General features: G+C 51.2%; 48 protein-coding genes (1 of these 48 running past the window's edge). 34 read left to right on the forward strand and 14 right to left on the reverse strand.

All coding sequences use genetic code 11. From position 1 onward, the window contains the following. Positions 1-250, reverse strand: partial view of a lipase family protein gene (locus C173_RS31795; protein ID WP_036733166.1) — the beginning only. It extends 548 nt beyond the left edge of the window; 250 of the gene's 798 nt are visible here — the first part of the coding sequence; the start codon lies at positions 248-250; the stop codon falls past the left edge of the window. A gap of 88 nt (positions 251-338) precedes the next feature. Then, positions 339-1,280, reverse strand: a complete 942-nt coding sequence (locus C173_RS31800) for an SDR family oxidoreductase (RefSeq protein WP_036733169.1) — start codon at positions 1,278-1,280, stop codon at positions 339-341. Between the two features lie 137 nt (positions 1,281-1,417). Between C173_RS31800 and C173_RS31805 the strand changes: the two genes are divergently transcribed. Together C173_RS31805 and C173_RS33270 are read left to right on the forward strand one after the other, a co-directional pair. Further along, the gene (locus C173_RS31805) at positions 1,418-1,792 is read left to right on the forward strand and encodes a MerR family transcriptional regulator (protein ID WP_036733172.1); all 375 of its coding nucleotides are present in this window, start codon (positions 1,418-1,420) and stop codon (positions 1,790-1,792) included. Between the two features lie 100 nt (positions 1,793-1,892). Then, a complete protein-coding gene (locus C173_RS33270; protein WP_051478739.1) occupies positions 1,893-2,768 on the forward strand; it encodes an alpha/beta fold hydrolase in 876 nt (291 codons plus the stop codon). An 87-nt stretch (positions 2,769-2,855) separates the two neighbouring features. Here C173_RS33270 and C173_RS31815 read toward each other — a convergent pair whose 3' ends face one another. After that, a complete protein-coding gene (locus C173_RS31815; protein WP_036733175.1) occupies positions 2,856-4,736 on the reverse strand; it encodes an LTA synthase family protein in 1,881 nt (626 codons plus the stop codon). 181 nt (positions 4,737-4,917) lie between these two features. On the opposite strand from C173_RS31815, the gene C173_RS31820 reads away from it, so the two are divergent. The 7 genes from C173_RS31820 to C173_RS31850 all read left to right on the forward strand — a co-directional run bounded on the left by C173_RS31820 (position 4,918) and on the right by C173_RS31850 (position 9,039). Beyond that, entirely contained in the window at positions 4,918-5,172 is a 255-nt protein-coding gene (locus C173_RS31820) for a hypothetical protein (RefSeq protein ID WP_036733179.1), read from the forward strand. Then, positions 5,169-6,305: a GDSL-type esterase/lipase family protein gene (locus C173_RS31825; RefSeq protein WP_036733181.1), complete on the forward strand. Its 1,137-nt coding sequence runs from the start codon at positions 5,169-5,171 to the stop codon at positions 6,303-6,305. The genes C173_RS31820 and C173_RS31825 overlap by 4 nt, the downstream gene beginning before the upstream one ends. A 131-nt stretch (positions 6,306-6,436) precedes the next feature. Then, on the forward strand, positions 6,437-6,970 hold the full coding sequence (locus C173_RS31830) for a TetR/AcrR family transcriptional regulator (protein WP_235192099.1): 534 nt from the start codon (positions 6,437-6,439) through the stop codon (positions 6,968-6,970). Positions 6,971-6,983: 13 nt separating this feature from the next. Next, positions 6,984-7,307 (forward strand): DMT family transporter, encoded by a 324-nt coding sequence (locus tag C173_RS31835; RefSeq protein WP_036733186.1) that lies wholly within the window; start codon positions 6,984-6,986, stop codon positions 7,305-7,307. Between the two features lie 2 nt (positions 7,308-7,309). Continuing rightward, entirely contained in the window at positions 7,310-7,666 is a 357-nt protein-coding gene (locus C173_RS31840) for a DMT family transporter (protein ID WP_036733189.1), read from the forward strand. A gap of 78 nt (positions 7,667-7,744) precedes the next feature. Continuing rightward, positions 7,745-8,488, forward strand: a complete 744-nt coding sequence (locus C173_RS31845) for an N-acetylmuramoyl-L-alanine amidase family protein (protein WP_036733192.1) — start codon at positions 7,745-7,747, stop codon at positions 8,486-8,488. Between the two features lie 38 nt (positions 8,489-8,526). Further along, positions 8,527-9,039 (forward strand): DNA topology modulation protein, encoded by a 513-nt coding sequence (locus tag C173_RS31850; RefSeq protein ID WP_036733314.1) that lies wholly within the window; start codon positions 8,527-8,529, stop codon positions 9,037-9,039. Here the strand turns inward: C173_RS31850 and C173_RS31855 are convergent, their stop codons facing one another. After that, complete coding sequence (locus C173_RS31855; RefSeq protein ID WP_036733195.1) at positions 9,040-9,573, reverse strand: CDP-alcohol phosphatidyltransferase family protein; 534 nt, start codon at positions 9,571-9,573, stop codon at positions 9,040-9,042. A gap of 191 nt (positions 9,574-9,764) precedes the next feature. Between C173_RS31855 and C173_RS31860 the strand changes: the two genes are divergently transcribed. The 6 genes from C173_RS31860 to C173_RS31885 all read left to right on the forward strand — a co-directional run bounded on the left by C173_RS31860 (position 9,765) and on the right by C173_RS31885 (position 14,772). Beyond that, entirely contained in the window at positions 9,765-10,646 is an 882-nt protein-coding gene (locus C173_RS31860) for an AraC family transcriptional regulator (RefSeq protein ID WP_036733198.1), read from the forward strand. Between the two features lie 107 nt (positions 10,647-10,753). Further along, positions 10,754-11,374 carry an immunity protein Imm33 domain-containing protein gene (locus C173_RS31865; protein WP_063830970.1) on the forward strand — a complete coding sequence of 207 codons (621 nt, stop codon included), beginning with the start codon at positions 10,754-10,756 and terminating at the stop codon, positions 11,372-11,374. A gap of 227 nt (positions 11,375-11,601) precedes the next feature. After that, on the forward strand, positions 11,602-12,174 hold the full coding sequence (locus tag C173_RS33275; RefSeq protein WP_268748498.1) for a GNAT family N-acetyltransferase: 573 nt from the start codon (positions 11,602-11,604) through the stop codon (positions 12,172-12,174). A 33-nt stretch (positions 12,175-12,207) separates the two neighbouring features. Continuing rightward, positions 12,208-12,759 (forward strand): hypothetical protein, encoded by a 552-nt coding sequence (locus C173_RS31875; protein ID WP_235192100.1) that lies wholly within the window; start codon positions 12,208-12,210, stop codon positions 12,757-12,759. Between the two features lie 181 nt (positions 12,760-12,940). Then, on the forward strand, positions 12,941-13,963 hold the full coding sequence (locus C173_RS31880; RefSeq protein WP_051478741.1) for an ATP-binding cassette domain-containing protein: 1,023 nt from the start codon (positions 12,941-12,943) through the stop codon (positions 13,961-13,963). Continuing rightward, complete coding sequence (locus C173_RS31885; RefSeq protein WP_036733200.1) at positions 13,960-14,772, forward strand: ABC transporter permease; 813 nt, start codon at positions 13,960-13,962, stop codon at positions 14,770-14,772. The genes C173_RS31880 and C173_RS31885 overlap by 4 nt, the downstream gene beginning before the upstream one ends. A gap of 92 nt (positions 14,773-14,864) precedes the next feature. On the opposite strand, the gene C173_RS31890 is transcribed toward C173_RS31885, so the two are convergent. Both C173_RS31890 and C173_RS31895 read right to left on the reverse strand, forming a co-directional pair. Beyond that, on the reverse strand, positions 14,865-15,389 hold the full coding sequence (locus C173_RS31890) for a GNAT family N-acetyltransferase (protein ID WP_051478747.1): 525 nt from the start codon (positions 15,387-15,389) through the stop codon (positions 14,865-14,867). Positions 15,390-15,475: 86 nt separating this feature from the next. Then, positions 15,476-15,994 (reverse strand): hypothetical protein, encoded by a 519-nt coding sequence (locus C173_RS31895; RefSeq protein ID WP_036733206.1) that lies wholly within the window; start codon positions 15,992-15,994, stop codon positions 15,476-15,478. A gap of 373 nt (positions 15,995-16,367) precedes the next feature. Here C173_RS31895 and C173_RS31900 point away from each other — a divergent pair, with 373 nt between their 5' ends. The 4 genes from C173_RS31900 (at position 16,368) to C173_RS31915 (ending at position 20,678) form a co-directional block, all read left to right on the forward strand. Continuing rightward, the gene (locus tag C173_RS31900; protein WP_036733209.1) at positions 16,368-17,924 is read left to right on the forward strand and encodes an ABC-F family ATP-binding cassette domain-containing protein; all 1,557 of its coding nucleotides are present in this window, start codon (positions 16,368-16,370) and stop codon (positions 17,922-17,924) included. Positions 17,925-18,041: 117 nt separating this feature from the next. Then, on the forward strand, positions 18,042-19,166 hold the full coding sequence (locus C173_RS31905) for a PTS transporter subunit EIIC (protein WP_036733212.1): 1,125 nt from the start codon (positions 18,042-18,044) through the stop codon (positions 19,164-19,166). Positions 19,167-19,182: 16 nt separating this feature from the next. After that, positions 19,183-20,106 carry a DUF7638 domain-containing protein gene (locus C173_RS31910; protein ID WP_036733215.1) on the forward strand — a complete coding sequence of 308 codons (924 nt, stop codon included), beginning with the start codon at positions 19,183-19,185 and terminating at the stop codon, positions 20,104-20,106. A 74-nt stretch (positions 20,107-20,180) separates the two neighbouring features. After that, a complete protein-coding gene (locus tag C173_RS31915; RefSeq protein WP_036733218.1) occupies positions 20,181-20,678 on the forward strand; it encodes a YcxB family protein in 498 nt (165 codons plus the stop codon). Positions 20,679-20,745: 67 nt separating this feature from the next. On the opposite strand, the gene C173_RS31920 is transcribed toward C173_RS31915, so the two are convergent. Next, on the reverse strand, positions 20,746-21,117 hold the full coding sequence (locus C173_RS31920) for an iron chaperone (RefSeq protein ID WP_036733222.1): 372 nt from the start codon (positions 21,115-21,117) through the stop codon (positions 20,746-20,748). Between the two features lie 195 nt (positions 21,118-21,312). Between C173_RS31920 and C173_RS31925 the strand changes: the two genes are divergently transcribed. The 6 genes from C173_RS31925 (at position 21,313) to C173_RS31950 (ending at position 25,131) form a co-directional block, all read left to right on the forward strand. Continuing rightward, entirely contained in the window at positions 21,313-22,143 is an 831-nt protein-coding gene (locus C173_RS31925) for an Rpn family recombination-promoting nuclease/putative transposase (protein WP_036733225.1), read from the forward strand. A 142-nt stretch (positions 22,144-22,285) separates the two neighbouring features. Further along, on the forward strand, positions 22,286-22,750 hold the full coding sequence (locus C173_RS31930) for a hypothetical protein (protein ID WP_036733228.1): 465 nt from the start codon (positions 22,286-22,288) through the stop codon (positions 22,748-22,750). A 36-nt stretch (positions 22,751-22,786) separates the two neighbouring features. After that, positions 22,787-23,179 carry a VOC family protein gene (locus tag C173_RS31935; RefSeq protein ID WP_036733230.1) on the forward strand — a complete coding sequence of 131 codons (393 nt, stop codon included), beginning with the start codon at positions 22,787-22,789 and terminating at the stop codon, positions 23,177-23,179. Between the two features lie 63 nt (positions 23,180-23,242). Then, positions 23,243-23,854: a pyridoxamine 5'-phosphate oxidase family protein gene (locus tag C173_RS31940; RefSeq protein WP_442792689.1), complete on the forward strand. Its 612-nt coding sequence runs from the start codon at positions 23,243-23,245 to the stop codon at positions 23,852-23,854. Between the two features lie 21 nt (positions 23,855-23,875). Next, positions 23,876-24,490 carry a class I SAM-dependent methyltransferase gene (locus tag C173_RS31945; protein WP_036733237.1) on the forward strand — a complete coding sequence of 205 codons (615 nt, stop codon included), beginning with the start codon at positions 23,876-23,878 and terminating at the stop codon, positions 24,488-24,490. 23 nt (positions 24,491-24,513) lie between these two features. Then, on the forward strand, positions 24,514-25,131 hold the full coding sequence (locus C173_RS31950; protein WP_036733240.1) for an HAD family hydrolase: 618 nt from the start codon (positions 24,514-24,516) through the stop codon (positions 25,129-25,131). A 147-nt stretch (positions 25,132-25,278) separates the two neighbouring features. Here the strand turns inward: C173_RS31950 and C173_RS31955 are convergent, their stop codons facing one another. Next, on the reverse strand, positions 25,279-26,043 hold the full coding sequence (locus tag C173_RS31955) for an SDR family NAD(P)-dependent oxidoreductase (protein WP_036733243.1): 765 nt from the start codon (positions 26,041-26,043) through the stop codon (positions 25,279-25,281). Positions 26,044-26,056: 13 nt separating this feature from the next. Further along, positions 26,057-26,842, reverse strand: coding sequence for an acetoacetate decarboxylase family protein (locus C173_RS31960; protein ID WP_051478743.1), 786 nt, complete (start codon positions 26,840-26,842; stop codon positions 26,057-26,059). 134 nt (positions 26,843-26,976) lie between these two features. Here C173_RS31960 and C173_RS31965 point away from each other — a divergent pair, with 134 nt between their 5' ends. After that, positions 26,977-28,563: a PucR family transcriptional regulator gene (locus tag C173_RS31965; RefSeq protein WP_036733245.1), complete on the forward strand. Its 1,587-nt coding sequence runs from the start codon at positions 26,977-26,979 to the stop codon at positions 28,561-28,563. 4 nt (positions 28,564-28,567) lie between these two features. Here the strand turns inward: C173_RS31965 and C173_RS31970 are convergent, their stop codons facing one another. Then, positions 28,568-29,098, reverse strand: a complete 531-nt coding sequence (locus tag C173_RS31970) for a GNAT family N-acetyltransferase (RefSeq protein WP_051478744.1) — start codon at positions 29,096-29,098, stop codon at positions 28,568-28,570. 139 nt (positions 29,099-29,237) lie between these two features. Between C173_RS31970 and C173_RS31975 the strand changes: the two genes are divergently transcribed. Both C173_RS31975 and C173_RS31980 read left to right on the forward strand, forming a co-directional pair. Beyond that, entirely contained in the window at positions 29,238-30,152 is a 915-nt protein-coding gene (locus C173_RS31975) for a hypothetical protein (protein ID WP_036733246.1), read from the forward strand. Positions 30,153-30,370: 218 nt separating this feature from the next. Then, positions 30,371-30,730: a hypothetical protein gene (locus C173_RS31980; protein ID WP_155991701.1), complete on the forward strand. Its 360-nt coding sequence runs from the start codon at positions 30,371-30,373 to the stop codon at positions 30,728-30,730. A 71-nt stretch (positions 30,731-30,801) separates the two neighbouring features. Here C173_RS31980 and cysC read toward each other — a convergent pair whose 3' ends face one another. From cysC to C173_RS32000, 4 genes are all read right to left on the reverse strand, one after another. Beyond that, positions 30,802-31,329, reverse strand: a complete 528-nt coding sequence (gene cysC, locus C173_RS31985; protein ID WP_036733252.1) for an adenylyl-sulfate kinase — start codon at positions 31,327-31,329, stop codon at positions 30,802-30,804. 34 nt (positions 31,330-31,363) lie between these two features. Then, positions 31,364-32,128, reverse strand: coding sequence for a hypothetical protein (locus C173_RS31990; RefSeq protein ID WP_036733255.1), 765 nt, complete (start codon positions 32,126-32,128; stop codon positions 31,364-31,366). A 184-nt stretch (positions 32,129-32,312) separates the two neighbouring features. Continuing rightward, on the reverse strand, positions 32,313-32,441 hold the full coding sequence (locus tag C173_RS35275; RefSeq protein ID WP_235192101.1) for a hypothetical protein: 129 nt from the start codon (positions 32,439-32,441) through the stop codon (positions 32,313-32,315). A gap of 29 nt (positions 32,442-32,470) precedes the next feature. After that, the gene (locus C173_RS32000) at positions 32,471-32,830 is read right to left on the reverse strand and encodes a sigma-70 family RNA polymerase sigma factor (RefSeq protein WP_036733261.1); all 360 of its coding nucleotides are present in this window, start codon (positions 32,828-32,830) and stop codon (positions 32,471-32,473) included. A 257-nt stretch (positions 32,831-33,087) separates the two neighbouring features. Between C173_RS32000 and C173_RS32005 the strand changes: the two genes are divergently transcribed. The 6 genes from C173_RS32005 to C173_RS32035 all read left to right on the forward strand — a co-directional run bounded on the left by C173_RS32005 (position 33,088) and on the right by C173_RS32035 (position 47,255). Next, positions 33,088-33,492: a hypothetical protein gene (locus tag C173_RS32005; protein ID WP_036733264.1), complete on the forward strand. Its 405-nt coding sequence runs from the start codon at positions 33,088-33,090 to the stop codon at positions 33,490-33,492. Between the two features lie 91 nt (positions 33,493-33,583). Continuing rightward, the gene (locus C173_RS32010) at positions 33,584-40,843 is read left to right on the forward strand and encodes an HYR domain-containing protein (protein WP_036733267.1); all 7,260 of its coding nucleotides are present in this window, start codon (positions 33,584-33,586) and stop codon (positions 40,841-40,843) included. Positions 40,844-40,952: 109 nt separating this feature from the next. Further along, on the forward strand, positions 40,953-41,219 hold the full coding sequence (locus C173_RS32015; RefSeq protein WP_036700963.1) for a hypothetical protein: 267 nt from the start codon (positions 40,953-40,955) through the stop codon (positions 41,217-41,219). Positions 41,220-41,244: 25 nt separating this feature from the next. Then, positions 41,245-42,042, forward strand: coding sequence for a DUF1906 domain-containing protein (locus tag C173_RS32020; RefSeq protein ID WP_036733271.1), 798 nt, complete (start codon positions 41,245-41,247; stop codon positions 42,040-42,042). Between the two features lie 159 nt (positions 42,043-42,201). Further along, positions 42,202-46,266, forward strand: a complete 4,065-nt coding sequence (locus C173_RS35280) for a hypothetical protein (RefSeq protein ID WP_063830971.1) — start codon at positions 42,202-42,204, stop codon at positions 46,264-46,266. A gap of 11 nt (positions 46,267-46,277) precedes the next feature. Further along, positions 46,278-47,255 (forward strand): hypothetical protein, encoded by a 978-nt coding sequence (locus C173_RS32035; RefSeq protein ID WP_036733274.1) that lies wholly within the window; start codon positions 46,278-46,280, stop codon positions 47,253-47,255. Positions 47,256-47,395 lie beyond the last annotated feature (140 nt).

Genomic DNA, 47,395 nt, shown 5'->3' on the forward strand with positions numbered 1-47,395 from the left:
TCATGTTCGAGAGCCAGTCATTGGTGGAGATGCTTCCGCGCCAGGCAATAATGATCTCCTGCGGTGATTCCAGAATGAAGCCGAACAGCTCCCACACATTCCCCATCGATTTCGCCTGGAAGCTATGCACGGCCGAGAAGTCCGCCGGTACCACGAACGCACCCTCCGCATTGGCAAATTGGGTATAGGTCTGTCCGCAGACAGCCGCCAGAAAAATCGCCCATTCCGCCTCACCTGTCATGGTATTCATTCTGCATCCCGCCTTTCTTTATATCTGTGTATGATGGGAAGGCGGGATTGGTGCCTAGCGGGCAACGAGACCCGGCTTAAGAGAAACGTCAGCCACTCACAATGGCCTCGAAATCTACCTGTGTCAGCTGCCGTGAGACCTCCCACAGCCTGGATGCGGCAGCCCGGTCCAGTGCTTGCGGAGCCATCTTGCCGGGCTTAGGCAAGCCTCTGGTTTCTGAGAGTCTGCCGGGACCGTAATAGACTCCCGCCTTGGCCTCCGGTGATGTGGCGGCAAACAGTGCAGGAAGTGCGCCTTGGGCCGCCGGCTGGAACAAGATTGGCCCAAGCAGTCTGCGGAGAATGCCGGGAGCGCTGTTTGGTCCTGCCCCATTCAGCAGCAGGTCCGTACGTGATATCCCCGGGTGAACCGGTAGGCTCAGCAGGTTCCATCCGCCCAGGTCACTGCGGCGCTGCAGCTCAAGAGCGAACATAATCATCGCTATTTTGGATTGGGCGTAAGACTGCCCGGCATGATAACGGCGTTCAAATTGCAGGTCGTCAAAATGAATGGAGCCACTCCGGTGGGCAATACTGCTTAGACTGACCACCCGGGGCTCCTTTGCTTGGCGCAGCAAGGGCATCAGGTACGCAGTGAGCGCGAAGTGTCCAAGGTAATTCGTACCGAATTGCAGCTCGAACCCGTCTGCGGTGACTTGGCGTACAGGTGGAGTCATGACGCCAGCATTGTTAATCAGGAGATCAAGACTGCGCCGCTGAGTATTCATTCTTGTGCCGAATGCCTGCACAGAAGCCAGACTGGCAAGATCCAGCACCTCAAAACGTATGTTGGCTGAAGGAACGCTTGCGGAGATCCTTTTAACCGCTTCAGCTCCCTTCGCTGCATTCCGGCCCGCCAGGATAACCTCTGCCCCGTGCCGTGCCAGTTCAAGCGCGGTTTCGTAGCCGAGTCCGCCTGTACCAGTAACAACGGCCGAACGCCCCTGCTGGGAAGGAATCTGGGCAGCTGTCCATGTGGGGAATTTGTCCATTTTATGTTCTCTCCTTTGTTTGTCCGCCAGGTGCATTAATACATAGTTGACCCGCGGTTTGTTATACTCCATGCTAATACTTAGAGATTTATCGAAGTCAAGCCACTTTCAAAAACCCATGGTGAGGTGAAAAGCTGATGTACAGTATTAATGAGGTAGCGGCGATTTGTGAGGTAACAGCACATACGCTCCGCTTTTATGATAAGGAAGGGCTGATGCCCTTTGTCGGACGCAATGAGGCGGGGAACCGGACCTTCTCGGAGGGGGATCTGCTTATGGTTAAAGTCATCTGCTGCCTGAAAAACACCGGTATGCCTATTAAAGAGATCAAAAGGTATATTGATCTGGTAATAGAAGGCGACAGCACCAGGGAAACGCGGCGCGGGATGATGATTGCACACCGGAAGGAAGTGCTGCGGCAGATGGAGGAACTGAAGAAAAGTCTGAATATTATTGATCTGAAGGTGGCTATGTACGAGACCCATAATATGGACTTGCTGCGGGAGATTTAGGGGCTGGACAGTTAGAGTTATCTCTAACCGATTAACCAATGTATGTAATTCAGAATATGACGCAACGAAAGTGTGTGTTGGAATCAAAGGAGCAATCGAAATGGTCGAGGAACGTATCCTGCTTGGGGAGATAAGCATTAACGCTAAGTATTCTTTAGAAGACAAGCCTGTCATCCTGTTGCTTCATTTCAGCGGCGGAAACCTGCATATGTGGGATGGAGTTCTCCCGCAACTGGAGCAGGACTACAGCATCCTTGCACCGGATCTCCGGGGGCATGGCCGGTCGGACAAGCCGGAGACTGGCTATCATATTGACGAGATGGCAGAGGATATGTATCAGTTACTGAGGCATTTGCAGGTGGACAAGTGCCACGTAGTAGGAAGCTCCATGGGGGCGCAGGTAGCGGTCAGTCTGGCAGCAGCCCATCCGGAGCTTGTATTATCTCTGGTGTGCGAAGGTGCGCTGAATAACGAATTTGGCGAATATGGTATATTTGACGGCACGGCGGAAGCGGTGGAGCAGAGGAAAGTGCAGCTTCGGGCAGAACTGGAGGAATGGAAGGAACCGTGCTATGACAGCGTTGAATCGTATGTAGCCCAGCAGCGGGCTGAGCTGACTGCGGAGGGCCTGTGGAATGAATATTTCTGTGCGTTCTATACGCATAGTCTGGAGCAGCATCCAGACGGCAAGTATACCTATTGTTATCCGAACCGTGTCAGAATCGAATACATAGTGAAGTATTGGGAGCTGTCTTTTGAACACTATTATCAGACAATACAATGCCCGGTCCTGTTCCTGCCCAGCGAAGCGGAATGGAACGATGAACGGGTCCGCAGCAGTCTGAATGCCTTCGCAGAGCGGCTGGACAGCTATGAAATTGCGCTGATCCCGGATTCGCTTCATGCGTATGTCTGGATGCAGCTTCCGCTTCAGGCGGGTCAGGCTGTGCGGGATTTTCTGGACAAGCAGTTCTAACCCTACCAAGCATATAAAGAAGCCCGGTTCAGAGACAGGACTCCGAACCGGGCTTTGCTGTGTGCAGGATGGTGCCTATTTCAGTTCTTATTCGCCCTCCGGCGGATCTTCAACTACCCGGTCAGGCAGCTGAGTCACATAGCTGTCGGACATGCGGAGCAGCTCCAGCGCCCGGTTGAATTCATCCTCTGTCGATTGAAGCAGATCCGTGCCGTCACCGGATAACGTATAATGCTGGCCGTCCTCGAACCCGCTGCCTGACAGGAACAGCTCTTCATTATTAACGAAGGAACCCGTAGGCAGATAATAGCGCTGCGGCAGCAGGTTATACGTGGTCTGGTTAAGCAGATCCTGTCCGAAGTGGATATGATAGTCCAGCGGAACCCCGAGCAGATTGGCAACGGTCGGCAAAATATCCACCTGGCCGCCTAACTGCTCCTTCAGTGCCGGTGTGGTAATGCCTGTGGCTGAGATGATCAGCGGTATATTAATCAGATCACGCTCATTATATTCATGGTCCAGAATCTCCTCCAGCAGGACCTTGTCGGCCTCTTTTAGCGAGAATATAGGAAGACCCCGGTGATCGCCGTAAAGGACCACTACGCTGTTATCCCACACACCGCTGCTCTTAAGCTCTTCTATGAACTGGCCCAGCGCATAATCCGCATAGTTCTCAGCCCGGATATAGTCGCCGACCAGCGTCCCCTCGTAACGCTCCGGCAAGGTCATCTTGTATTTGCTCTCCGGGATCGAGAACGGATTATGCGACGACATCGAGATGACATGGGCATAGAAGGGCTGTTCACGCTGATCCATCCGCGCAAGCTCCGCAGAGGTCTTTCTGTACAGGACTTCATCCGAGGAGCCATAGAAGACTGCATCCTCTTCGCCGAAGTAGGTTTTGTCGTAATATTGATTGAAGCCCAGCGCCTTGTACAGCTCCCCGCGGTTCCAGAACTCTACATTATTGGTATGAAAAGTCGCGGTATCGTACCCCTGTGCCTCCAGCAGCTTCGGCAGGCTCGGCAGCTCCTTCGGAGCATACTTATCTGTGGCCGGACCGTCCGGCGGCACATAAAAGGAAGTGTTGACGATGAATTCGGCATCCGAGGTATTGCCCTGGCCTACCTGCTGAAAGAACCGGGGGAAATAGTAGCTCCCGCCGGCCAGCTTATTCAGGTTCGGTGTGATTTCGGTTCCGTCCACGGACAGATTGATCAGGAAGTTCTGGAGCGACTCCATCTGCAGGATGATCAGATTCTTACCCTTGGCAGCCCCGAACAAGACCGGATTAGCCTTCTGCTGAATGCCCTTTGTCATGTCGATGCCGGCCTGGGAGATTTGCGCAGGGTCCATAGGCTCCTCTGCGGGTTCACGCAGCAGGGCGTAGGCTTCATAATTGAGAATGCCCATTTGCTCTGCCTTGACATTCTCATTCATACTGGCTTTATTGGGGAAGATATTCATCATGCACAGCGTAAGCGAGATGCAGAACAGGATAGCCACTGCCTTGCGGTTGCTGGGCCGGGACATGGAATGCTTCCAGGCGAGCGCTTTTTTGCGTCTGAGCATGATCAGGCTGATAATAATGATGTCTACGAAGATAAGCATATATTGCGGATGCACGACGGCGAATATACTTTTTTTGACGGCGCCTACCTGTTTGACCTGTCCGAAGACCTGAGACGTAGCAATCATACCAAAATGATTATGATAGACGATGAGAGAGAAGAACAGTACAGTAATGAGCAGATTGACGATCAGATAGATGGCGACCTTGTGCTTGGTGGCGAACCATTCGATGAGGCAGAACAGCAGCAGCACGAACGGGATTTCCTTCAGCCAGGTGGTCCAGGTGGGACCGTCCTCGAATAAGTAATACCAGGCGAAATAACTCTTCACCAGCATGATCAGCGAGAAGAACAGAATCGACCTTTTTCGAAGCGAACGTGATTCCTTGTAAGGCATTGCGTATGCGCATCCTTTTCTATATAATCCATTAATTCTATTACAGGGCCGAGTTCAAAATCAACCGGTATTTAAGGGCAGTTTGGTGAAAAATAAAGGTGAAAGTTCACCGCATATACGTTATTCTCTAAGAAGTATCCGGGAAGTAGAACCGTTGATAAACGAAGCAGGAGGAACAATAATGACCAAAGAATTCTCGCGCCAATATACAGACAGTGTGAAGCAGGAACTATTGAACAGACTCGGCCTGAAGCAGGTGTATTTCAAGGGACAGCAGGGAGAGGACCTGTTATATGAAGCAACGGGCTTTGACCGCGGTACCTCGCATAAGTTCTGTGTCAGAACGCGGAAGGGCACCGTTGACGAATGGGTAGGCGGGAAGTGGATGAAGGTCCGCAGCTTCTCGATTGCCAGCAAACAGGAGGGTTCAGAATGAGCAGCAATTCCCATTTGCAGTTACAGGTACAGCCTTTGACAGAGATCAAGCATCTGAAGATTCATGGCAGAACGACCGGAGCGCTTAACCCCCTGACGTTATTCTGGACGGGCAGTGCGATAGAAGTGAACCTCCGGGCCTCCGAGCTGTGGCTTGAAGTAGAGTCCGGTTACGATCATCACGAATCCTGGATCAGTGTGCTGATCAACTCCGTTCCCGTCAGCAGACAGATGTTGAATGCCGGAAGGCACTGGGTCTGCGTATTCAGAGGAATGAACCCTGAGACTGTGAAGAATATCCGGATTGTAAAAGAGGTCCAGGCGATGAGCGGCGATCCCGGCTCTTATCTTCAGTTCCATGCGGTCCGCACAGACGGCAGCTTCCTGCCTGTTGAAGCGAAGCCGTACCGGCTGGAGTTCATCGGCGACAGTATTACTTCAGGTGAGGGCGTCGTTGGTGCCCAGAGCGAAGAGGACTGGATTCCCGCCTGGTTCAGTGGCGTGCATAACTACACAGCGATCACTGCCGAGGCCGTGCAGGCCGAATTCCGGGTGATCTCACAGAGCGGATGGGGAGTGCTCTCCAGCTGGGACAACAATCCTAGAGGCAACATCCCTGATATCTACGAGCAGGTCTGCGGTCTGCTGACCGGTCCCCGTAATGAAGCGCTTGGTGCGCATAAGATGAATGATTTTGCGGCCTGGCAGCCGGATGTGGTGGTAGTTAACCTGGGTACCAATGATGACGGTGCGTTCAACTCCCCCGAATGGCTGGATGGTAGCACCGGACGTATCTATAAGCAGCGGCTGAATGAAGACGGAAGCTATCATCAGGAGGATCTGGCCGCCTTCGAGGCCGCGGTTACGAGGTTCCTGGCGAAGCTGAGAGGCTATAACCCCGGGGCGCATCTTCTCTGGGTGTATGGAATGCTGGGTCTCTCCCTGATGCCAGCGATCTACCGCGCGATGGATGGATACATGAGGTCTACGGGCGATAAGAACGTGTCGGTGTTCCAGCTGCCGAATGTGACGAATGAAACGATGGGAGCGCGAACCCATCCGGGCCTGCCGGCGCACGAGCAGACTGCAAGGGAGTTAAGCGGCTATATCCGGGGACTTTTGTCAGGGGCTTAACTGTAACGGCATATCCATTGAACAGTATAAGTTGCGGGAGCGCTCATCAGCTGATGAGCGCTTTGTGCTGCAATTCATCTGTTTGACAAACAAACCGTCTGGACGGTATAGTAAATGACGAGGTGATGATTGTGAACAGTAATTCCAAACGCAGCCTGATATTGACTGCAGCTTCAACGGTTGTGAAACAGAACGGGATTGAGAAGCTCACGCTTGAAGCAGTCGCCGCCGAAGCGGGGGTAAGCAAGGGCGGTCTGCTGCACCATTTTCCGAATAAAGACTCATTAATCTACAGTATGGTTTCGGGCATCACCAATGATTTTGTTGCGGATGTCCAGAAGAGGGCGGCCCAGGATACACGGGAGCAAGGGAAGTGGAGCCGTGCTTATTTGCAGTCTACCGTAGAAGCCGATCAGGATGGGCAGGACATGAATGTTGCGCTTAACGCAGCGCTTTTTACAAACGGTGAATTGCTGGATGAATTAAGGAAGCATTATACCGTCTGGCAAGAGAACATCGAGAATGACGGGCTGGACCCGGTAATTGGCTCCATTGTCCGGCTGGCTGTAGACGGCCTGTGGTTATCGGAGGTATTCGGGATCGGCGAGATCAGCGATGATATGCGTGATAAGGTCATCCGGAAATTATATGAAATGATCCATTAAGGAGGTAGTCCCATTGAATGCTTATGTTTTACTATCCTTAGCCATTGTGAGTGAGGTCTTCGGCAGCTCTATGCTTAAGGCATCCAACGGGTTCAAAAAGCTCCTTCCCTCCATTGCGGTGGTCGCTGGCATGGGCCTGGCGTTCTTCAATCTGTCACTGGCGCTGAAAGAAATCCCTCTCGGGACAGCTTATGCCATCTGGTCTGGCGTGGGAACGGCGTTAACCGCATTGGTTGGCGTGCTGGTCTATAAGGAACGTCTGAATGTGCGAAAAATAGCAGGCTTAATCCTCATCATTGGCGGTGTGGTTCTGCTGAAGCTGTCAACGGGGGTGTAGAGATGAGAGGTTACTTAGCGCTAAGCATCGCTATTATTTCAGAAATCTTCGGTACGACTATGCTTAAGCTCTCCGATGGATTCAGCAGTGTGCTGCCGTCGATCGGAGTAGTGCTTGGAATGGGCCTGGCTTTTTACTGCTTATCGATCAGTCTTCGCACCATACCTCTGAGCCTGGCTTATGCCATCTGGTCTGGCGTGGGGACAGCGCTGACAGCACTGATCGGCATCCTGATCTGGAATGATCCGTTCAATCTGCTCACCGGCATTAGTCTGCTGATTATTATCGGGGGTCTGGTGCTGCTGAATTCACCGGATAAGGCTGGCGGGGAAAACGCCCCTGAAGCTACGGAGAATTAGGTCTTGCTTAACAAGCCTTCGGTATGCTGAAATGGAAGTAGGCAACGTGTAGGAAGTGAGCGAGAAGGAGCAACCGGAATGAGGAAAATGTACCTGATAGCTGCCATATGGCTCAGCCTATTACTGCTGGCGGCATGTAGCGATGGCACCGGCAGCGGTTCTGGCGGGAGGATTGCCGATACCAGCCTAAGTGCAGGTCCGGCTGAGGATGCAGCGCTCCATGTGCATGCTGCCAGATCGGATCAACCGCAGAGCAGCAGCCAGCCCTACCTGGGCAAGGTCTATAAGGTTGTGGTAGATCCGGGTCACGGCGGTGAAGATCCCGGGGCAGTCTCCGTCAGTGGACGCCTGGAGAAGGATTTCAATCTTAGCCTGTCAGAGCAAATCGCAGCCCGGGTGGAGCAGGACCCGCAGCTTGAGATTCTGCTTACCCGGACCGGGGATGCTTTTATCTCCTCACAAGAGCTGTTCCGGCCCCAGTTCGCCAACAACCTGGCCGCAGACCTGTTCATCTCCATTCATGGCAATACCTATGAGGAGGCATCAGCTTCGGGTACAGAAACCTTTTATTATCATGAAGAATCCTTGGCTTGGGCCGAGACTATACATAAGCATGTCATTCAAGCTACCGGTCTCAAAGACCGCGGCGTGAAGAAAGGGAATTACTTCGTTCTGCGCGATACGGTAATGCCGTCGGTGCTGCTGGAACTGGGCTATTTAACGAATCCCGGTGACGAGGCGAAGATGTGGACCTCCGGGTTCCAAGAGAGCGTGTCCTCCGCTGTTGTAGATGGGATAAGAGAGTATTTAGGGCTGGAGTGATGGATCACCACGATGTCAAAATGCACAAGGAGAAGCTTATGAACCGGATCTTAATTCTCGGATCAGGAGGATCAGGCAAGTCTACCCTGGCCCGTCAGCTTGGCGGCCTTCTTCATCTGCCGGTCGTACATCTGGATGCCCATTTCTGGAACCCGGACTGGGTTCCTAAGCCAAAAGAAGAGTGGGACGAACTGGTGCGGCAATACACCGACCAGGAGCAATGGATTATAGATGGTAATTATTCAAGGACCATGGAGCTAAGGATTAAGCGTGCGGATGTCATTATTTTTCTGGATTTACCCCGGATATTGTGTATGTACCGGATTGTGAAGCGTCGTCTTATGTACCATAACCAGACTAGACCGGATATGAACGAAGGCTGCCCGGAGAAGCTCGATTGGGCATTTGTGAAATGGGTCTGGAACTATAAGGCACGAAGCCGTGCTGTCACCCTGGAGAGACTCAAGCAGACCGGAGCTCACCAGCAAGTGCTGATCGTAAATACAAGGCGGCAGGTCAAGGAGTTGCTTCATCGCTTTGCAGAATGCTAATCAGCGCCGCACATACAGTCCCTTAAGGTCCAACTGCAGCTCACTTGAGATCAGAAGCAGGATCAGTTCCTCGATTGCTGATAGAGTGGCTACTAAGCATACAACTATTGTCCAGATTGCCTGATTCACATAGGGAAGCAGCAAAGGTGTAAGGAATAGCAGCAGTCCGGCCAGCTTGTTGCCGTAGGTATGAATGCTGCCGTAGGTGCTGAATTTGCGCAGAGCGGTCAGGATGGAGGCTCCCCGGATGACGGCAATCAGCGCGATCCACAGGATGAGGCCGAGGGTCAGACCAAGGAACGGATATAAGGTATAGAGTGCAGTGCCTGCCAGCGTCATATCGGCCACGGAATCGAGCTTGGCACCGAAGCTGCTAACCGTACCGGTCATTCGGGCAATAGGGCCATCCAGCATATCGGTAATTCCGCACAGGAGGTAGACTAAAGTGAAGCCCGTGCCCAGCGGCGCCAGGTACAGCAGCAGAAGAGCCAGCCCGATTCGGCTGAGCGTGATGCAGTTGGGGACAAGCTTCATGGCAACCTCCCTTTTTAACCGTGTAATGGGGATTTCCTGTCTAGCTTATTCGTATATATTCTATGCTTCATTATGCCTCTAAATTTGCCGATTGTCTTGAATAAGAAAGTACCCGTTAATATGGTGCAGGAACTGTCGGATGCATTCCCTGCGTAGCTGTTACTCTGATGGGGAGGAAAGGGAGGTGCACGATGAACCTGCTGGAAGATATAAATGCTGCACTCTTCTACATTGAAGAGCACCTGGACGACGAGATCGATATAAAAGTGGCTGCGGGCTTCGCGTTATGCTCAGAGTATCATTTTACACGGATGTTCTCCTTCCTGGCCGGTATCCCGCTCTCGGAATATATCCGCCGCAGACGTCTTACGCTGGCTGCCTTCAAGCTGCAGGGAGGCCAGCACCGGATTATTGATGTTGCCCTGGAGTACGGGTACACTTCGCCGGATGCATTCACAAAAGCCTTTCAGCAGCTTCATGGCGTAACGCCTTCAGAAGCAAGAACGGCAGGGACACCCCTGAAGGCCTTTCCTCGAATGACTTTTCAGTTAACCATTAGAGGAGGCAGTGAAATGAATTACCGCATTGAGGAGAAAGAGGCTTTTCGGATCGTTGGACTCAAGAAAAGGGTAGCTATCCAGTTCAGCGGGGTGAACCCGGAGATCGCGGCCATGTGGCAGAGTCTGAGCATGGAGATGATAGGGGAGCTGAAGGGGCTGTCGGATATGGTTCCGTCAGGGCTAATCAGCTCGTCGGTGAATTTCTCCGAAGGCCGGATGGAGGAACGTGGGGAGCTGGATCATTATATCGGAGTGGCTACCACGCAGGAATGCCCGCCGTCCTACGCCAAGCTGGAGGTTCAAGCGTCTGCATGGGCCGTGTTCGAAGTGGTGGGTCCCTTTCCGGGCACGCTCCAGAATGTCTGGGGCCGGATCTATTCCGAATGGTTCCCCTCTTCCAATTACGAGCAGGTCGAAGGGCCGGAGCTTCTGTGGAACGAAAGCAAGGATACCCACTCACCAACTTTTAAAAGTGAAATATGGATTCCGGTGCGGGAAGCAGGGCGCCGTTAACGGTGCAGGTATTCAGCCAGAGCGGACAGGGCTTCCAGTCAGAATGAATAGTGCCTCCTACAATCGGGTAATGGTAGTCTAGTATAACTGACTAGGAGGCATAATTCATGGAGTGGACTTTGGAAGATGTGGAAGAGACGAGCAGGCTACATCCTGAGTCGTTCTTTATTCCTGCAAGACAGGAACGGGAGACACAGGGGACGGGGAGAATGGTGCGGCTGCACTTCATGTTGACCCAACCGGCTGAAGGGCAGCCACGGGCTGAACGGATGTGGGTCGAGATCACCGGGAGAGATCCGGTTACCGGGCGGTACACGGGGCTGTTGACCAATACACCGGGGGTTATCCAGTCGCTCCAGCTCGGAGATCCGGTGGAGTTCGAGCCCAGACATATCGCCCAGACGATTCTTAGAGAAGGAGATCCGGCATGGGTCGAAGCCGGGGAGAAGGCGGGTATGGTCACCAGGCAATGCCTGACGCCAGGAAGCGGTGTGCGCTGGATGTACCGGGAGGCCCCTACCCGTGAGGAGGACAGCGGCTGGCGGCTGTTCACCGGAGAAGAAGATAACGCTTATCTGAGCGACCCGAAGAATACGGCCATCATGAATGTGTATGATCTGATCGACCGGGACCCGACCCTGCTGGAGCCTTTTAAAGGAGCTGTGGGCACAGCGTTTGAACGGAGCGGAGCGGGTGCCGCGTGGGTAGAAGTGAAGAATTGGCGGTAGGCATGATATACTAGGCTGGCGGACACAGGTGACTGTGGCCCCGGCCTTTTTTACTAGGAGAAGGGGAGAAGGGCAGAAGGCCAGATATACATAACAGGTAATTAACTGAGAGGAAGGAATAGAATGATTGAATTACAGCCTAGTGAGTATAGTAGAATCAAGCATCTTTTAGCGCATAGAGAAGGAGAATTCATGCCAATCCGGCCAATCACGCGAATTTCTATGATTTGTACTTCTCCTCCAGTCAATGGCTTGCGGTGCTGAAAGAACCTTTGAAAGACAACACAGTGGAGCTCAGTAGAACACATTATAAGATGAACAGTAACGCTAAAGCTCCTGCTGACATTCAGGAGGATTCTGGAGAATTTGTTTTAACTAGCATCGATGAGCAGTTGTTTGGACGCTACATTCAGGAGATGGACGATAGTTACCGATTACTGTGGACTTCGGCTGAGACCTATCTCGACAGGGCATTTGGTTATTGTTATTTGAATGAGAGCGGATTTGTAAGCGCTTGTAATACTTTTTATGTGGGTGGCGGCTATATTGAACCGGATATCATCACGCACAAGGAATACCGTAATCAAGGGTTGGCGTTCAGACTGTGTCAAGAATTCATAGCGCTTAGCCGTCAGCGGCAGCTAACAATATATTGGGATTGTGATAACGGCAATACTGGCTCCAATCATCTGGCCGCTAAGTTAGGTCTAGTGAAGGTTGGCGAAGTTCCTATTCTGTGGTGGCATGAGAGTAAGGAAGTCATTGCGAAATATTTAGCCGCCTACAACTATAATACCTAAGAATGGATGCTGTACTTTTTGTAAAATTCACTTGTGGAGGGGACCGACCTGAAGCACATATATTACTTACTGCTGGTCGTACTGCTCATAGCTGGCTGTAACACGAATAAGGAGACACAACTTACCCCTGAGCGGCCGGAGGTATTGGGAGAGATGCCTGAAGACATGCCTGCTGATTTCGATTTTCTCGTCCGGTACGGGTATGGGGAGGTCACCAAGAATGAGATCAAAACGTATCAGGATACCGTGGTAAAAGATCTGATCATGAACGGAACAGCCACAGCGGATATTACGTTGACCGAAGATGAAATGCGCAGCATCTATGAGCGGATGAGAGGCATCCGAATCATGGGGAAGCTGGAGCTTGTGTCCCTCAAACAGGGCTGCGCGGTGGTCCCTTACCAGGAAGACAGCTGGAGGATCACCGTAAACGGGTTCACACGGAACTGGTCCTGGTCCGGCGAGAATTGTGAGCTCACGGAAGATGCAGAGCAACTGCTGGAGCTACGGACCTTCATTGCGGACATCGTAGCCGGTAAAGAAGAGTACCAGGCATTGCCCGAAGCTGAAGGCGGCTATGACTAAGGAGAACTGCATATAGAGGTACGACTGCAAGCGTACTCCGCAAGTCCGATCCCAAAGGATCGGATTTTTGGTTTAATGGGATAGGGAAACAGCAACCGGACAGAGTAGAAGGAGGTTTAAATTCAGTTTAAATATGTCGGTTACTATCCTTATAGAATCAGCAATCAAGGAGGAATAAAGCATGAAGCAGACACAATCAGCAGGGCAGGGCGGCAGCTATGCCATTGAGGCGCAAGGATTGGTCAAAATCTACGGGAGCAACCGGGCCGTGGATGGTGTAGATCTCAAAGTAGGCACAGGAATGATCTATGGGGTGCTGGGTCCCAATGGTGCCGGGAAGACAACCGTAATTCGCATGCTGGCGACCCTACTTCGGCCTGACGCAGGTTCGGCGCGTATCTTCGGACATGATGTGGCAAAAGAACCGCAGATCGTGCGTCAGTTAATCGGAGTGACGGGTCAATATGCGTCAGTGGATGAGTCGCTTAGCGCGACTGAGAATCTGATCATCTTCTCCAGGCTGCATGGCCTGGGGCGTGCGGAGTCTCGCAGCAAGGCCTCTGACCTGCTGGAGGAATTCGGCTTGACGGAAGCCGCCAAGCGCCCCTTGAAGAATTTCTCCGGCGGGATGCGCCGGCGGCTGGATCTGGCGGCTAGTCTAATTGCGCAGCCTCCGCTCATTTTCCTGGATGAGCCGACAACGGGGCTCGATCCCCGGACGCGCAATCAGATGTGGGAGACGATCCGCAAGCTGGTGAATACGGGATCAACGGTCCTGCTGACGACCCAATATCTTGAAGAAGCGGATCAACTGGCGGACCGGATTGCCGTGATTGATACCGGTAAGGTGGTCGCAGAGGGAACAGTTGATGAACTCAAGAGCTCGGTTGGCAACTCCTCGCTTCACCTGAAGGTGGTCCATCCACAGCAGTTGCTGAAGGCGCGGCAGATTGTGGAGCAGGTGCTTCAGGTACGCTCTAACCTGTCGGCAGAAGCAGCCAAAATTATCGCACCGATGGGGAACGTGGACCGGGTAACCGATCTGCTGATCGCACTTCGTGAAGCAAGTATACCGCTGCTTGAGATGAGTGTGCAGAAGCCAACGCTGGATGAAGTATTCCTGACCCTAACCGGTCATGGCGTCAAGGAAGATGCGGGGCTTGTCCCGGATAGTACGCAGAAGAAGGAGGGAGTATTAGCATGAGTACTTTAATTAAGCCGGGTGTAGACCGTAATTTGAAAAACCATACCAGCTTCGGCCAAGTGGTACGTAATTCCTTTACGATGGCTTACAGAGGACTGCTCAAGATCCGGCGTACACCGGAGCAATTGTTTGACGTCACATTTCAGCCGATTATTTTCACCTTGATGTTCACGTATATTTTCGGCGGGGCGATTGCCGGGGATGTGGCAAGTTATCTGCCGGTAATTATTCCAGGAATCTTGGTACAGACCGTAATCACGACCTCCGTCGTTACCGGTGTCCAGCTACGGGAGGATATGGAAAAAGGGGTGTTCGACCGCTTCAAATCGCTGCCGATTGCCCGGATTGCCCCTCTCGCAGGGGCACTGTTAGCAGATACTATACGTTACACGATTGCTACGGTACTCACCTTCGTAATGGGCTACATCATGGGCTTGCGGCCGGAAGGCGGCATCGGCGGGGTTGCCCTGGCGGCGGTTCTGGTCATCGGATGCTCCTGGGCCATCAGCTGGATCTTTGCCTTTTTCGGTGTGATCGCCCGCACAGCATCCAGTGTTCAGGGGATCTCAATGATCGTGTTATTCCCGCTAACCTTCCTCTCGAATGCCTTCGTGCCGGTTGATACGATGCCGAAATGGCTTCAGTGGTTCGTGAATAACAATCCGATCTCACATCTGGTCACTGCTGTCCGTGAACTGGTGAACCATGGAACGGTAGGTAGTGATCTGGTCTACTCCCTGATCGGAGCCGCTGTGATTGTAGCGGTCTTCGCTCCGATTACCGTGCGTGCGTATATGCGCCGGACGTAAGTCTGGTTCAGAAAGACGTCAACGAATGCAGGGATGCATCTGTTGGCGTTTTTTTGTATGCGAAAAACCGAACACAATGTGACCAGTCACGTTCAGGAATTTTGAGTCCATTCCGTTAGGGATAGCTCATAGTCAACAAAAGTCTGTAATTCCCCATGCTGATCTGCCCAGGCAGTCTTTCGTACCGCTATTTTACGGAAGCCGAGTTTCTCATACACATGCTGTGCTCTGGTGTTTTTAAGATTCGTATCCAGAATGATCTTGTGAAACCCCTGTGTTTCAAACAAATAACGGACCAGCATACCTAAACATTCTGTGCCTGCCCCTTTGTTTTGTTGATTGAAATCACAGATTTTAATCCCCATCTCCGCCACATGTCCAGAAACCGCACTGTAGCTCATTTCACCTGCGGGAGCACCATCGATTTCAAGAATCAGACGTCCTTTCCGTTCAGAGTCTGTCCCGGTCTGCAATTGGGTTAACACCTCTTGTTCAGTGATTCCTAAGCCCTTAGGAAATCCGGCATGCGCCATGACTGTTCCGTCGTTCCACCAGCTGCATAACAGCTCTGCATCGGCTACAGTTGCATCCCGGATGACCAAGTTACCTTGTTGCATATACAATCTCTACACCTCCATGATTCCAAATGAGCGTAGCTTCATCGTAGCATGCCATGATTTCCGCGAGAATGGAGAGTATTGTTTTATACAAATTGTATTAGGTTTATGAGTATTAGCAGCGATAGATTCAGCAAAAGCCCCAGTATAGATAATTTGTTCCGCTTAACAATTCCAAGCACACTGATGCAAACAGCGAAGAGCAGAAGGAAGTATACGAGGTACAGGGAAGTATCGGCGTAGAGTGCCAGGACCTTGGACCCTGCGTCATTCACAAACTCGCCATCATACAGGTTCTTGTACCTGCGGTTAGCATAAATTAATACACTGGTAATACAAACGGAGGATAATAACACAGGAATAGCAGTTAGACCTCTTGTCTTTTTCTCAAATCTGCCTGCTGTAACGGACCATACTCCATAGATGACAAATCCCGCAAGCAGGCAGATGAAGTACATCTGATAGAACATCAGCCCTTCCTCACGGTCCCCGGTTCCGCCCCCATCCAGTCCTGAAGCATATAATAATAAGTTGGTTATGACCAGCATGAAATTTAGGAGTGCGTATTTAACGGCACTAATTCCTATTCCTGTAATCTCCCGCATCCTTACCTCCACATAATGATGTGATTCTCGTGTATCGTCTTTTTGTTCTACAGTCACAACTACACTTTTCAAAAATAAAATCTGGCGATATCTATCTAACCAATATAATACAAAAGGTAAGTAGGTAGTAAGGTTTTCTTCCGCAGTTACAGAATTCGCAAACTGATTCCAGAGAGCTGCAACTGCAGGACATTGAGCTTGTAGAGTATAAGCATATAAAGGGACCGGAGGTACACGGTTTTCCGCCAAATTACCTGGATATGTTGAGAAAAGATACAAATGAAGCGGCTTTTTTTACAAACCTTCTGGAGTTGTGGCGCGTTAGCCTTTATAATATGACGAGAATATAGAATAAAGGAAAAGGTGTAACTTCATGAGCATATTAAATGTAGAAAAGCTTAGTCACGGCTTCGGCGACCGGGCCATCTTCACAGATGTCTCCTTCCGTCTGCTGAAGGGTGAGCATATCGGTCTGATCGGTGCCAACGGTGAAGGTAAATCGACCTTCATGAACATCATTACTGGTAAGCTTCAGCCGGACGAAGGCAAGGTGGAGTGGGCGAAGCGGATGCGCGCCGGTTATCTGGATCAGCATGCGGTGCTTCAGCAGGGGCAATCCATCCGGGATGTGCTGCGCGGGGCCTTCCAATATCTGTTCGATATGGAACAAGAGATGAACGACATGTACGGTAAGATGGGGGATGTGACCCCTGAGGAGCTGGAGCAGCTGCTGGAGGATGTCGGAACAATTCAGGACATGCTGACCAGCCAGGATTTCTATATGATCGATGCCAAAATCGATGAAACCGCGCGTGGACTCGGTCTGACCGACATCGGTCTGGACAAGGATGTTAACGATCTCAGCGGCGGTCAGCGGACCAAGGTCTTGCTGGCAAAGCTGCTGCTGGAGAAGCCCGACATTCTGCTGCTCGATGAGCCTACGAACTATCTGGATGAACAGCATATCAACTGGCTGAAGCGTTATCTGCTGGATTATGAGAATGCCTTCATTCTGATCTCCCATGACATTCCGTTCCTGAATAGCGTGATCAACCTGATCTACCATATGGAGAACCAGTCGCTGTCGCGTTATGTGGGCGATTATGAGTATTTCCAGCAGGTGTACGAAGCGAAGAAGTCACAGCTGGAATCCGCGTTCAAGCGCCAGCAGCAGGAGATTGCCGATCTGAAGGACTTCGTGGCCCGCAACAAGGCCAGCGTAGCTACCCGCAACATGGCGATGTCCCGGCAGAAGAAGCTGGATAAGATGGAGGTCATCGAGATTGCCAAGGAGAAGCCGAAGCCGCAGTTCAACTTCAAGCAGGGGCGGACCTCCGGCAAAATGGTTTTTGAGACCAAGGATCTGGTGATCGGGTATGATTCCCCATTGTCGCGTCCGCTGGACCTGAGCATGGAGCGGGGTCAGAAGATTGCTCTCGTCGGTGCGAACGGTATCGGTAAAACCACGCTGCTGCGCAGTATTCTCGGCCAGATCCAGCCTATCTCGGGCACAGCCCGGCTTGGCGATCTGCTGGAGATCGGGTATTTCGAGCAGGAAATGAAGGAATCGAATTACAACACCTGTATCGAGGAGATCTGGAACGAATTCCCGTCCTACTCCCAATTCGAGATTCGTGCAGCACTGGCGAAGTGCGGCCTGACCACCAAGCATATTGAGAGTAAAATTGCTGTCCTGAGCGGCGGCGAGAAGGCCAAAGTACGCTTGTGCAAGCTGATTAACCGGGAGAGCAATCTGCTGGTACTGGATGAGCCTACCAACCATCTCGATGTCGATGCAAAGGAAGAGCTGCAGCGTGCGCTCAAAGCCTATAAGGGCAGCATTCTGCTGATCTCCCATGAGCCTGAATTCTACCGTGATATCGTGACCGATACCTGGAATTGCGAATCATGGACGACCAAAGTCTTCTAGAGAACCGAACCGGCAATATCGCCGGTATTGAGCTTGACCCGTAGGAGGGGCACTTTGCAAAAAGTGACTCTTACGGGTCATTCGTATTACAGTGGAGTAAGAATGCAGGGGGAACCTATGAACGTTGTGAACGAGGAGACAGTCGTGAAGCCATCCAAACGCAGTCTGGTCAATATCATTGTTGACGGCATTTCTGGTATTTTTCTTCCCATAGTGAATATATTGAGCGCGGCGGGAATCATGAAGGGTCTGCTCGCGGGTGCGGTTGCACTGGAGATCATCAGCAAGACCGAAGGCACCTATACGGTGCTGAATGCCATGGCGGACAGCCTGTTTCATTACCTTCCGCTGCTGCTGGCGTTTACGGCAGCCCGTAAATTCGGGGCCAATCCTTTTACGGCGGTCGTTATAGGCGGGGTTATGCTATATCCCAGTCTGACTACACTATTTGCGAACAACGAAGTCATAGAGTTTATGGGCATGAGCATCAAGCCGGTGAATTATCCTGCAAGCGCTATTCCCATTATCCTGGCGGTAGGCCTGCTGGTCTATGTCGAGCGATTCTGTGTCAAAATATTGCCGGAGGTCATCCGCGGCTTCTTCACTCCGCTGATCTCCGTGATCATGGTATCGTCGGTGACGCTGCTGGTATTCGGACCGATGGGGGCGCTGGCCGGTGACGCCCTGGCAGACGGGTACCGTACAGTGTATAATCTCAGTTCAGTCGGCGCCGGAATGGTGCTGGGGGCGATCATTCAGCCGATGGTCATCTTCGGCCTGCACTGGAGTCTGGTGCCGCTGGCGATCAACAACATCAGCACGGGTGGATCAGACACGATCCTCGCGCTGATGGGTCCTGCTGCCTTTGCCCAAGCGGGAGCAGCGCTGGCAGTATTCATCAAAGCCAAAGACAAGCAGTTCCGCACCTTAAGCCTGTCGGCATCGATATCGGCCTTGTTTGGTGTGACGGAGCCTGCAATGTTCGGGGTCAATCTGCCGCTGCGCAAGCCGATGATTATTGTCTGCTGTGCAGGCTCGATTGGCGGCGGGATGGTCGGGATGTTCGGCTCGTCTGCGATTTCATTCGCTTTTCCGGGACTGGCTACGCTGCCTGCTTATCTGGGGGACGGGTTCGGCGGTTTCCTGATCGCATGTACCACCGGGTTCCTGATTGCCCTGATTGCAACGCTGTGCGTGAAGCTTGGACCGGAGCCAGTCGTCGAACCAATTGCCAAATCCTAGCTAAGGAGGATTACACTTGAGAGCGATTAGAAGAACCAAGACGGTGGAAGGGACCTCCATTCCCGGAATCATCCATAACGGAGGAAGTTACTTCTATATTAATGTAGATGTGTACGAAGACGGCATGGTCAACTGCTGGGAGCTTACAGATCTTAAGGGCTTATCCGGCAAAATAAATTCAGGCTGGTTAACGCCGGCCGTCCCCTCCGGGAAGCAGCTGTCCATTCATGGACTGGGTGCGTATACGGTAGAGTCGGCAAAGTGGACTTACAACGCTGCAAGCTATTACCAGCATATTCAGGAAACAGTGAGCCTGCTGAATCCGGACCATACGAATATCTATGAGATTTCGGACCGGGAGCAGGAGCAGAGTGAAGCGCGCCGGATTGCGCATTCACCTTCCTCTACGGAATTCTATGTCAACAGCGAAATGTTCTACCAGACGACGGAGGGCAAAAGTGTCCATCTGTTCATGAAGAATAGCGGCATAGTATACCTGGTCGATGTTGTGATATACAAGGACGGAAAGGTAGCGGTCTATAACCTGCCTGCTGACGCAGAATATACGCTGGAGGAGCTGGACGCGCTTGTTGCAGATAAGACCTTCTTCACGACAATGGATACTCCTGTAACGGTACATATTCTGCAATTGGGCGAGGTTACATTAGGCGAAGCCCTATACTCTGCCGATGCACAGGAGAAGCTCAAAGAGCTGCATAACCTCCACAAGCAGCTGAATGGCGAGCAAACGGCGCATGAAGCGTGCCGGGCTGCCTATTATGCTTATCTGGAGAATCCGGGTGAATACTACCGTGAGCAGCTTCGAATCAAATATGAGCTTGTACCGGAGCATGAACGGATGTATCTGGGCGATATGGATACGAAGGATTGGGATTACCAGCGAATCCTGTATCATCCCGAAGAGACACGCGAAGTGTGAGCGGGGCAGGATTTTCTACGCGTTGGATGCTATACTACTATAAGTGATGAAGTGAAGAGATAGAGGGTGGCAGGATGGAGACAATCAGCTTTCATTATGGACGGCATATTTCCAAGGTGGCGCGGGCATTATATTTCCACTCGTGGAAATCTATACTATCGATTGGCGTTCAAGCGGTATTTATAGCGGTGTGCATGATTCTGTATACTCAGAACCAGTCGGTCATTTTGCTCGGCATATCGATTACGCTGGTTCTGACCATGGGAATGTCAATCGTGATGCGAACCTTGCTTTTACCGAAGATATTGTCGGCAGATACAAGGTACAATAAGGAATTTGAATATCTTTTCGATGCAGAGGGGATCAATTTCAGTCCGGAGAAGGACGCGTCCGTCATGACCTGGGGCTCTTTCACCCGGGTATGGGAGAACCAGAGCTACTATCTGCTGTTCCATGGGCCACAGGAGTATTGGTTCGTTGCGAAGCAATCGTTCGAGGATGCCGCACAGGAGTATAAATTCAGAGCGTATGTGTCAGATCACCGCAAGATTGTCAGTGGCGTGATTTGGTGACAAAAAAGAAGGACATGCTACCCGCGCATGTCCTTTTCTGTATCCGGGAGCGGATGATTAGCCGCAGCTACACCCGCCAAAAGCTTGTGCAATCTGCCTTGTCGGCAATATTGTACTCGATTAACTGTCTCAGCAGGCCGTAATCCACCGGATTCGTCCATTTCATGCGGATCAGCAGCTTGGTGTGATCTATTCCGCCTTGCTTCAGGACTTCCTCGAAATGATCCATGCCTGCTTTTTCCGGGGCAACAGCCATATGCCCTTTGGCTACACTGAAGCCGATAATGTATGTTCCGTGATCGGTGAACATCGGCTGGTTCCAGCCAATTCTCGGTTCGAGCTGCGGGAACTCCTGCAACACCCAGGCGAGTACTTCCTCCACCGTTGCCCGATGGACCGGATTATCGATCTTCGCCAGATACTCTGCAAACACATCCATGGTTCGTCCTCCTGATCTATGTCAGCCCTCATGCCCTCCATAATATCTTGTAGCCGCAGGATAGTCAAAAATTTTAATGAATAAATTTATAATTTTGCTTCTTTGGCAGTACCATTGCACCCAGGCTCCACAATGAGTATTTTTGAAGGCACTTTGTAAGGTTCAGAACTCTTGGAAATGATATAATAGTTATGAATGGAGCTGATGCCGATGGATTTACTGGACCCGCGGGTAGATTTCGTTTTCAAAAGGATATTTGGCAGCGAGAATAACAAGGATGTGCTGTTGGCATTTCTAAACAGAATCTTTACTGAAGCAGGCGAGCCGCCGTTGACCGAGATTATCCTAATGAATCCATATACGGATAAAGAGGATCCATTAGACAAACAATCTATTTTTGATGTTTATGCCAAGACTTCAGAAGGTAAACTGATTGATATTGAGATGCAGTTATTTAATAAATACGACATAGAGAAAAGAACACTTTTTTATTGGAGTAAGCGTTATGCTAGTCAACTCAATGAGGGCGAAAAGTATATGGAGTTGAAGAAATGCGTAACAATAAATATATTGAACTACTCGTTTTTGAAAAACGATCAGTATCATAATGTTTTTCATCTGCGGGAGGATCGAACGGGATTATCCTTGAATGATGATATTGAGGTTCATTTCTTGGAATTGCTGAAACTGGATGAATATAAAATTTCGTCAGAAGGTGGACTAATTAATTGGCTGTTATTTCTAAAGGGTGCTGATACATCACAATGGGAGGTGCTGAAGATGAATGAGCCGGGTTTGGAAAAAGCGATGGACACTCTGCAATATCTAAGTCAGGATTCAGAGGCCAGACGGTTGTATGAAGCCAGACAGAAGTATTTACACGATGAAGCCTCTATGCTGGGCAGTGCAGAGTTGGCTGGAATTAAAAAAGTGGCAAAAAATATGCTTGACATGGATATTGATATAGCAACAATTGTAAAAGCCACGGGATTAACGGAACAAGAGATCAATGCTTTGCAAAAATAGAAATTACGGGAGTGTCCAATGAGCGGATGCTCCCTTTTCTTATTCCTGCTGCCCTGTGTCCCTCCCTTCCTCATTCCAGCATTTCCCTGTATGATAGAAGAAGCTTGTTGTTCTTCAAAATAAATGAGAAGGGGGTTATGGGATGGAGGAGAGGATCGGGTTCAAAGGCAAACGTCCTGCTGAATTGCCGGCGACTATAAGCGTGGTTGCCCTTATGTTATTCTGGATAAGCTTTTTCATTCGGGTCGATAAAACGACTCTGTTGGAGCAGATTGTGACCTATCTCATCATCGGAATTGCAATAGCCGTTGCAGGGATTATGGTATATCGTTTGTGTACCTTTAGCAGGGCGTTCAACATAGAGATTAAGCCGGAAGCCCTGCAGATCAAGAATGTAGAGATTGAAGCCTCTACTATTAAGTGTATTTTCATCAAAGGCTACTTGCTGCCCGTGATCGCAGTAAAGCCCAGAGCCAATCTGCTGGTTACTTATAAATACTGTTTTCGATTCCCCGAGCAGGAAGATCAAGGGATAAAGGTGCTAACGGAATGGGCGGAGCGGCACCAGATCGAAGTGGTACATAAGAAGTTTGTGAGATGGCTGTAGTTAACTAAGGGATGGAGAATAGGAGGAACTAATCAAATGAAAGTCTCCGGATTCAGTCACATCACACTCCAGGTACGCGACCTTCAGGCTTCATTGGAATTCTATCAGGGTATTCTGGGGATGAACGTTAGACATCGTGGCCGAATAGATGCCTATTTGGAGTGGGGCAGCGCTTGGATCTGTCTGCTTGAACGAACGGTTGCCAAGGAGCCTTTAGGCGGATACGCCGGGATGGATCATGTAGCTTTTTATATCGCAGAGGATGATTTCAATGAAGCTGTCGGCATCTTGCAGAAGCATCACGTTGAGATCGTCAGAGGACCTGTTCAGCGGGGAACCGGCTGGTCAGTGAATTTCCTGGACCCGGATGGAATTCAGCTGGAGCTGCATACTTCCACTCTGGATGAACGGATGCAGGTCTGGCGTTAGGCGGAGTGGGGTCCATATAATAATCAGAAGCGGGGATGCGGGATGAATAAACCTTTTCATGAAATGCTGACGTCGGAAAATGAGCTCAGAGAGCTTCTGGGCTATCCAAGTGAAGTGGTGAAGCGCAAATCGATCCACCAGCTGGATCATCACTGTCGTGATTATATAGCGATGTCCCCTCTATTATTCTTGTCCACAGCAGATGAACACGGCTCATGCGATGTCTCTCCGCGCGGGGATGCGCCCGGTTCGGTGCTGGTGCTGGATGAAGGGCATCTGGTCATTCCTGAACGTCCGGGGAACCGCAGATTGGACTCTTTGCTGAATATCCTGGCTAATCCACATATCGGTCTGATTTTTATTATCCCGGGGCTTGAAGAGACACTGCGGGTTAACGGGCAAGCCTATATCATTAAGGACGAGCCTATCCTGGATCGGATGCGAGCCCGAGGCAAGCGGCCTGCGCTGGGGATCGGGGTGAAGGTGGAGGAATGTTATATGCATTGTGCCAAGGCCTTCAAAAGATCGCAGGTCTGGGACTCCGGCACCTGGCCTGCTGAAGCCTTGCTCCCGTCTGCTCCGGCCATCATCGCCGCTCATGTGAATGCAGCGGAGTTCACGGAGGAAGTGGTGCGGCGAGGTATAGAGGAGAGCTACGTGAAGCGGCTGTATTAAGTAGGGGAGTGAATAACGGGGATGGATACAGAGAGGCTGATACGGATTTTTGACAGGCAGGCCACGGATTATGACCGTAAAAGAGATGATCCGAAGCAGCGGCGCTGGCGCCAGAAGCTAATCGGTTCTGCGAAGGGTGAGGTGCTGGAGCTTGCCGTCGGAGCCGGGGCGAACTTCCCGTTCTATCCTAAAGGCGTCAAGATCACGGCTGTGGACTTCAGCGGAGCCATGGTTGAGAAGGCCAGACGGGCCGCCGGACAGTACAGACTGGAAGCCGATTGTATATGTGCAGATATCGAAGACATGAGCTTTGCCGCGCATTCGTTCGATACGATTGTCTCCACGCTGTCCTTATGCAGCTATAAGAACCCGCTGAACCTGCTGGTGAAGCTGAACCGCTGGTGTAAGCCGGACGGCACCATCCTGCTCCTGGAGCATGGAATTGGTTCTAACATCTTGGTCACTACACTGCAACGGGCGCTGAATCCGCTCCTGTACCGCATCTATGGATGCCATCAGACCCGGGATATTCTCGGACTGGTCCGGGAGTCGGGGATGCAGATCACTAGAGTGGAGAGCTATTCGCTGAATATGGTGCATTTGATCTGGGCGGGACCTGAGGAACAACAACTATGATCTGAAGGTGAGGGGAATGCGAAATGGATAGTATTATTTTTGATCTGGACGGTACGTTATGGGACCCGACGGAGACCGTAGTGGGTGGATGGAATCAAGTGATTAGCAGCTATAAGGGAGCAGCCAAAGAGGTAACGATAGACAATTTACAAGGCATTATGGGGCTGCCGGTGCCGGAGGTTGGCCGAAGACTGTTTCCTGATGCAGATGAGGAGATCCGGCAGAAGATTATGGATGAATGTTGTGATATGGAGTGTCTCGTTCTGTCGCAGCAAGGCGGAAGGTTGTATGCTCGGGTAGAAGAGGTGCTTCAGGCATTATCGGCTAAATATAAGCTGTTCATCGTAAGCAACTGCCAGGCGGGGTACATCGAGGCTTTTTATGAATATCATCAATTGCAGAAGTATTTCACAGACTACGAGAATCTGGGGAGAACCGGACTATCTAAGGGAGAGAACATCAGGCTGGTCATGGACCGCAATCATCTGATGAGTCCTGTCTATGTGGGCGATATCGAAGGGGATAGGAAGGCGGCAGGGTTCGCGGGGATTCCTTTTGTATACGCGAGTTATGGATTCGGCGAAGTGAGCAGTTATGATTATGTGATCGACCGGCTGGACGATCTGCTGGAATTGTTCTAAAGCGGCCCTTGGATAAAGGTGGATCTCTTCCTGCAAAAGCTGGAGTTGTCTTACAGCCATTTCATGGCTTTGAAGACAACTCCTTATTCAATTCCGGCGATAATGCGGCGGATACGCAGGGGATAGCGTACCAGTGGTACGGTTGGCTCAGACGGCCGTCCAGCCCCCGTCCACATATAGCGTCTGGCCTGTCGTGTAGCTGGAAGCATCCGAGGCGAAGTAGAGGACAGCGCCGTTCAATTCATCGGGGTTGCCGGGCCGGCCCATGGGGCATAGCGTATTATACTGCTCCAGAAATTGGTCCTGGTAGAGCGCGCGGGTCATCCGGCTGGGGAACAGGCTGGGTCCGATCGCATTCACCGTGATTCCGTAAGGAGCGAGGGTCGCGCCCATGCCGCGGGTCAGATTCACGACTGCGCCTTTGGAGGCATTATAGGCATGCAGGGCGGCTAGCTTGCTGCCCTTCACACCGCAGATGGAAGCAAGGTTGATAATGCGGCCCGCCTTGCGTTCCTTCATGGCCGGGATCACAGCTTTGGACATGAGATAAATACTCTTCACATTGGTATCCATCACCCGGTCCCATTCCGCTTCCGCCAGTTCCTCGACAGAGCCTGTGGATGCAACTCCGGCATTATTCACCAGGATATCTATCCGTCCGAAATGCTCCAGAATGCTTGCTACCGCCGCTTCAATCTCCGTACCTCGGGTTATGTCACATTGGAGAGGCAGCGCCTGGCGTCCATGGGCTTCAATCTGTTGCCGCGCCGGTTCCAGCTCGTCCACTCTTACATCCAACAGGGCAACATCCGCCCCTTGCCCGGCCAGAGCTTGAGCCAATTCCCCCCCTATTCCCCCGGCTGCGCCCGTCACCACCGTCACTTTTCCGCTCAAATCAAATGGATTTCTCACCGGCGCACCTCCATTAATTCCACCAATCCCAGCGCAAGTTGGAGTAGGGAAGGAACTGTTCAGGATCTACAGCCGTCAGGACCTCACCGCGTTCAAGGACGGTATTGCTGACCGTGTAGATGCCGCCCAGCATACGGACGACTTCCAGCTCGGCCCAGGGGTCATGCGGAGAGTCATGCAGGTGAATCTCTACTTTTGCCGCTGTGCGCACGCTGACATCCATCGAGGCTGTCTGGCGGATCAGCAGCGGTCCAAGATCGAATCCGCGGCCATCCGGTGACTTGGAATACTTCATGTTGAAGACAGGCAGGCCGTTACCGTAATGTGCGGAGATGATACTCTCACCGTCTGCGGCATTCATTTTCCCGCTCAGCGCAGCCTCTACATGGAAGAATTCTGTACCCCGCCGGGATACGCTGCCTGCTATATGGTGATCCTCCTTCTGGAGACTGATGTCGGCCATCTTCTTCGGGAAGCCATAAATCTCACGCCCCAGGCCCATAGCGATATCATCGCTGATCGGCATGGACAGGCAGTAGGTGCCCGGTTGCCCGTTGTAGGCTGCCAGGACGAAGACTGCGGCTTCCCGATAAGGCTCGCAGAAGCTGGTGCGGGGATAGTTAGCAACAAAAGCGTGCACAAGCGGTCTTGGACCCGGCGTAAGCGGGGCGGGCAGAATGCTGCGGATTATTTCGGGAGAGGTCTCCCAATAGACGGTTAATGTCTCGGCATTATAGAAGGTCGTAGGTGTATTGATTCTTTTGGTAATCTCATTCACATCTTTTACGAAGCTGCTCATCTGAATCTCCTCCTGTGTTATAGGGTCACGAATAATGTAACATGACTATTCCAGTGATTATATATATGGAAAATATAAAAATAAATGGGAATCTTGTGCGCGGCGCACTATAATAAGCTGGGGGTGTGAGAGCGATGAGTGTTACCTTTGAACAGATTAGCAGACATTTTAGTCAGCAAGCCGTACATATCCAGTGGAACAAAGCATTAACGGCAGCCTATTCAGATACGATGCTGATTACGAAGAGCCTGACACATTTTGCACCTGAATATATCTATGTGGGCTACCAGTCCGGATTACCGGGCCACGCAGAAGGGTTGGATCAAGCCAGCCTGATGTTAATTAACGACATTGCGGAGCCAGCTTCGGGCCAGCAGCAGATGTATAGCAGACAGAACCGTATGGAATTCGGGGCGGAGGAAGATGTATTCGAGCTCTATAATCAGATCCGGGAGCTGTTCCTGGAAGAAGCTGAACGGGAGCAGGCTAAGGGCAGAATGCTTGAGGCTTGTGTCGCCGGCAAAGGACTGGATGTAATCGTCTGTGCTGCGGCGGAGCTGATGGGCAATCCGGTTATTATCATCGATGTAAGCTATAAGGTTCTGGCTGCTTCGGATTATAGCGGGGTTACCGATCCCATCTGGAGCGATAATCTGTACAAAGGCTATTGTTCCTACGATTTCATAGCTGCTGTCCATCAGATGAAGAGTGTGCAGAGCGGCATGGAGTCGCTGGAGGCTTACGAAGTGGAATGCAGCGGAAGCCAGGTGACCAAGCTGGTCGCTAAGATCAGGATCGGCAGCAAGCCTGTCGGGAATGTGATTGTGCTGGGCGACACACGCCCGATTGAGCGGAGGGATCATGAGCTGGCGGGTTTTACGGCCGGGCTGGTGGCGGCGGAGCTGGCTAAGAACAGCTTTTACAGGAATTCAAGCCAGGCGGAATATGAAGAGCTGATCTATGAATTGCTGGAGAATGGGGAGAACGGTTCACAACTAATTCAGGAGAGCCTGCGGAGCGGAGTGCATCTGCCTAAGGGCAGATTGTCTATTCTGGTGCTGGAGCTTGCGGGGTACGATGCCTCTGCTTCCGGCAAACAGACTGGTTATTTAAGGGATCAGCTGCACTTGCATTTCGGGGAGGAGCGGCTGATCTTTTACCATGAGTATATGGTGGGGGTCAGTGAGGGTGATACTGCATCGTCCAGGTCAAGAGAGTATGATCCAAGCTTGCGGGAATTTCTCGTCAGCCATCAGATCCGTCTGGGGATCAGCCGGGAATTCACCGACCTTACAGACTGCCGCAAATATTATCTGCAGGCGCTCAAGGCACTGGAGATCGGGCGGATCGTCTGGCCTGCGGAACCGCGCATCTTGTATGCTGATGTGCAGCTGTATGATCTGTTGTCCCCGCATGCGCAGCATGATTCCCGGGATGTCACCCATCCGGCGCTTACGGTCCTGCGTGTATTCGATGAGAAGCATCATGCCGACTTGTATCATACCCTCTATTGCTATTTGAAGAACAACCAGCAGCTGCAAAAAACCGCCGACGAACTATTCGTCCACCGCAACACCCTGCGGTACCGTTTACGCCAGATCGACGAACTGATTCAGCTTGATTTGCGCCAGATCGATCAGGTACTGAGGCTATATATGTCCTATCAAATGACAGAGTATCTGGAAAAGCTCAATGGGGGAGGGAGCCCTTGTTGCTCTTGATTTGTTATTTGGCAGCAGCTGTGTTCTCCCGCATTAGCTTCATACACACCTGAGGCTCTTCCTCCACTTCCCTGCAAGGCTCACACACCTCAAACCCAAACTTTCGCACAGTTGCCATCGAAGCAGCGTTATGCGGATGAGTCAGGATATAGATAGAGTCCACATCAAGCTGTGTGAAGCACGTGTCGAGAAGTACGGGCAGGGCCTCCGACATATAACCTTGCCCCCAATAGTCCTTCCAGATGTCATAACCGATCTCCACCTGCTTCCGCTCAGCGTCCCAATAATGATATCCGCAGGTGCCAATGAAGGAACCGGTCTCCCGGTCAAACATCCCATAGCGGTGATGGCCTTTGCCTTCAGGCTGGGCGTAATGTTCAATGATTTCAATGGCTTCAGTATAATCGCAGGGCGGCTCACTGAAGTATCTGCACATGTCCGGGTCCGAGAATTGCTTGTAGACGGCATCGGTGTCGTTCTGATTCAGCAGACGGAAATGCAGACGGCCCGTTGTAAAAGGTTCGGATAAGTTCATTGATGATTCTCCTATTTATGGGCAATATTTCATACTTTTATTATGCGATCATATAATCGGGTTGTCTATAACCGTGAACCCGGTTGTTAATGTATGGTAAAATACAAGCACTACGTCTATTTATTGAAGGGGTGTGCCTATGAAGCCGAAGAGATTAACCAAAAACCTGGCAGCCGCGCTTGCCTCCGCACTGTTATTGACTAGCACCGGAATTACCGTTCTTAGCGCTTTCCCGCAGAAGATCGAGGCAGCGGCGGTGAAGCCTACAACAGCTTTCGCTTTATTTGAACAGAGGTTGCAAAAGCCTTCGTCCCTTGGCCTGGCCCAAGCTACGCTGGTTAACCGGATCGGCCAGATGACGCAGCTCGAAGCGAATCTGGCTGTGCTGCATCTGGAGAATGCACTGAAGGCTTACCTGCCTACGGCAACCAAACGTATGAATGCGCCTGTCGTTCAACTGAATATCAAGAACATCTATACGACCGGGATGCCAATGGCGCTCGCACGCTCCAAGGTGAGACAGGCCGAGGTCCGTGTGGTCCTCCAAGACCTGGAGGGGATGGGCTACAAGCTGGTGCAGGATGGCGGATTCATGCCCGGCCTTCCTTATAAGAGCTTCAAAGTTTACAAACCTTATGTCAGTAAGGATCTGCAGGTCTATATTGACTTAATGGCGACAGAGTCGGAGCAGCCGATGGCGGCAGGCGAAAGGTTGATGGTGGACTGGTACCAGATCATAGAGCGGGCTGTGCAATACGAGGATTTTGTGCAGACGTATAAGACCTCTAACCGTGCTGCAGCGATGACAGAAGTGCTGGAACGGGCCAAGCGGATTGTGTTCAACGGCACAACCAAGACACCGCTGTTCGACAAGAAGACACAGGTCATTCTTGAAAAGGCAGCCATCGCTTATGAGAATACACTGTCGGAGGCAGGCCCCGAGAGAATCGAGGGCAGCAGACTGCTGACTCAGCTGGATGATTTCCTGCTGCTTGTAGAGAAGAACGGGGATAAGCGGACGCAGGCTGTTATTGATTATCTGAATGCTTTATGAGTCTGAAGTAGGGATGAGTGTAATACAGCGAAGAAACCGGGCTATTCTCGAAGCAGCCCGGTTCTTTTGCGTGCATATTGGGGGCGGGAAGACCCGCAAGGCATATCTTCCTATAGGCCGAAAGCGTCATAAATCACAGAAAAGGAAAACGATTACAATTATAATGTAAGCGTTATCTAATGATCGTGTTCATTTATACGCAAAGGGAGGAAGACGGCTTGAGTACCCATAAGATTTCCTTTAACATGCTTGTCTTTATCGGTTTTAGCCTTCAGTATGCATTGATGCATCTCTTATCTGCAGGTGAGGTGATTGTGATTTCATCCGCTGAGCTTATCCTTTATATGGTGCTTACCTTTGCCGGGCTCGGCAGATTCTTTCGGCGCAGAAGGCGGCTTCTGAACGAGAGGGGCTGCGGAAGCACCGGACTTTTTTTCAGCGTGTTATGGACGGTGTCACTCTGCTCCCAGTTCCGTAAGGAGAACTACCCGGATGCGCTGACCATTATTAATTCGCTAGGCGTGTCAGCGGCTGGACTGATTCTGCTTACTGAGATTGTTATTCTGTTCAAGGTGTAAGCCAGCTATACATGAAGAACCCTCTGTCCTTAACCAAGGATAGGGGGTTCTTCATGTAACAACCAATGGAATTAATAGATATAACCATGCTCTATCAAGTAGGCAAGAATGAGCTCCGTGGATTGATCCTCGCTATGAAGCTCGGTATCCACAATAAGCTCGGGCTGGAGAGGTTCCTCATAGGGGGCAGTCAGGCCGGTAAAATGCGGAATCTCTCCGGAAAGCGCTTTGCGGTATAAGCCTTTGACATCCCTTCTTGCACATTCCTCGAAGGAGCATTTGACGTAGATTTCTACGAAAGGCTGGATGCTCTGCCTTATTTGCGCCCTCATGTCCCGGTAAGGGGAGATGAAGGAAGCCAGGACGACGATATCATTCCGGGTCAGGAACTGCGCCAGATAAGCTGCGGTTCTTACATTCAGAGACCGGTCTTCTTTGGAGAAGCCTAACCCCTGGAACAGTTGATTCCTCAAGACATCACCGTCGAGCAGTTCGGTCCTCACATTCATATGCTGCAATCTCTGATTCAGGCAGCGGCAGAGCGTGGTTTTTCCAGAGCCGGACAGGCCGGTGAACCACAGTGTTACCCCTGTATGCAATGTGCAGCACCACCTTCCATTTCAAACGATTAGGTTACCAGTTGTAATCTGTCTCATAGCCTGCCGGGAAGAGCAGGTGGCCCGCCACCTCTTTGAAGCAAGTCTTCACCTCTTCATTGAACTCGGTCCGCCAGTTCCCGGTTGTGCCGGTGCGGAAGGTATAGGAGGCCTTAGGATTAATGTTCTGCTCCATGGCGTCAAGGATTGTGTGCATCGGTAATGGCAGCGGCTTGTCAGCCCAGAGATAACAAATCAGCTGCTCCATGGTCCGGCGGCGTGAGCTGTGGCTGTCTACCAAGTGTTCAAAAGCGATCTGCAAACAGTCTGCTTCCCCGCTCCATCCGGCGAATTGTCCATACCACGCGGCTATACTCGGGTAATGGAGCTCTGGTATTCCCTGGATTAAAGCCAGAAATTGCTGATTCCGGTCCGGTAGAGAGAGAAGATAGGGGCGCAGCGGATGATTAGGGTATTTGTCTGTTATGAAATACGTATACGAGATGACGATATCTCTTAAGTCACGGTTAAGAAATAACGGCTTGATCTTCAGCTCCCGAAGCATGCCTGACCACCGGGGTGAATAGTACACATGCCCTGCTGTGAAATGTCCGCTACGGACGAGCTGCAGCCGCTGATAGTGGAGGCCGGAGTCTTCCGGATAGCCTTCATAGAATTCATAAGGGTTCTGCGTCATCCCCGGAATGCCTTCTAAGATCTGCTTCATCAGATGAGTACCGCTCTTGGGGACCGAGTTCAAAAATACTATAGGATATTCACTCGAAGGATCGAATGTATTCATACTCTCCAGTTTTCCTCTCTCTTGAATAGCTGCTAGTCATACTTCTCTATTTATCATATGAAGCTCTGACTATTGCTGACTAGACATTGTACATAAAAAGTAAGGGAATCTATCTGCATTGAATAATCACTTGGTTTAGCTATTGCTGAAGTATATGTATGTTCAAGGGGTGCTCCTGCTGAATTTATAAATCCTGATAAACAATATTTATGAGTTCAATCTTTAAGGTCTGAATGGCTTCTTCCCGCGGCAGCATAATGAACCGGGATAAATATTCGATGTCCACCGAGAACAGGCTTAGGATATCCTCCATGGACGCTTTATCTCCGCTTTGTGCTTTTTTTACGGTCTCGATGAATGGATAAGATTTTCCTTCAGGACTTCCAGTCCCTTGCGTTTCCATTTGCTAACCCCCTGTTGAGTCATTTGCAGCTCGGCTGCTACTTCTTGTTCGGCCATTCCTTCTATGACTGTTCTTTTGATAATATACCTGCATTTTGCCCATGGTAGCATATCCAGAAGCTCATCGACGAACAGCTCAGAAACGACCATACTTTCAAAGCTGTTGTCGTAGCATTCATTATCGTAGAGCGGATTACTTTCCCGTATCAGCTGAATGCGAGTCTTGTACTGGATTCTCCATGCTGAGCGTTTTAATAATTTCCTGCAGGTTTCAACTAATTCGTCATCACAGGTAACCATGAATTTTCCTCCCCATGTTCAGTAGTACCTTCATTCCAGGTCCAGCGGAGCCTGTTCCCCCAGGCCTGACCTAACCAATCGCTGATCCTCTCATGTAACAAGTAAAATATTCCATAGATTCCACAACTGACAAAAACAAAAATTTACAAGAATACTATTTTTCTTGCGAAAGTTGTAATAATTATTTCTGGATTACCTAGTATTACGAGAATACAAGACAATAGATTGTCGAAATTCCCATTTAGGAGGCGATGGCGATGAGTGACTATGTAACACCTGAGATGATGAGCACCCTGATGACCGTGCTGATTATTCCGCTGCTGGGGCTGCTGGCGAGGTCTGTAATTGCTTATATCAAGCGGGAAATTGCCGGGCTTGAGCAGAGAATCGAGAATGAGGCAGTGAACAGCCTGCTTCAGCGGGCGGGGGATGCTGTTGAATCCGCCGTAATTGCCGTCAATCAGACGTTCGTGGAGACGCTCAAGCAACAAGGCAGTTTCGACACGGAGGCGATGAGGAAATCTTTTCTGCTGGCTAAAGAGAAGGCGATAGCGATCCTGGGAGAAACGGCACGGAAGGAGCTGAGTCTTGTGATCGGCGACCTCGAAGCATGGCTCGAGACGAAAATCGAAGTTTGTGTGAACCGGAATAAGCAGTTGTAAAAACCCATCCGGGTTTCCCTTTGATTAGTAAAGGAGGTCCAGGCTTCACCATGATCACTATGCTTATTACTAAAAAGTTAGGGGATGTATGATGAAACATTCAAAAAGGAAATGCAAGCTTGTGCAGCAAGGACGGTTGGGCCTAATCAGCAGATGGCTGTGTCTCTCGCTTCTAATTCTGATGCTGGCGCCAGGCGCTGTATTCGGGTCGGGGAAAATAGTCCACAACATTCTTCCGGGCCCTGAGGCGGACACTGTCTCCGCGGCAGTATACGAGGATGAGCCGCCAATACCACAGCTTCATCAGGCGGCAACGGTTAAGAATTCGGTCTATGGCTCTGTCTATCAATCGGTGTATGAGATAGACCCTACCCTGGGAGTAATACTGAACCACGGAGTCTATCAGATGAACCTGATGGCTGTAAGTAATGTCGAGGGGTCGATGAGCCCGGTGTCGCCGCTGCTGCAGCAGATCCGGTTGTCGCAGGCCTCGGGGGTGATTCCAGGGGGGCGCGGCTTCATGCTTCCGCAGGTGGTGGCTGTCAAGGATCCGGCGGGTAATCCGCTGCCAGGTATTCCCGTCACGTTCACCGTCTCGGAGGACAGTACAATTACTGCGGTCATGCGCGGGCTTAATAGTACTGGAATTACAGTTGTGTCGGATGCGAACGGATATGCATCTGCGGCTAACAACTACACAGGATATATAGGAGAAGGCTATCAGGTCTATTCGAAGGGAACCGGGGTCATTAAGACCATGGAGGTAAAAGCTACCGTTCCCGGTCTTCAGCCGGTTACCTTCAAGGTAGAGGTCGGTGCCGTAGGCTCTAACCTGATCGATACGACGCCGCCTTCCATCAAGGCAACGGCGGTAACGGATAACGGTGCTCCTTACATTGCCGGGACCTGGACCAGTCATTCCGTGACGGTACATTATACGGCAGAGGATACGTTGTCAGCGATCAAATCCCTGACCCCGGATCAGAAATTCACTGCTGAAGGAGCAGGCCAGACGGCAACGGGCAAGGCTGTTGACAGTGCGGCTACCAGTGATGAGGATAAGAACCATTATTCCATCGCAACCTTCGGTCCCATCCATATTGATAAAAGCGCTCCGGTTACAGAAGTAGCTGTAACAGGTGCCGAATCCGGCAGCTGGAGCCGGGGGAAGGTTGCGCTGCATTTTACCGCTGAAGATCCATATTCCGGTGTGGAAGCGATCTATTACAAGCTGGGCGGGAGCGATACCGTGAGAACTGCCGGCCCAAGCGCGGCGCTGGAGCTGGAACAGGAAGGAGCGACTACCGTCAGCTACTGGGCAGTGGACAGAACCGGGAATGCTGAAGCTCCCCGCACGGTAGTAGTGCAAATTGACAAGAGTGGTCCGCTTATCGCCAGTATTCTAAGTCCGGAAGCGAATGAGAAGGGCTGGAACAGCACGGATGTTACGGTCTCTCTTACCGCATCAGATGCCCACTCCGGAGTGAAGGAGATTCATTATAGACTCGGAGCGGACGGCGAAGAACAGATTGTGGCAGGCAGCACGGCTGCTTTTGACGTCCCGGTGGAGGGAATTATTCCTCTGGAGTTCTGGGCCGTAGACCATGCGGGCAATCTGACGGCTGCACAGAAGACTGAATTGAAGATTGACAAGACGATCCCGGTCATTACTGTTCCGGCGAATATTACAATGGAAGCGAAGGCGGTCCGTACCCCTGCCGATATTGGACAAGCCTCCGTTCAGGATATCTCGGTCCCGGATGTTCTCCTGACGAATGATGCACCTGCAGACTATCCGATCGGGACAACTACCGTGAAATGGACAGCGGTGGACCCGGTAGGACTCACCTCCTCACAGGTGCAGAGAATTACTGTAAAAGACACGACAAAGCCGGTACTAACCGTGCAGGGAGATATGGTTGTGGAAGCTACAGCGGTTAAGACGCCGCTTGTGGTCACTGGAGCGTCGGCTACGGATATTTTCCCGGTCATTGTGGTGAATGACGCGCCGAAGGAATTCCCCATTGGTCCGACTACCGTCACCTGGACAGCGACCGATGCCAACAGCAATGTGACTACAGCAACACAGAAGGTCACCGTAGTAGACAGAACTAAGCCGGTACTGGCGGTACCAGCCGACATTACGAAGGAAGCTGTAGGCCGAAGAACTGCGGTAGATCCGGGGAAGGCCACGGCCACAGATATTTTTAAGGTGAATATTACGAATAATGCCCCTGAGGATTACCCGGTGGGCATAACCAAGGTGAGCTGGACGGCCAAGGATGAGAATGGCAATATCTCTACAGCAGATCAGACGATACATGTTACGGATACCACCAAGCCTGTACTGACAATACCGAAGGATATTACCGTAGAAGCTACGGCTAGACGGACGAAGGTGAATATTGGACAAGCCGAAGCCAGCGATCTGTTCGATGTGCTTCTAACTAAGGATGCCCCGGCGGATTATCCGGTGGGCGTGACCAAGGTTACCTGGACCGCCACAGATGAGCATGGAAATGTCACCGAGAAAGTGCAGAAGATTACAGTTACAGATACAACGCCTCCACAGTTAACAGTGCCTGGAGACATTACCGCAGAGGCAACCGGCATTAAGACTCCAGTGGAGCTGGGGGAAGCGTCTGCCAAGGATATTTTCAGTGTTACTGTAACCAACAACGCCCCGGAACGCTTCATCTTCGGGACAACAGTCGTTACCTGGACGGCTACAGATGAGAACGGCAACACCACCAAGACAACACAGACGGTGAAGATCGTAGACACGACGAAGCCGCTGGTCACACTGCCAGGGGGTATAACGGCAGAAGCTACGGGAGCAAACACAAAGGTAGACATCGGCCAGCCGGTGGTTACAGAAATTTTTGCCGTGACAGTCAAGAATGATGCTCCGGCGGAATTCCCGCTTGGAACCACCAAAGTAACATGGACAATAACGGACGAGCATGGCAATGCAACTAAGGGAACGCAAGAGGTCAAGATCGTAGATACGACCAAACCAGTCATTACAGCGCCTGAGGATCTTACCGTAGAAGCCACGGCGGTCAGATCCAAGGTTGCTCTGGGCGAGCCGGTAGTCTTCGATCTGTTCGAGACCGGGATCATTAACGATGCTCCGGTTGATTTCCCGGTCGGCACCACACTGGTTACCTGGATGGCCAGTGATCCAAGCGGAAATGTAGCAATGGCGAAGCAGAAGGTGACGGTTGTGGATACGACTGCGCCTAAGCTGTCTATCCCGGCAGATGTTAAGGTTGAGGCTACGGGGATTAGAACTCCAGTAATGACTGGAGAGGCCACAGCCACGGATATTTTCCCGGTCACTGTAACCAGCAATGCTCCCGAGAATTATGCAGTAGGCATTACTGAGGTAATCTGGACGGCTAAGGATGCCAACGGTCTGGTAACCACCGGCAAGCAAAAGGTGACCGTAGTAGATACCACGCTGCCCATCCTGACGGTTCCGCAGGATATCAGTGTGGAGGCTACCGCTGTGAATACTCCGGTTCAAATCGGCAAGGCTACGGCTACGGATCTGTTCCCGGTCACAGTGGTCAGCAATGCTCCGGCCAGCTACCCGCTCGGCAAGACCATTGTCACCTGGAAGGCGACTGATGCGAACGGCAATTTCAGTACCGGAACGCAGACGATTACGGTAACAGATACCACTGCACCAGCCATCGCTGAAATTCCGGATTACATTGCCGAAGCCACGGGACAGACGATGCAGATTAAGCTGCCGGTGCCTGCGGTCACCGATATCTTCGGGATTGCCGCAGTGAGCAGCAATGCTCCGGCTTCCTATCCGCTTGGCGTGACTGAAGTCACCTGGACAGCGAAGGATGTGAACGGCAACGTATCCACGCGCAAGCAAAAGGTTACTATCTTGGACACCACGAAGCCTGTGCTTACTGTACCGGAAGATCTGATGGTAGAAGCGGCGGCGGTAGAGACTCCGGTGGAGATCGGTCAAGCGTCTGCCACGGATATTTTCAAGGTGACGGTGAAGAATAATGCCCCAGAAGCATATGCGCTGGGCGTAACAGAAGTGATCTGGACGGCAACCGATGCGAACGGCAACGTGACAACGAAGGTGCAGAAGATTAAGGTTGTGGACACCACGAAGCCGATAGTAACTGTGCCAGAGGATCTGACGGTAGAAGCAACAGCTGTTGAGACTCCAGTGGAGATCGGAGTGGCAAGGGCTACAGATATTTTCAAGGTAACAGAGAAGAATAATGCCCCGGAAGCTTATGCGCTGGGCGTAACAGAAGTGATCTGGACGGCAACTGATGCGAACGGCAACGTGACTACGAAGGTGCAGAAGATTAAGGTTGTGGACACCACGAAGCCAATAGTAACTGTGCCAGAGGATCTGACGGTAGAAGCGACAGCTGTAGAGACTCCAGTGGAGATTGGCGTGGCCACGGCTACGGATATCTTCAAGGTGACGGTGAAGAACAATGCCCCGGAAGCTTATCCGCTTGGGGTAACAGAAGTGATCTGGACGGCTACCGATGCGAACGGCAACGTGACTACGAAGGTGCAGAAGATTAAGGTCGTGGATACGACGAAGCCGGCGCTTACTGTACCGGAAGGTCTGACAGTAGAAGCAACAGCGGTAGAGACTCCGGTGGAGATCGGCGTGGCAGCGGCCTCGGATATTTTCAAGGTGACGGTGAAGAATAATGCCCCGGAAGCGTACCCGTTGGGCGTAACAGAAGTGGTCTGGACGGCAACCGATGCGAACGGCAACGTGACTACGAAGGTGCAGAAGATTAAGGTCGTGGATACGACGAAGCCGACACTAACTGTACCGGAAGATCTGACGGTAGAAGCAACAGCTGTAGAGACTCCGGTGCAGATCGGTCAAGCAGCGGCCACGGATATTTTCAAGGTGACGGTAACATCGGATGCTCGGGATGCTTATCCGCTGGGAACAACGACAGTTACCTGGAAGGCCAAAGATATCAATGGTAACGAGGTTACCGGGGTACAGCGGATTACCGTAGTGGATACGACACAGCCCTTGCTGAAATTCGAAGGACCGCTGCAGCTGACCAAGGAAGCAACGGCTCTGGAAACCCCGGTAGAACTGGAAGTGCCAGCGGCGCTGGATTTCTTCCCGGTCACTCTAACCACAGATGCTCCGGGAGAGCATGGCGCGATCACTTCTGAGAAGACCCTAACTGCAAATTTCCCTATCGGTACTACGATTGTAAAATGGACAGCTATAGATAGCAGCGGAAATTCCGCAGTGGGCATCGTGAAGGTGACGATTGTCGATACGGCCAAACCTGCTCTTAAGCTTCCGGCTGATATTACTCTAGAAGCATCAGCCCTAAAGACGCCGGTGGAGATCGGCGTGGCAACAGGGATAGATATTTTCAAAGTCACAATAACCAGTAATGCGCCTGAGAGCTATGCGCTAGGAACCACTGAGGTGACTTGGACGGCTACAGATGCGAATGGTAATGTCAGCACTGGCGTGCAGAAGATTACGGTGGTGGATACCACGAAGCCGGTGTTGAAGCTTCCGGCTGACAAGACGGTGGAAGCAACGGCGCTGAAAACCCCGGTGGAGATCGGCGTGGCCACAGGGACAGATATTTTCAAAGTCACAATAACCAGTAATGCGCCTGAGAGCTATGCGCTAGGAACCACTGAGGTGACTTGGACCGCTACGGATGCGAACGGCAATGTCAGCACTGGCGTGCAGAAGATTACGGTGGTGGATACCACGAAGCCGGTGTTGAAGCTTCCGGCTGACAAGACGGTGGAAGCAACGGCGCTGAAAACTCCGGTGGAGATCGGCGTGGCCACAGGGACAGATATTTTCAAAGTCACAATAACCAGTAATGCGCCTGAGAGCTATGCGCTAGGAACCACTGAGGTGACTTGGATGGCTACAGATGCGAACGGCAATGTCAGCACAGGCGTGCAGAAGATTACGGTGGTGGATACCACGAAGCCGGTGTTGAAGCTTCCGGCTGACAAGACGGTGGAAGCAACGGCGCTGAAAACTCCGGTAGAGATCGGCGTGGCCACGGGGACGGATATTTTCAAAGTAACAATAACCAGCAACGTCCCTGAGAGCTATGCGCTAGGAACCACTGAGGTCACTTGGACCGCTACGGATGCGAACGGCAATGTCAGCACTGGCGTGCAGAAGATTACGGTGGTGGATACCACGAAGCCGGTGTTGAAGCTTCCGGCTGACAAGACGGTGGAAGCAACGGCGCTGAAAACTCCGGTGGAGATCGGCGTAGCAACGGGGACAGATATTTTCAAAGTCATAATAACCAGTAATGCGCCTGAGAGCTATGGGCTGGGAACCACAGATGTCACTTGGACCGCTACGGATGCGAACGGCAATGTCAGCACTGGTGTGCAGAAGATTACGGTGGTGGATACGACGAAGCCGGTGTTGAAGCTTCCGGCTGACAAGACGGTAGAAGCATCAGCCCTGAAAACTCCGGTGGAGATCGGCGTAGCAACAGGGACAGATATTTTCAAAGTCACAATAACCAGCAATGCGCCTGAGAACTACGCGCTGGGAACCACTGAGGTGACTTGGACGGCTACAGATGCGAATGGCAATGTCAGCACAGGCGTGCAGAAGATTACGGTGGTGGATACGACGAAGCCTGTGCTGAAAGCTCCGGCAGATGTTGCTGCTCCGGCAACCGGAACCAAGACGCTTGTGAACCTGGGCCAAGCGACAGCGAGCGACATCTTCGGAGTTGTGCTGAAGAATGATGCTCCGGCTGACGGCTTCCCGTTAGGAATAACAGTGGTCACCTGGACGGCCACGGATGTTAACGGTAATGTATCGACGGCGGTGCAGAATGTAACCGTTACTCAGACGTTCAAGGTTCAATCGTATAATGCGAGCAGAAGCAGCGTGACGAATACGATTTTTCCGCGAATATCCTTTGAGAATACCAGTAAGTCTACCTTGCAGCTCTCCAGCATCAAGCTCAGATATTACTACACCGTCGATGGAGAGAGATTCCAGAGCTTCTATACGGATTATGCCAGAGTATCAGGCTCGAATACCAGGGTGATTCAGTCCTATGTTACGGGAAGCTTCCAGAAGACAGCAGGCAAAACCGGCAGTGATTATTATCTGGAAATCGGCTTCACCAATGGTGCCGGAAGTCTGAAGCCGGGAGAAACTGTAGAAATTCAGTGCAGATTCTGGAAATCGGATTTCTCAAATTATTATCAGACCAATGATTATTCCTTCAATGGACAGGCAACGGGCTTTACAGATACCAGCAAAATTACGGCCTACTCCTCCGGCAATCTGATTGCAGGGATGGAACCGTAAGCGGCTAAGTAAGCATTGCACGGCTTCCAGGCTGTTGCCGGATCAGTGGCTGCAGCTTGGAGCTATTCATTAACGGGAGATCAACCAGCTCCATTAGCGGGGGTACGATATGCCAGACGACATGAATGAAATCCTTCAACGGTTGACCCGGGTAGAGACCAAGCTTGACATCATGAACAGTGCAAGGGATATTGCGCTTGAGGCCATGCAGAGCAGCAAATCGGCGCATTTACGGATGGATGAGATGCGGGATGAGCTGTCCAGATTGAAGCTCAGGCAAGGGGAGAATCAGCGCTGGCTGGTGGGCACGATCATTAGCAGCGTGGGGATGTGTATTGCCGCAGCGGGACTTTTGATGAAAATATTAATCGGGTAGCAGACAGGAAGAAGGAGATGGGGGAATGGCCAAAGGCTTTGATTGCGCAGCACCGCTAACACGTACACTGGCAAAGAAATTCAAGGAGGATGGTTACGAATTCGTATGCCGTTACCTCGTGCCCTCCGGCTGGAAAAGGTTAACCCAGGCGGAGGCGGTTGCCATCAGCGCTGCGGGGCTGCAAATTGTCTCTGTGTATGAAACGACCGCCAGCCGTGCGCTGGGAGGCCGTGCAGCCGGTCTGACAGACGGGGCGATTGCCGCACAGACGGCCCTTGCGGTTGGACAACCTGCCGGGAGCCGGATCTACTTCGCCGTTGATTTCGATGCCTCTGCAAAACAGATGGATACGGTGATAGAGTATATTACGGCAGCAGGAGAAGCCGCCCGGAATTACCAGTCGGGTGTCTACGGGAGCGTGACCGTTATTGAAGCTGCAATGGCCGCTAAGGCCTGCACCGGCTTTTGGCAGACGTATGCCTGGAGTAAAGGCCGAAAAGCGGAGGGTATCCACATTTATCAATACGACAACGGCCCCAAGGGATTGGGTCAGCCGGTTCACGGGGTGAATGTGGACCTCAATCAGTCGAGTGGAGAGGCGGGCTGGTGGAGCATACAATCTGCTGCGGTTCCTGCACCAGGCAATGTAAACGGGGAGGGAAAAGACTATATGATGAAGAAAGAGGATGCGGGCAAGATCATTGCTTTTCTTCAAGCGGCGTATATGGCTGCAGGTAATGCAGAGTCTGGAAAAGAATTTCACCGTTTGGCGAATGAGCTGCGCAAAGCCTCGGGCCAAGCGGCAGACCCGAATAACCGTTAATCCGCAAGAAGGATTACAGGCTGCCTTAGGGCGGCCTTTTTGACATGAGAATATACATAATTAATTGAATAAATGGATTTATTTATAACTCCGGCTGTAAAAATCGCTATGGATTTTACTTTATCTATAGGAACGATTTTTTACAGAGGGGGGACTCCATTGCAGACCCAAGCAACCGTAAGTAAGGAGAAAGATAAAGCATCCGGCGGCCATAAACCATACAGCAATCCGCAGGTATTCATTCATCCGGCAGCCGCGAAACAACCGGACCCGGTAGAGATTATCCGGCGTGTCCGCCAGAATCCGGCTTCCTTAAGCCGTGAAGACAAGCTGGCGCTCCAGCGCACACTCGGCAACCGGGCCGTGGTTCAATTGTTATCGAGTCTGAAGGAGGATGGGAAGAAGAAAGAGCAGGCAGATCATGGAACCCAGGCGGCTGGACCAAGTAAGAGCGCGGCCGCAGAAGCCCAGATGGAAGAGCATACGGATTCACCGGAACCGGTGCAAGCAGAAGCAGAGCAAGCCAGCGCTCCGGCTGAAGCCAAGATGCAGAGCAAGGAGGAGCCCGAGGGGCAGGCAGCAAGCGCTGCTGCATCTGTTACACAAACTAAGCCTGTCGGAGGGGGCAGTTCTTCCGGCCCAGGGACTGTCAAGAAGACGGCAGCATCCGGACCTTCAAAGGGGAGAGTGGAGGCCGCTGTAGCGGCGGAACCAGATTCCGCTGCTCCGGCTGCAGAAGAGGCCCGGGAAGAGCCGTCTGCGGGACCGGTACATGCCGGGAAGGCGGAGGAGCCCGCAGCAGCTCAGGGAGGGGATGCGCCGGAGCCAGCCAAGAAGTCCGCCGCCTCCAAAGGCGCTGATGCACCGAAGAAAGCAGCGAAGGAGCCATCGCTCGGAGCAGCACTAGGTGCCTTGGCGGGAGATGGGAAGGAGAAGCCGGCGGAGGGCAAGGCGGTGAAGATCAGCGGTGAAGATCCTGGGCAGATTCTGGATCAGCTGACACAGGTTCAGCCTACAGAGCTGGGGGATGCCTATGCCCAGGCGGTGAATGTATCCTCCGGTGCCTTCACGAAGCAGGCGCAGAAGACCAAACAAGGGCTGCCTGCTGTTCCTGTACCGACCGGCTTGAAAGGGAAGGTCTTGCAGGCCCGGAAGAAACCGGCAGCACTGAAGCACACTGTGAAGGAAGGCTTCAAAAGCGAGCGTACCGGCGGGGCTGTTAGTGCAGGCAAGCTGGATAAAATGAACATTAGTTCATCCGGTTCCGGGGGCAATCCGGAGGCGATGCTCAGCGAAATCCGATCCGCAGCCGCCCAGCCGCCGGGAATCAGTATGACCGGGGAGGCAGATCCCTCCCAGATGGAGGGTTTTCATCATGAGGCCTCCCAGCAGGTGAGCGCAGCCAAGCAGGCGGAGATGGGCCAGATCAAGCAGCCGTTCGGGGAGAATGAGATCTATCCCGAGCCGGATGGCACCGTGGTGAAGGCTGCTGCAGGGCTGAAAGGCGGGCAGGCACCTGGGGCCAAAAAACTGCCCGCACTGGCACTGCCTGCAGAAATGACAGCAGGACTGAACCGCAGCTTGGCTCCAGAGATGAAGAAGCAGCTCGGCGCCAAGCAGGCGGAATATAAGAAGGAACAAGCGAAATTTGACAGTAAAGTGCTGGGCTCCAAAGCCGACAGCCAGGCGCAAATCCGGCAGGCCGAGACCGAGGCGAAGAACAAGCAGATCAGCCAGCAGGCTGGAGCCAAAGCAGAAGTCACCCAATTGCAGGGCGAGTGGAAAAAGGAGCTGGATGCTGCCGAGACGGACTATACCAAGCAGGCCGGATCAGCCGCCCAGCAGAAGAAGCAGGAGATCAACAGCGTCCGCACCGACAAAGAGCGGGAAGCCCAGAAGAAGCAGTCCGAAGCGGAACGGGAAGCGACGCAGGCCTACAGTAAAGCGAAGAAGGAAGCAGACGGCAAGCATGAACAGGAGAAGGCCAAGGAAGAGAAGAAGGGCGGCTTCCTCGGCTGGGTGAAGGATAAGCTGGAAGCTGTGGTCGAAGTCGTTAAGAAAGCAGTTAACTTCATTTTTGAGGGTCTCCGCAAAGCGGTTAAGTTTATTTTTGACAAAGCAAAGCAGGCTGTACTGGGTATCATTGAACTGGGCCGCAAGCTGATTACAACCCTGATCAAGGGCCTGGGTGTGCTGCTTAAAAAGCTGGTCTCCGTTGTATTTGCCAAGTTCCCCGGCATTGCAGCCAAGCTATGCAGCAAGATTGACGGAGTTGTCAATAAAGCCATTAAAGCGGTCAACCAGCTGGCCCAGAAGCTCAAGACCAAGGTCACTCAGGTGATGGACTTCCTGGCCGCTAAAGTGGATCAGGCGCTGGCAGCAGTGCAGAACTTCTATTCCAAGCTAATCTCAACACTCGGCAATCTGCTGATTGCGACTTTCCTGGATGTGCTCGTCCGTATAGGGGCGCTCGGGAAGGCTGCGAAGCGTTCATTCAGCCATCTGGAAGGGAAGATGTGGGAGTATCTGCTCGGAGTAGATATCTCGAAGCCTATGGGGGCAGGAGCCGCAGAAGGCGGAGCTGCAGAGCAGACAGAGGGTGCAGGACCGGCAGCGGATGAGAAGCTGTCCGCCGAAGATATTGAGATGGAATCGGTGGAGCAGGGTGAAATGGACCCTGCACTGGTGCAGGAGGCGAACCTGAAGGATGGAGAAACGAAGGAGATATCCGGCAGCCGCGACCCGGCTACAATGGACAGCATTATGGCGGAATTCGACACCGGAGCAGCCAATCAGAGCCTTGGCGGCAAAATCGCAGACGGTGCGAAGCTGCGCGCAGGCAATGCGAAAATGTTGTTTGACCAAATTAAATCATTTGTAATAAAATGGATGAAGGCCCATGGATTACAGCTGCTTGCGGGTATAGCGGGAGCATTGGTTGCTGTTGGCGCAGCTTTTGTCATCAGTGGCGGTGCCATTACTGTTCTTATTCCCCCTATTATTAATATTATCACTGTTGCGATGCAGGCTCAGGCAATTGTTTCTATTGCGCAAGCCTTAGCGCAAGCCGCCGGCTACATCGGCACCTACCTGAGCCAGGGCTGGCAGAAAATGATCGAACCTGCCGCGATTGCGCTCGCTACTGCACTGGCGATGGGACTGGTTGAGCTGGCGATGGCGGGTGGCTTCAAAGCTGTCGGAGCCAACCTCAAGAAAGCCGGACAAACTGTCAAGAAGGGCGTCGGAGCGGCAGCCAGCGGGGTGAAGAACGTTGTAGGCGCAGGAGCCAAAGGCATCAAGAGCCTGCTGAAATCCGGAGCCAAGCTGGCCTCCAGGAGCGGCAGCATGATCATACGTAATGGTAAAATCGTGATCAAGAGCCTGCAAAAGGGGCTCATGAAGGGGGCCAAAAATCTCCGGGGCCTGCTGGACCGGATTCTGCAAAAGTTCAAGTTCAAGAAGTTTAAGCTGGTGCGCAAGGGCAAGCATATTCGTCTGTATGGCGAGGTTAATCCTTGGGTGCTGTTGGCTGATGGGACGATATTAGAAGTAGATGAAAAGCAATTAAAAGAGCTTAAACGTAGTCGAAAGAAACCAATTACCCTTACTAAATATGAGAGTACTAAACTTAAAAAATTTGATGCTAAAGATCTGGAGGAAATTGCTCAGTTTGCGGATGGAAACAAAGCCCGGCTAAAAAGAGCTGTTCGTAAAAAGAGCAAACTAGCAAACAAACTTGATACTGTTGGAGAAATTAGCGATAAATTTGACCTTAGGGTTGCAAAAGAATACGAAAGAAAAATTGCCTATAAAGATTTCAATCATGACAAGGGAGACTTTGGCGAAGAGGTTGCGAGGATTGTTGCCAAAGAAAATAACCTAGGTAAGGATATTTCATCAATGTTTCAAAAAGGTAGGAACGGAATTGATGGAACATTTTTATCCCAAGGTCCACCACCAAAATTGACAATGATTGAATCTAAAGCATCAGAAATGGGAAGCTTTTCATATTCTAAAGCTCAACTATCAGGCGGCAAAGAGTATTTTGAGCAGATGCTACATGGGGGCACCAGGTATGATGGTTTTCTTGAGAAATTTGAGCAATTAATTGAAGAAAATCCTGAATTGAAATTTGAGTTTATTAGAGTTGAAACAGATATTAAGAGAACCTCAATGGGTTTTGGTGTAGATGAATTGAAAATAAAAGTTTGGAACAAACAGTAGGGGAGGAAATCATGTTTAATCAAAAAAAGGCAGAGTTGGCGTATAAGAAATATGTTAAAAATTTTGAAGATAGGGATATTTATGAAAAAAGTATAGTTAAATACAATGGATTGAAAGATGGAATTGAACAAATCATTAAAACTAATGAAAGAGAGAAAGATCATATTCTACTAGTTAGGATTGGTTCGATTTTTGCGCATTACCATTTATTGTGGAAGAAGGATATATTAATCGATGGAAGTCATTCAATAGATAGTTTAAAGCAACTACAAATTGCTTTATTTTATCAGTGTCTGTCGCGAGATATATATAAAATTCGTTATCCAAATATGATGGTAACTTACAGTTTTAAGGATATCATTTCATGCTTAATACACTTTACAATGTTCGGTTGGGAACAAGAGGAGCATATCTTGTTTAACTTTATAGCAGAACATATAGGAGATAGCTCCATTTCAGCTAATAATTTAAACAGGCACACCTGGTTTCTATTAGAGCTTTATTTGCTGTATAGAAATCAATTGATTATGGATACCAATGAAGATGTGTTTATAGCTGTAGAAGAAGAACTTATAGAACGGGAGGCCCCACACGATCTGATACCGGATGATCTGGGAATTTACGATGAAGTACTGAAAAGCTGGTCAACTCCCGTAGAAGAAGAAATAACTGCTTTGATAGGACAAATGATCAATTATCATTCCGAGCTGGCCTCCGAACTGGGGAAAACTATCGAATTTGGTGACTACCGGTATGGATTCTATCCCTATGAAATCTTGTTTCTGCTGCATGTTAGGAAGAAGAAGGGGCTACCGGTTCCACAGCATTTTGAAGAGCTGCTGATGAATACACCTGAGGCGCAAATGGTGTTTCAGGAGCCAGAGCCATATCCGGAGAAAGATCCTCTGCTTGTGCAAATTGATAGCTTCTATCGTAAAAATTATCCGGATTATTTCTTGAATCAATATGGGGAAGAGCTGTTTCAATAATGCATAACGGAGGATAAGCAGATGTTGGATAAAGGAATACTGGAAGTCCTATTTCCGGGCCAGGAGGATGCAAGAGCGATTCTGGAAGGGGAGGATCGTACAAGCCATTATGAAAGAGTATTAAAATATGGCTTTTTGGG

It is taken from the genome of Paenibacillus sp. FSL R7-277 (assembly GCF_000517965.1).
GTDB lineage: Bacteria > Bacillota > Bacilli > Paenibacillales > Paenibacillaceae > Paenibacillus_AQ > Paenibacillus_AQ silagei.

What these genes read in the sequence shown, in the direction of transcription:
- C173_RS32015 (WP_036700963.1), top strand. Translation starts at nt 40,953, where the DNA reads ATGCCAGACGACATGAATGAAATCCTTCAACGGTTGACCCGGGTAGAG.
- C173_RS31850 (WP_036733314.1), top strand. Translation starts at nt 8,527, where the DNA reads ATGAACCGGATCTTAATTCTCGGATCAGGAGGATCAGGCAAGTCTACC.
- C173_RS31800 (WP_036733169.1), bottom strand. Translation starts at nt 1,280, where the DNA reads ATGGACAAATTCCCCACATGGACAGCTGCCCAGATTCCTTCCCAGCAG.
- C173_RS31950 (WP_036733240.1), top strand. Translation starts at nt 24,514, where the DNA reads ATGGATAGTATTATTTTTGATCTGGACGGTACGTTATGGGACCCGACG.
- C173_RS31855 (WP_036733195.1), bottom strand. Translation starts at nt 9,573, where the DNA reads ATGAAGCTTGTCCCCAACTGCATCACGCTCAGCCGAATCGGGCTGGCT.
- C173_RS32035 (WP_036733274.1), top strand. Translation starts at nt 46,278, where the DNA reads ATGTTTAATCAAAAAAAGGCAGAGTTGGCGTATAAGAAATATGTTAAA.
- C173_RS31815 (WP_036733175.1), bottom strand. Translation starts at nt 4,736, where the DNA reads ATGCCTTACAAGGAATCACGTTCGCTTCGAAAAAGGTCGATTCTGTTC.
- C173_RS31945 (WP_036733237.1), top strand. Translation starts at nt 23,876, where the DNA reads ATGGATACAGAGAGGCTGATACGGATTTTTGACAGGCAGGCCACGGAT.
- C173_RS31885 (WP_036733200.1), top strand. Translation starts at nt 13,960, where the DNA reads ATGAGTACTTTAATTAAGCCGGGTGTAGACCGTAATTTGAAAAACCAT.
- C173_RS31890 (WP_051478747.1), bottom strand. Translation starts at nt 15,389, where the DNA reads ATGCAACAAGGTAACTTGGTCATCCGGGATGCAACTGTAGCCGATGCA.
- C173_RS32000 (WP_036733261.1), bottom strand. Translation starts at nt 32,830, where the DNA reads ATGGTTACCTGTGATGACGAATTAGTTGAAACCTGCAGGAAATTATTA.
- C173_RS31975 (WP_036733246.1), top strand. Translation starts at nt 29,238, where the DNA reads ATGAAGCCGAAGAGATTAACCAAAAACCTGGCAGCCGCGCTTGCCTCC.
- C173_RS31825 (WP_036733181.1), top strand. Translation starts at nt 5,169, where the DNA reads ATGAGCAGCAATTCCCATTTGCAGTTACAGGTACAGCCTTTGACAGAG.
- C173_RS31935 (WP_036733230.1), top strand. Translation starts at nt 22,787, where the DNA reads ATGAAAGTCTCCGGATTCAGTCACATCACACTCCAGGTACGCGACCTT.
- C173_RS32010 (WP_036733267.1), top strand. Translation starts at nt 33,584, where the DNA reads ATGAAACATTCAAAAAGGAAATGCAAGCTTGTGCAGCAAGGACGGTTG.
- C173_RS35275 (WP_235192101.1), bottom strand. Translation starts at nt 32,441, where the DNA reads ATGGAGGATATCCTAAGCCTGTTCTCGGTGGACATCGAATATTTATCC.
- C173_RS31880 (WP_051478741.1), top strand. Translation starts at nt 12,941, where the DNA reads ATGAAGCAGACACAATCAGCAGGGCAGGGCGGCAGCTATGCCATTGAG.
- C173_RS31900 (WP_036733209.1), top strand. Translation starts at nt 16,368, where the DNA reads ATGAGCATATTAAATGTAGAAAAGCTTAGTCACGGCTTCGGCGACCGG.
- C173_RS31970 (WP_051478744.1), bottom strand. Translation starts at nt 29,098, where the DNA reads ATGAACTTATCCGAACCTTTTACAACGGGCCGTCTGCATTTCCGTCTG.
- C173_RS31805 (WP_036733172.1), top strand. Translation starts at nt 1,418, where the DNA reads ATGTACAGTATTAATGAGGTAGCGGCGATTTGTGAGGTAACAGCACAT.
- C173_RS31965 (WP_036733245.1), top strand. Translation starts at nt 26,977, where the DNA reads ATGAGTGTTACCTTTGAACAGATTAGCAGACATTTTAGTCAGCAAGCC.
- C173_RS31820 (WP_036733179.1), top strand. Translation starts at nt 4,918, where the DNA reads ATGACCAAAGAATTCTCGCGCCAATATACAGACAGTGTGAAGCAGGAA.
- C173_RS31990 (WP_036733255.1), bottom strand. Translation starts at nt 32,128, where the DNA reads ATGAATACATTCGATCCTTCGAGTGAATATCCTATAGTATTTTTGAAC.
- C173_RS31840 (WP_036733189.1), top strand. Translation starts at nt 7,310, where the DNA reads ATGAGAGGTTACTTAGCGCTAAGCATCGCTATTATTTCAGAAATCTTC.
- C173_RS31915 (WP_036733218.1), top strand. Translation starts at nt 20,181, where the DNA reads ATGGAGACAATCAGCTTTCATTATGGACGGCATATTTCCAAGGTGGCG.
- C173_RS31860 (WP_036733198.1), top strand. Translation starts at nt 9,765, where the DNA reads ATGAACCTGCTGGAAGATATAAATGCTGCACTCTTCTACATTGAAGAG.
- C173_RS31905 (WP_036733212.1), top strand. Translation starts at nt 18,042, where the DNA reads ATGAACGTTGTGAACGAGGAGACAGTCGTGAAGCCATCCAAACGCAGT.
- C173_RS33270 (WP_051478739.1), top strand. Translation starts at nt 1,893, where the DNA reads ATGGTCGAGGAACGTATCCTGCTTGGGGAGATAAGCATTAACGCTAAG.
- C173_RS31920 (WP_036733222.1), bottom strand. Translation starts at nt 21,117, where the DNA reads ATGGATGTGTTTGCAGAGTATCTGGCGAAGATCGATAATCCGGTCCAT.
- C173_RS31865 (WP_063830970.1), top strand. Translation starts at nt 10,754, where the DNA reads ATGGAGTGGACTTTGGAAGATGTGGAAGAGACGAGCAGGCTACATCCT.
- C173_RS32005 (WP_036733264.1), top strand. Translation starts at nt 33,088, where the DNA reads ATGAGTGACTATGTAACACCTGAGATGATGAGCACCCTGATGACCGTG.
- C173_RS31960 (WP_051478743.1), bottom strand. Translation starts at nt 26,842, where the DNA reads ATGAGCAGCTTCGTAAAAGATGTGAATGAGATTACCAAAAGAATCAAT.
- C173_RS31940 (WP_442792689.1), top strand. Translation starts at nt 23,243, where the DNA reads ATGCTGACGTCGGAAAATGAGCTCAGAGAGCTTCTGGGCTATCCAAGT.
- C173_RS31925 (WP_036733225.1), top strand. Translation starts at nt 21,313, where the DNA reads ATGGAGCTGATGCCGATGGATTTACTGGACCCGCGGGTAGATTTCGTT.
- C173_RS31845 (WP_036733192.1), top strand. Translation starts at nt 7,745, where the DNA reads ATGAGGAAAATGTACCTGATAGCTGCCATATGGCTCAGCCTATTACTG.
- C173_RS31895 (WP_036733206.1), bottom strand. Translation starts at nt 15,994, where the DNA reads ATGCGGGAGATTACAGGAATAGGAATTAGTGCCGTTAAATACGCACTC.
- C173_RS31930 (WP_036733228.1), top strand. Translation starts at nt 22,286, where the DNA reads ATGGAGGAGAGGATCGGGTTCAAAGGCAAACGTCCTGCTGAATTGCCG.
- C173_RS32020 (WP_036733271.1), top strand. Translation starts at nt 41,245, where the DNA reads ATGGCCAAAGGCTTTGATTGCGCAGCACCGCTAACACGTACACTGGCA.